Genomic DNA, 55,806 nt, shown 5'->3' with positions numbered 1-55,806 from the left:
CGCAGAGCTTGATCAAAACCTCCTCAAGCGCAGCTTGCGTACTACAAGCTCGCCATGCACCCCCCATCCCACAGTAGATGGGCGGCCGCTGAAGGCATTTTGCAGTAACGATTATTTAGGGCTCGCCAACCATCCTGACTTAATCGCTGCCTTAGCAGCGGGCGCCAAAAAATATGGCGCCGGTAGTGGCGCTTCTCATTTAATTAGTGGTCACAGCATGGCTCATGCAAATTTAGAGGGTGCCTTAGCAAGTCTGCAAGCGCCTTTTATTCCTCACGCCCGTGCCTTGTTTTTTTGCACTGGGTACCTAGCCAACCTGAGTGCTATTACTGCTTTAGCTAGCTTAGAAAATGACTCTACGAGTAGCGCAACGACAATTTATTCTGGCAAGCTTAATCACGCTTCGCTCATTGATGGGGTGCGTTTAGCGGCAGCCCAAAGCAAAGCCAATACCGTGATTTTTGATCATCATGATCTACTCGACCTAGAGCACAAGTTAGCACGCGATACTGCTGCACTCAAACTGATCGTGACCGACGGGGTCTTTAGCATGGATGGCGACTTAGCTCCACTCACTGAGTTACTTGCCTTAGCTGAACGTCATGACGCACTACTGATTGTCGATGATGCTCATGGCTTTGGTGTATTAGGCGAAAACGGCTGCGGTATTTTAGAAGCGCTGCAACTCCATTCAGAACGACTTATTTATATTGGCACCCTCGGTAAAGCCGCCGGCATTAGTGGCGCCTTCATTTGTGGCGAAGCGACCTTAGTTGAATTTATTTTGCAAAAAGCCCGACCCTATATTTATAGCACGGCTACACCACCAGCGATCGCGCATGCATTGCTATGTAGTCTGCAGCTGATTACGTCTGCTGAAGGTAAACAGCGCCGTCAACAACTAGGGCAAATAATTGCAACGTGGCAAGCAGAAATGGTATTTTCGAGCTGGCAAAAAATGACTTCAACGACCGCCATTCAGCCGATTATTTTGGGTGAAAATAAAACGGCCTTGGCAGTGGCACAGCGCTTAACTGAGGCTGGTTATTGGATTCCTGCAATAAGGCCGCCAACCGTGCCGTCTGGTAGTGCGCGGCTGCGCGTCACATTTTCAGCAAGTCACACCATTGCAGAAGTGCGCGAATTGATCGACACCCTCAAGCAAATTGAATTAACAATACTGGCAAGCAATACTCAATAATATGAATCGTCATTACTTTGTTACTGGAACCGATACAGAGATAGGTAAAACACTCGTTGCTGGTGCGTTGATTTTGCTCTTGCGAGAACATTTTGCACGCGTCGCGGGTTTTAAACCCGTAGTAGCTGGAATGCAACGTAATGCCAATCATCAATTGATCAATGAAGATCTAGAAACACTCATGCTCGCCTCGGGTCTCGGGCTTCCCGCCACGCAGCTATGTGCATATCAACTTGAGCAAGCGGTTGCCCCGCATTTGGCTGCGGCACAAATCGGTATTGAACTGAAGTGCAATGTGATGCTCGCCGCCTATCAACAGTTAAGCCGACAAGTTGACGCGGTAATCGTTGAGGGTGCCGGTGGTTTTTTAGTGCCATTGAATGCTGAAATGAATTTGGCCGATCTTGTTGAGCTACTAGAAATACCCGTCATCCTGGTGGTGGGCATGCGGCTTGGCTGTCTTAACCACGCTTTACTCACTGTAGCGGCAATTGAGCAGCGCGGTCTTAAGCTGGCAGGCTGGGTTGCTAATGGCTTACATCCACAGATGCCCCTACTCGCAGAAAACCTTAGAAGCTTACAAGAGCGAATTTCCGCTCCTCTGTTGGGTGTAATTGACTACTTACCCCCTGAACTGCAAAAAAGCGGGAATACCCCTTATTCCTTATCCGCCTTAGAGTTTGCTAAAAAATCCCTCAAACTACCCTAATTTTGTCAAAAATTGAGCCGAAAAGAGCATCATCCTGCACTTTCAGCTAAGATGAAACTATGCAACTACTTCCCGAAATACTTGCTTCCGCCGCTGAAATTCAGGTCATTCGCCGTAATATTCATGCCTACCCTGAACTCCGTTTTGAAGAAAAGCTCACTGCTGATTTAGTGGCTGAGGCTCTATCAAGCTGGGGAATTCCGCTTGTTCGCGGCATGGGCAAAACTGGCGTGGTGGGCCGCTTAGATGGTGAGCTTGGGCCTGGAAAAATGATTGGTCTACGTGCCGATATGGATGCCTTACCACTTCAAGAACACAACACGTTTGCCCATGCCTCTCGCCACGTGGGCAAGATGCATGCTTGTGGCCATGATGGTCATACCGCGATGCTTTTGGGAGCAGCTCAATATTTATCGAATCATCGCGACTTTAAAGGCAGCGTGATTTTTATTTTTCAACCCGCTGAAGAAGGTGGTGGTGGTGCTCGTGAAATGATTAAAGATGGTCTCTTTAAACAATTTCCTTGTGATGCCGTTTTTGGTTTGCATAACTGGCCTGGTATTCCGGTTGGTGATTTTGGTGTCACGGCGGGACCGATGATGGCATCGAGTAATGCCTTTCAAATTACCGTTAAAGGTCGGGGAGGGCACGCTGCTTTGCCACACAATAGTGCCGATCCAGTCATTGCGGGCGTGAACGTGGTGCAAGCCCTACAAAGTATTATTACGCGTAATAAACGACCAGTAGACGCTGCGGTTTTATCGATCACCCAATTTCATGCGGGCGAAACCAGCAATGTCATTCCTGATAGCGCTTTTATTGGTGGCACGGTTCGCACCTTCACCCTAGAAGTACTTGATCTAATTGAAACCCGGCTGCGTGAAATTACCCATGGTGTTGCGGGCGCCTTCGATTGCACTGCCGAAATTGAATTTATCCGTAGCTATCCACCACTTATTAATCATCAAGAAGAAGTGGATTTTGCCGTCAGTGTTATCACCGATTTAGTTGGGGCGGGGCATGTCGATGCACAAATTGATCCGACCATGGGTGCGGAAGATTTTGCTTTTATGGTCTTAGAAAAACCCGGCTGCTATGTGTTTCTTGGTAATGGCGACGGTGATCACCGTGCGCTTGGGCATGGCATGGGACCGTGCCACTTACATAACCCTTCTTATGATTTTAACGATGCCCTGATTCCTATTGGAGTCAGTTATTGGGTTAAGCTTGCGCAACGGTTTTTGGCTTAGCGCGGCAACAATAGCCAGGCTCGGCCTGCTTGTTTCATCCGTCCGGCGAGCTCTCCTGCTGCCTCACCACTACCCCAATAATAATCAGCCCGCACTGCCCCCACAATAGCTGTGCCTGTGTCTTGCGCCATCACTAAGCGTTGCAGTGTTTGTGTGCTCGAGGGCCGAGTGGTTGACAAAAACACTGGGGCACCTAGCGGTAAAGAATATCGATCAACGGCAATACTGCGCTCTGTTGTCAATGGCACACCTAAGGCGCCAATGGGGCCAAGATCGGCAGCAACATTGCTCGGCAAAATTTTAAAGAATACAAAGCGTGGGTTGGCATTTAACATTTCTTCTACCCGCTGAGGGTTGTTACGCGCCCATTGTTGAATACCTTGCATCGTCGCTTCGCTACGCGTGATGTAGCCTTGATTTAATAACCACTGGGCAAATGATTTGAAGGGCTGATCATTAGTGCCAGCAAAACCTAAACGCAATACTTGACCATCATTTAAACGAATCTTGCCCGAACCTTGGATCTGCATAAATGCTGCAGCTACGGGATCTTGAACCCATACCAACTCGCTTCCAGTTAAATTATTGGCACTCATTAATTCAGCTCGCGTTGGTGCTGGATTGGGTTTGACCTTCTGCCAAGCTTTTGGATAGGCATATAAAGGCACAGTAAATAAAGAGGTGCGTTGACGCGAGCCATTCATCACGGGCTCGTAATAACCTGTTACCAAACCAGAATAATTGTTATTACTTAAAGCAAAGGTTTCATACGCTTGAAAATACGTCTCAAAATAACGTCTAATTGCCACCCCGTCTTCGGCTGAAATACCGATCACCCGCGCGCAGACTTCAGCCCACTGCACCTCACTTTTACGCTTACGTAAAGCCTCACAGCTTTTTAACCAAGCTGGCCATGCCTGGGTTAAATCATCCGTTTGCCACCCACTAATTTGCTGCCAATCAACCGGTTTAAAACCGGTGATCGCCGAGGTATATGGGGCATTTCTCAAGCTAGTACTTGTGCTGCTATTAGCGGGTGCCTGGCTAATTGCAGTTCGCGTGGGCGGCATTGCACAAGACGTTAGTAATAAGATGCTGGTACAAGCTAAGATACTCAGGAAACGGGAAACTACCATGCTAGCTAATTTATTTGATGCATACCCTTCTTTGCTATTTGTGCTCGAGGCATTGCTTGCCCTAGGCCTTTTGTTATTCATTGTTTTTTGGACCGGCTCGGGGCGCAAAGACTAGGCCCCAACTTAATGCAAAGTTCTGGGCATCACTAGCGCAAATTCAGGAATAGGCGCCTGAAAAAACTGGGCTTCCTCGGTAACGCAGAAATACTCGCCCCGCATGGTGCCTGCGGGGGTCGGCAAAGTAGCCCAACTGGTGTACTCAAACTGTTCGCCAGCCCGTAACAGGGGTTGCTGGCCCACCACACCCAAGCCCCGTACTTCCTGAACATCGCTATCACCGTCGGTAATAAACCAATGGCGGGCAATCAGTTGCACACTGGTTTGGCCGCTATTACGAATCGTAATGGTATAGGCAAAGGCAAATTGCCGATTATCTGGGTCAGACTGTTCTGGCAAATACTGGGTTCGTACCGTAATACTGATTTCATGAGTCTTCATGCACGAATTCTGCTCTATCCTTGAGCCAACTGCAAGCTAGAATCTAGGGATGGCTAGTCAAAATACCCCTCTCATCATTGCCCCATCCATTTTATCGGCCGATTTTGCCTGCCTTGGCGCCGAGATTCAGGCGGTTTTAAAGGCTGGGGCTGACTGGATTCACTTTGATGTAATGGACAATCACTTTGTGCCCAATCTCACTATTGGCCCCTTAGTTTGTGAGGCTATTCGTTCCCATGTCCACAAAGATGGGCGGCCTGCCATGATTGATGTGCACCTCATGATTGAGCCGGTGGATCGCATTATTCCCGACTTTGCTAACGCGGGCGCTGATCTCATTAGCTTTCATCCAGAAGCCAGTAAAGATGTGGCAAAAACCTTGCAATTGATTCAGGCTAATGGCTGTCAAGCTGGCTTAGTACTAAATCCAGCAACTCCAATTGAAGGGCTCTTGCCACACCTAGGGCAAATTGACTTGGTGTTACTCATGTCGGTTAATCCGGGTTTTGGTGGTCAGGCATTTATTCCCAGTACACTAGAAAAAATTAGTCGCGTGCGGCAGTTGCTGAACCGCCATTTCGCAGAAACTGCTAAAGATATTCGGCTTGAAGTAGATGGTGGTATCAAAGTCGATAACATTGGGGCAATTGCGGCAGCCGGTGCCAATACCTTTGTCGCTGGTTCAGCTATTTTTGGTAACGCAAACTACAGCGAGATTATTGCGGCAATGCGGCACGAATGTGCACAAGCGCTAGGTCAGACGTAATGCAAAAAGCAGAATTTTTAGCCTTGGCGCAAGCGGGGTTTAATCGTATTCCAGTGATTCACGAGGTGTTAGCCGATTTAGAGACGCCCGTATCCCTGTATCTCAAACTAACACAAGCTGGTGGCCAAAAAAATTCCTATCTCTTAGAGTCCGTCATTGGTGGCGAACGGTTTGGGCGCTTTTCTTTTATCGGTATGCCCGCTAAAACCTTACTTAAAACAGGTGGGACTCCGCAAAACCCGGTGACACAAATTATCACCAATGACGTCGTGGTTGAAACTAATTACGATAACCCCTTAGATTTTATCGATACCTATTTCAAGCGCTTTAAGGTTGCCTTGAAGCCCGGTTTACCGCGATTTTGTGGAGGCTTAGCGGGTTATTTTTCTTACGATACGGTTCGCTACATTGAGCCCCGCTTAGCGCAACACCACTTACCAGATGAATTGGGCTTACCGGATATTCAATTATTACTTACTGAAGAATTAGCCGTTATCGATAATGTACTCGGGCGAATCTATCTCATTGTTTATGCTGATCCCGCCGAAACTGATGCTCTGGATCGAGCGCAAAATCGCTTACATGAACTACGCGCGCTTCTCGATAAACCCATTACGCTGCAGCCCTCAGCACCAAGCCAGAAAACTGAATTACTACGCAAATTCAAACAAGCTGATTTTGAGGCGGCAATTAGTAAAACGAAAGAGTACATATTAGCGGGTGACTGCATGCAAGTGGTAATTGGCCAACGTATTAGTAAGCCGTTTACTAATTCGCCGCTTGAGTTGTACCGTGCACTGCGTTCATTGAATCCTTCTCCTTATATGTATTTTTATGATTTCGGCGACTTTCAAGTAGTCGGCTCATCTCCCGAAATTCTGGTTCGCCAAGAACCTCGAGACACCCAAAAAATAGTGACCATTCGTCCTTTAGCTGGAACCCGACCACGCGGGGCGACGCCCGCAGAAGATGAGCGATTGGCGCGTGAGCTTTTAGCTGATCCCAAAGAAATTGCTGAACATGTCATGCTCATCGATTTAGCGCGTAATGATGTTGGACGCATTGCGCAAACCGGCACTGTTAAAGTTACTGAATCCATGGTGATTGAAAAATATTCCCATGTACAGCATATTGTTAGCTCAGTCGAAGGCGCATTAAAAGAAGGGATGAGCAATATGGATGTTCTCCGCGCCACTTTTCCTGCTGGCACTTTGTCGGGCGCCCCTAAAATTCGGGCAATGGAAATTATTGATGAAATGGAAATAGTAAAGCGTGGTGTATATGGTGGCGCGGTTGGTTATCTGTCGTTTACAGGGGATATGGATGTGGCGATTGCCATTCGTACCGGCATTATTCGTAATGGCGTTTTGCATTCTCAGGCGGGAGCTGGAGTTGTGGCCGATTCAGATCCAAACTCTGAATGGCGCGAAACCGAAGCCAAAGCGCGAGCTGTATTAATGGCTGCTGATTTAGTGCAAGGGGGTCTCAATGCTCTTGATGATTGATAATTACGATTCATTTACCTATAACCTAGTGCAATACTTTGCTGAATTGGGTGAAGAGGTGAGGGTTGTGCGTAACGATGAAATTAGTGTGGCTGATATCGCGCAAACTGGCGCAAAGCAGATTTGTATTTCTCCTGGGCCTTGTAGTCCTACTGAAGCAGGTATTTCAGTCGCGACCATTCAAGCCTATGCAGGCAAAATTCCAATTCTAGGTGTCTGTCTTGGTCATCAAGCCATTGGTGAAGCATTTGGGGGCAAGGTGATTCGCGCACAAAAAGTGATGCATGGCAAAACCGACCTAATTCAACATACGGGTGTTGGCGTCTTTAGCGATTTACCGAATCCATTTACTGTGACGCGCTATCACTCGCTAGCGATTGAACGCAGTAGCCTACCTGCTTGCTTAGAAATTACCGCCACTTCAGCCGATGGCGAAATTATGGGAGTAAGGCATCGTGATTATTTAATTGAGGGCGTGCAATTTCATCCGGAAGCCATTTTGTCGGAGCAAGGCCATGCCTTATTAAAAAACTTTTTGCGGCTTAGCGCTTAACTTATTATTAGCCCTGATGAATTCTTCAATCACCCCACCACAGGCCATCCAGCGCTGCCTTGACCAGCGCGAGCTGAGTCATGACGAAATGCTGGCAATGATGCGCTTAATTATGGGTGGCGCGCTTTCACCAGTGCTTACCGCAGGCTTCTTAATTGCCTTACGCGCCAAACAAGAAACGGTGGGAGAAATTACTGCAGCTGCCCAAGTCATGCGCGAATTTGTTACGCCAGTGACGGTTGCCCATGCAGATCATTTAGTGGATGTAGTGGGCACCGGCGGCGATGGCGCACAAACTTTTAATATTTCTACAGCCGCTATGTTTGTAGCTGCTGCCGCTGGGGCAAAAATTGCTAAACATGGTAACCGTAGTGTCAGTAGTAAGTCAGGAAGCGCTGATGTTCTCGAAGCCCTTGGGGTTAATTTACAACTCTCGCCGACGCAAGTTGCGCAATGTATTGAAAAAATAGGCGCTGGCTTTATGTTTGCCCCCAATCACCATCCGGCCATGAAAAATGTGGGTCCGGTGAGAAAAGAACTGGGTGTGCGCACGATTTTTAATATTTTAGGTCCGCTCACTAATCCTGCCAATGCAAAACATATGCTGATGGGCGTCTTTCGTCCCGAATTAGTTGGCATTCAAACTCGGGTCTTACAAAACCTTGGCATGAAACATGCATTAGTGGTTTATGGTCGCGACGGCTTAGATGAAATTTCATTACAAGAGCCAACCCTAATTGGCGAATTAAAAGATGGTCATGTACACGAGTACGAAATTAATCCGCTCGATTTTGGTATAAAACTAAGCCCTACAAACGCCTTTCAAGTTGCCAACGCAGCAGAATCGAAAGCGATCATTTTGGGTGTTTTAAACCCCGCTGCTAGCGCTGCTTTTGATGCTGCGCGCGAAATTGTTTGTCTTAATGCTGGCGCTACACTTTATGCAGCAGACTGTGTCCCCGATATCGCCAGCGGTTTTATCTTGGCGAAAGAAATGATTGCTACTGGGGCAGCACAAAGTAAGCTGGCTGCTTTTGTGGCTGCCACTCAAAACACGAATTAAGTTTTAGTTCAATTTATTATGAGCGATATTCTCACTACGATTGTGGCCACCAAACGCCAAGAAGTCCTTGCTGCGCAAGCGCTTGTTGCGTTTGCCCAATTGCGCTCTCAAGTCGAACGCCAGCAAAGTAATTCCGACTTTCAACCCCGCGGATTTGCTCAAGCAATTGAACGCTCAATTTTGACTGAAGGTTCTGCTGTCATTGCTGAAATAAAAAAAGCTAGTCCAAGTAAAGGTGTACTGCGCGAAAATTTTGACCCTAGTGCTATTGCCAAATCGTATGCAGAACATGGCGCCGCTTGTTTATCAGTATTAACTGATGTGAATTATTTTCAGGGTTGTTCTGCTTATCTTGAGGCGGCACGAGCTGCCTGTAAGCTGCCAGTCTTACGTAAAGATTTCACCATTGACGTTTATCAAGTCTATGAAGCAAGAGCAATGGGTGCGGATGCTATTTTACTAATTGTGGCTGCGCTTGATCTCAAGCAAATGCAAGATTTAGAAGCTTGCGCCCTCGCTTTGGGCCTCGATGTCTTAGTTGAAGTACATAACAGAGAAGAGCTCGATTTAGCTTTACAACTAAAAACGCCCTTGCTAGGAATTAATAATCGCAACTTAAAAACATTTAATGTGTCTTTGCAAACTACACTCGATTTACTACCTCAAATTCCTAGCGACAAGCGCATTGTGACCGAGTCGGGAATTTTACAGCGCTGTGATGTAGAGCTGATGAGAGCCAATCGAGTGAACGCGTTTCTGGTTGGCGAGGCTTTTATGCGAGCGCCCGAGCCTGGGCTTGCGCTAAGCCAAATCTTTGCTTAAACGTTAAACAAAAAATTCAATACATCACCATCTTTGACGACATACTCCTTACCTTCTGCGCGCATTTTACCGGCCTCTTTTGCACCAGCTTCGCCTTTGTATTGAATAAAATCGGTAAATGAAATTGTTTGGGCACGAATAAAGCCGCGCTCAAAATCCGTATGAATGACACCTGCCGCTTGTGGGGCTGTGGCACCCACAGCAATTGTCCAAGCGCGCACCTCTTTCACGCCTGCAGTGAAGTAGGTTTGCAAACCCAGTAAAGAATAGGCGGCACGAATAACTCGATCTAAACCTGGCTCAGTCATCCCTAAATCAGTCAAAAATTCAGTTTTATCTGCTTCATCTAAATCGGCAATTTCAGCCTCGATTGCTGCGCAAACTGCCACTACTGGCGCGCCCTCTTTAGCGGCATGATTTTTAACGGCATCTAAATAAGGATTATTTTCAAAGCCATTTTCCTTCACGTTAGCAACATACATCGTTGGCTTAGCGGTGATTAAACATAGGGGTTTTAAAAGGGCCTTTTCATCTTCGCTGAATGCCAAGCTACGCACTGGTTTAGCCAAATCGAGTTGCGCCTGCACTTTAGTCAAAACTGCCACTAAAGCAGCCGCCTCTTTATCATTGCCAGATTTTGCAGCTTTACTTGAGCGATTAAGGACTTTTTCTACCGTTGCCAAGTCGGACAAGGCTAATTCGGTATCGATCACCTCGATATCGGAAATCGGATCGATCTTGCCCGCCACGTGAACCACATTGGCATCGTCAAAACAACGCACGACATGGGTAATGGCATCGGTTTCGCGAATATTTGCTAGAAATTGATTGCCCAAGCCCTCGCCTTTTGAGGCCCCAGCAACGAGACCGGCAATATCCACAAATTCCACCACTGCCGGCAGAATGCGTTCTGGTACAACTATTGCTGCCAAGCCTTGTAAGCGGGTATCGGGCACCTCCACAATGCCCACATTGGGCTCGATAGTGCAAAAAGGATAATTCTCTGCCGCAATACCAGCTTTGGTAAGGGCATTAAATAAGGTTGATTTGCCGACATTAGGCAGGCCGACGATGCCACATTTTAAAGACATAGGGCTATTGTAAAGGGGCTTTTTCGCTATCATCAGTACATGAGCTCATTACCGCCCTCTTTTAAACCACGTCAATTTGATATTGCAGTGGTTGGTGCTGGGCTGATCGGTAAAGTAAGCGCCCTTGGATTGGCCCAGCTGGGGCTCTCTACTGTGCACATTGCACCCACTCTCTCTCAACTCAGCACCACCCCAGCAGCAGGCCAATGGAGTCAACGAATTTATGCCTTTTCTTCCAGCTCCCAAGCCCTCCTGAAAAAAATCCAAGTATGGGACGCGCTTGATTTAAGCCGTTTTCAAGTCGTGCGGGATATGCGTATCTTTGGTGATCGCAATGGCCCCCAAGATCAATTGCATTTTTCAGCCTTTGAAGCTGGTACAGCGCAACTCGCTTGGATCGGTGAGGCAAACTTAATTGAGCAAACCTTAGACCAGGCTAGCCGTTTTCAAAACAAACTTGAACGGCTCGATGCTACCGTCACCGAACTTGCATTTACAGAGACCGAAGCTAAATTGACCCTCGATAATCAAGTGGAAATTCGGGCCAAACTGGTAATTGGCGCAGACGGTGCCCGCTCGAACATCCGCGAATTTGCTGGCATTACTGTCGAGCAGAATAATTACCAACAAAGCGCTGTAGTGGCAAATTGGTTCTGCGAATTGCCTCATCTAGAAACCGCCTATCAATGGTTTCTAAGCGATGGCGACATTCTGGCCATGTTGCCGCTACCTGATCAGCAAGTGTCCATGGTATGGTCTACCTCGCCTGAAAATGCCAATACCTTGTTAAAGTTCAATGAGGGTGAATGGCAGGTGCGCTTTGCTGAATTAGCTCAGGGCGCGGTGCATGCCACCCTAGGAAACCTGCGTCTCAATTCTGCACCGGCAGCCTTCCCTTTAAGTAAAATTCGGGCCAAGCAACTCATTGGACCTGCGCATAATCCCCAAGTTATTTTAGTCGGCGATGCCGCCCATGTGATGCACCCCTTAGCAGGGCAGGGACTTAACCTAGGCTTACGCGATGTGGCAACCGTCTTACGGGTACTAGAAAAAAGGGAGTCTTTTCGCCAAATAAATGACCGCATGTTGTTGCGTCGCTATGAACGCGAGCGTCAGGGCGATACTAGTGCCCTACTTTGGGTTACTGATCGCCTAAAAAAATTATTTGCTGCGCAAAGCACTTTCGAGCAGGGCTTACGGAATTGGGGCCTTGGTTTAGTTAATCAGAGCCATTTATTGAAACGCCGTTTAATTCATCAGGCATTAGGAGAAAATCATTTTGAATAGAATTATTACTTCACAATTTCTAGCTACTTTTTTTTATCCTCTATTGCTCTTGCTATCAATTTCCCAAGTAAACGCGCAAAGTACTCCCGTTAAGGCGCCTGCGCCAGTAGTTAGTGCAACTCCAAGTGTCGTTATCACTCCAGGTAACGTCGAACGCACAATTAAAACTGAATTACAAAAAAAATTGGGCACCTCTGCCAATGTGAAAGGGGTGATCCCGAGCCCAGTAAGCGGTATCTATGAAGTTCAGGTGGGTAATGAAATTGTCTATACCGATGCCAACGCAAAATACTTGATTCAGGGTAATTTGATTGACTTAGTCAGCGGTAAAAATTTAACTGAAATACGGCAGTCCGATTTAAACCGCATTCGCTGGGCCGATCTTTTACCGAGCAATGCCTTAAAGGATGTGCGGGGCAATGGCAGTAGGCAATTAGCGATTTTTGCCGACCCTAATTGTGGCTACTGTAAGCGTCTTGAGAAAGCCCTGCAACCCCTTGATAACATCACCATCTATACCTACCTAGTACCCATTCTCTCACCTGACTCGGCCCAAAAATCAAAACAAATTTGGTGCTCGACCGATCCCTTGAAAACTTGGCACGACTGGATGATTAACGGTATTGCACCAACGGGTAAAGCAGATTGTGCGACGCCAATTGAAAAAAACCAAGCATTGGCAAAAACCTATTCGGTTACCGGCACACCGACACTATTTTTTACCGACGGTAGTCGTATTCCTGGTGCAGCCCAAGTAAGTGATATAGAGAAAAAATTAGCCTCCTTAAAATAAGTCAACTCTGCGCAACCATGTCGACCTCAACTCTATCCCCGACTTTAAATGCCGATGAACCCTTTGTAATTCAATACACCATTTGGCCTGCTGATTTAGTCGGGCATCGCTTTCAAGTCAATTTATGTATTCTCAAACCCCATGCCGATGGGCAAATTTTGCAAATGCCCACCTGGATTCCAGGTAGCTATTTAATCCGCGATTTTAGTAAACAAATCGAAACGCTAACCGCTTTTGCTCGCATTGGATCTAAGCTTAAGCCACTGAAATTAACTCGACTTGATAATGATCGTTGGCAATTACCCCCAGTAGATGGAGCAGTAGAAGTGAATGCCACCATTTACGCCTTTGATCCCTCAGTACGTACTGCTTACTTAGATCAGGAGCGGGGGTTTTTTAATGCAAGCAGTCTCTGCTTGGCAGTAAACGGTCAAACTGATTTACCTTGTTCGCTCATCCTAGTGCCTCCGCAACACAATCTCAAGCAAGCAAATGAGTGGCAGGTACAAACCACTTTAACGAGCGCCAAAGTAGATACACAGGGATTTGGTTTTTATTTGGCTCGAAACTATGATGATTTATTAGATCATCCCGTTGCCTTAGGCCAATTTCAGCTAGTCCACTGGCGCTCAGGTGGTGTAAGGCACACTATGGCCATTCAGGGCTGCCGACTAGCAATTGATGCCAAGCGCCTTGGCAATGACCTACAAGCTATCTGCACTACTGCAATTCATTTCTTTGAGCCTAAAACCCAAAAGCCCCCGTTCACCAATTACACGTTTTTGGTGAACGCAGTACTTGCTGGCTACGGTGGGCTTGAACATCGCAATAGCTCGGCCTTGTTATGTCGACGTGAGCAAATTCCCCAAATTAATGCTGTGCTTGATGAATCTGCCTACCGCGAATTTTTGGGCTTATGTAGTCATGAGTATTTTCATGCTTGGCTGGTTAAGCGTATCCAAGCAAAAGTATTTCAACCGTATCGGCTCGATCAGCGCACGCATACGCGCTTGCTCTGGCTCTTCGAAGGCTTTACGAGTTATTACGATGACTTACTCTTATTGCGCAGTAAGCGCATGACGCTTAAAACCTATTTAGAGTGTGTGGCAAATAACTGGAATAGTGTGTTACGCGGCTCAGGACGGCACAAGCAAAGTCTAGCCGACAGCTCTTTTGACGCTTGGACAAAATTTTATCAAAGCGATGAAAATACCTCTAATGCCGTAGTCAGTTATTACGCTAAAGGCGCAATGCTCGCCTTGGGTCTTGATTTGCTTATCCGCCACTTTTCGCAGCAACGTAAATCATTAGATGATGCCATGCGCCTACTTTGGAAATGGCATGGCCGCACTCAAAAAGGCCTTCCTGAAGAAGGACTAGATGCAATTATGTTAGTGCTCTTGGGGCCAGAATTTGCTAAACCTTGGAAAGATTTTAAAGCGCGCTATATCAACGGTACCGAAGATATTCCTTTAGAAGAATGGTTTGACCCCCAAATTATTCGTGTCAAACTCAAAACCCTTGCTCATATTGAGCAACTTAAGCTCGATTTTGGCTTTCGTTTTATTGAGGCACAAGGCTGGCTCAAAATTACCCATGTATTTGATTCTGGCTTTGCCCAAATAGCAGGACTAGCTCCACACGATTTACTCATTAGCATTAATGAGCAGCGTGTCACTGTTGCGCGCTGGAATAGCGTACTGAATCAACTCAAACTTGGTGAACGCATTCGGATCCGCTACTTCCGTCAAGACCTGGAACACGAGACTCGGCTGCAATTAAAAATACTCGAGCCTATCGCTCAATACCAATTGCTGCCGAGCAATGAGAAATTTAACTGACGCGATACCTTTGTCGTGGCGTGAATTATTGCGGGATTATTTGCAGTCAGCGGCTTGGCATGAGTTACAGTCTCGCCTGCAAGCCGAAATTAGGTTGTATCCCCAAGCCATTTGTCCGCCGCCTGAATTTTTTTTTAAAGCGCTTGAACTGACTGCGGTAGATCAAGTAAAAGTGGTCATTCTCGGTCAAGACCCTTATCACTCCCCTGGCTTAGCCCAAGGACTAGCCTTCTCAATTCCTGCAGATATTGCCATTCATTCCAAACAGTTTCCCAGCTCCTTACGTAATATTAGTAAAGCGCTGGCTCTTGAAGGGCTTGGTTTACTCAAACATGGTGACCTTAGTCATTGGGCTAAACAAGGTGTGCTGCTTCTCAATACGGCTTTAAGTGTGCGTCTGGGTAAACCAACTAGCCATACCCATTTGGGTTGGGGCAGCCTGATTGATCACCTTATTCTCCAGCTAGCAAGGCAACGCCCCAACTTAGTCTGGCTTTTGTGGGGAGGGCATGCGCAAGCTAAATTACCGCTCATTGAGCGCTCTGAAACGGGCATACAGCCCTTGATTTTGCAAGCCTCTCACCCCTCAGGCTTGGGGGTTTATAAAACTAAAAAACCTTTTTTAGAAGCCGGTAATACCGGTAGTTGCCGGCACTTTATACAAAGTAACCAATGGCTGCAGAAATTAGGGAAAGCCGAAATTAGCTGGGCTAGCGGGTAAAACTGGTGTAAATTGCCGCCACCATCCAAGCGGCCAAAATGGCAATGAACCATTCGAGCATTTGACCTGGCTTTACAAGGGCTCCCATTAAGGCCAAAAATGAACCTCCCCAGGCCCCAATAAAACCTGCGCCGATCGCGCCAATAATGCCTTTTATGCGCCCTCCCCCCCTATTCGAGGGCGTTTTTCGTGCAGGATAAAAGTACCAGGCTGACCAGCCTACAGCACCCCCAAGCAACAGAAAAGCTAAAAACCCCATCACTATCCCCATTAACAACGCCATCATATCTATAATCACCAGCATGAAGCTGCTGACACTAGGCATCAATCATCACACAGCGCCAGTGGCAGTTCGGGAAAAGGTGGCTTTTGATCCTGAATCTCTCCAAGATGCGCTGCATGATTTACGCTCGCACCTTAGCAGCGTAAATAGCACTCACCTGCCCGAAGCAACCATTTTATCGACTTGTAACCGTACCGAGTTGTACTGCGCTGCGAATGATGCTAAGTCTGAAGTTTTATTGCACGCGGCTACATTCGATTGGCTGGCTAAAAGCCAAAAATTGGCGCCCAGTACTTTAGAACCCCACCTCTATTCATTGCCACAATCAGATGCTGTAAGGCATGCTTTTCGGGTAGCGTGCGGGCTGGATTCAATGGTGATTGGGGAAACCCAAATTTTGGGGCAAATGAAAGACGCTGTACGCACAGCTAATGAAGCTGGCACCCTAGGCACCTATCTTAATCAACTGTTTCAAAAAACCTTTGCAGTTGCCAAAGAAGTGCGCGGCTCAACCGAAATTGGTGCACATTCCATTTCAATGGCTGCAGCCTCAGTTCGTTTGGCCGAACGTATTTTTGAAAAACTAGCTGAGCAGAAAATTTTATTTATTGGCGCAGGGGAAATGATTTCACTTTGCGCCACCCATTTTGTGGCTCGTCAACCGGCTCTTGCTGCCGTTGCTAATCGCACTCTTGAGCGTGGTCAAGAGTTAGCCGATGCGATTTCTGCTCAGGGCATTCCAGCAGAAACCTTACGTCTCTCTGAGTTACCGAGTCGGCTGCATGAATTTGACATTATTGTTTCCAGCACCGCTAGCACCCTGCCGATTATTGGTTTGGGAATGGTCGAAAGTGCGCTCAAACTCCGTCGACGGAAGCCAATGGTGATGATTGATTTGGCAGTGCCACGTGATTTTGAACCAGAAATTACGCGCTTAAACGATATCTATTTATATACCGTTGATGACCTTGGTGCAATGATTCAAACGGGCGCCTCGCTCCGCTTGGCGGCGGTTGATCAAGCTGAAGCGATCATTACTGATCGAGTGGGTAATTTTATGCATTGGCTACAAGGCCGTGATGCCGTGCCTTTAATCCAAGATATTCAGCAGCGCGGCGAGCATCTCCGGCAAATTGAGCTAGAGCGAGCGATGAAGCGCTTAATGCGCGGCGATGATCCACTTGAGGTTTTAAATCTCATGGCACAAGGCTTAACCAATAAATTTCTACATGGTTCCTTACACGCCTTACAGCATGCTAATGGCGCAGAACGGGATGCCTTAATTAAACTCTTACCCAAGCTATTTATTACGCAAACTGGTGTCCATGGCACCGATCATTCTTCAGACCCTATTAGCGCTTCCAAACCCGCCAAGCCAGAGCATTAAATGAAACCCAGCATGCGGGCCAAGCTGGTGCATCTTGATACCCGTTTGGCTGAGCTTAACTCTCTCTTAACTTCATCAGAGTCAACCAAGGATATGGACTCGTATCGCAGGTTGACACGAGAACATGCAGAAATTGCTACTGTGGTTGAGCAATTTGGCTTTTATCGCCAAGCCGAAGCAAATTTAGCGGCTGCTGAAGAGATGCGGAGCGACCCTGAAATGAAAAATTTTGCCGATGAAGAGCAAAAACAAGCTAGCAATCAAATGCTTGAGCTTGAAGCTAGCTTACAAACCTTGCTTTTGCCCAAAGATGAAAATGATGAACGCAATGTCTTTCTAGAAATTCGTGCTGGAACTGGCGGCGATGAAAGTGCGCTATTTGCCAATGATTTATTACGGATGTATACCCGTTTCGCTGAGCGACAAGGTTGGAAAGTGGAAATCGTGAGTGCTGCTGAATCTGCTTTAGGGGGTTACAAAGAAGTAGTCTTGCGCTTAATTGGTCAATCGGTCTATGCGCGCATGAAATTTGAATCGGGTGGACACCGGGTGCAACGCGTGCCACAAACAGAAACTCAAGGACGGATTCATACGTCCGCTTGTACGGTTGCGGTCATGCCTGAGGCCGATGAAATTGAGGCGGTAAAAATCAATCCGGCTGACTTACGCATCGATACCTTTCGTGCCTCTGGTGCGGGGGGACAGCATATTAATAAAACCGATTCAGCCGTGCGTATTACTCATCTTCCGACTGGCATTGTGGTGGAGTGCCAAGACGATCGAAGCCAGCACCGCAATAAAGATCAGGCCATGAAAGTACTGGTTGCACGCATTATGGATGCCCGCCACCGTGAACACCATCAACAGGAAGCGCAAACCCGTAAATCGCTAATTGGTTCAGGCGATCGTAGCGATCGAATTCGGACTTATAACTTTCCACAAGGACGCATTACCGACCACCGTATTAATCTCACCTTATACAAAATTGAAGCCATGATGGATGGTGATTTAGGTGATCTGATGAATGCGCTAGCGGCCGAACATCAGGCTGAACTTTTAGCTGCCCTTGGCGATACTTAAGTCGCCGTTAACAACCCCTTAATTCACCTCATGGCCACCATTCGTTCGGTATTGAGTAAGACTGATTTGCCGGCTGCCGAGGCCCGCACTTTATTGGCGCATTTATTCGCGCACTATTTTCAACTGCCGAAGTCAGCCTTAATTAGCCGTGATGAGATGCCCCTTTCTGACCCTTTCCTCACTGACTGGCAAGCCCTAGAAGCCAGACGCATGAACGGCGAGCCCATTGCCTATCTTATTGGCAAACGGCCTTTTCATCAAATTGAACTAGCGGTGAATTCGGCCGTATTAATACCCCGCCCTGAAACAGAATTATTGGTTGATCTTGCCCTGCAGGAAATGGCTCGGCTAAAACAGCAAAACCCAGCTGCTGCTCGCCATATACTCGATCTCGGCACAGGTTCTGGCGCCATTGCCCTAGCCATTGCCGCAGCCTTTGACGAACCTCAGGAGGCTATAAGTCAGCCCCGCATTGTGGCAACAGATCTTTCCGCCGAGGCCCTTCGCGTAGCCAAATTCAATGCGGTACATTTAAATCTTGATCAACGCATCGAATTGATTGAGGGCGATTGGTATCACGCTTTACCGCAACCCCTATTTACTGGGACTTTTGACCTCATTCTGAGTAATCCGCCGTATATTCATGCAAAAGACCAGCATTTACAGCAGGGTGATTTACGTTTTGAGCCCTTAGCCGCCCTAAGCGATGGAATAGATGGACTAAGTTGTCTGCGCACAATTATTGCAGGCGCGCCCCTATTTTTGCGGCCGCAGGGCTTCATTGCAGTGGAGCATGGCCATGATCAACTGAGCTCAGTCCTGCAGATGATGAACCGGGCTGGGCTACAAGAGGTGAAATCGTATACCGATCTAGCTGGACATCCCCGGGTAGTTAGTGCTCGCAAGCTAAATTAGCTGAATAACCCTAATTTGCATTCAGTCTTAAAATCGAGGAAAGTCTTCAGTGGTAATTAATTAATCAAATACAGAATTTATGAAGGATTCAAAATGGACGCCCAAGCACAAATTAAAGAAATTATTACTAGCCACCCGGTAGTGTTATTCATGAAAGGCACTGCGCAGTTTCCTCAGTGTGGCTTTTCCGGCAATGCAGTCAATATTCTCCGCGCCTGTGGTGTCGAGCACTTACATACAGTGAATGTATTTGATGATGAGGGTATTCGCCAAGGCATTAAACAATATGCCAATTGGCCCACTATTCCCCAGCTCTACATTAACGGTGAATTTGTGGGCGGCTCAGATATTTTGACAGAAATGTACGAAAGTGGCGAACTACAAAAATTAATTAAGCCCTAAATCTAGCGCAGCTAGCGTAAGCTATCACCATGGCGCTGGATTTTTCTATCCTACTTTTATTTGGCCTGTTGGTCGGTTCGTGCACTGCCCTATTGGTCTATGCACTCAATCTTAAATCCACCTTAAGAAACCAGCAGACCCTTACCCTTACCGAAAATGGTTTGATTGAAAGCCTACGCAATGAACGTGATCTGGCAATTCAAAATGCGATTCGACTAGAAGCAGAATTAGCTGCAGAGCGCCGTCAAGCACAGGCAAGGCTCGAGTCACTCAATGAAGCGAAAGAAGCCCTGACAGCGCAATTTAAAAATTTAGCTAATGACATTTTGGAAGATAAAAGCAAACGCTTTGTAGAACAAAATGCAACCAGCTTAGATGCCTTACTAAAGCCACTACAAACCAAGCTTACAGAATTCAAAGAGCAAGTCAGTAGCTCGTATCAGAACGAAGCGCGAGAACGTTTTGCACTTAAAACTGAAATTGAGCGGCTTTCTAATTTAAATTTACGCATGTCTGATGAAACCCGTTCGCTTACTCAAGCCCTGAAAGGCGACGCCAAGGCACAAGGAAACTGGGGAGAATTGGTTCTTGAATCGATTCTAGAATCTTCTGGTTTACGCAAAGGTGAAGAATATCTAGTGCAAGACAGTCATACGCAGGCTGATGGCTCCCGTTTACAGCCCGATGTTGTCATCCGCTTGCCTGAAGGGCGTCATATCGTGGTTGATAGCAAGGTTTCAATTACAGCCTATGCACGTTATGCCGAAGCGCTTACCCCAGAAATTGGCCAGCCCGAGTTAAATTTACACATTCAATCGATTCGACAACATATGCAGGGACTTTCTAGTAAAAACTATAGTGCTCTGCATGGCTTAGGTGCCATTGATTTTGTTTTAATGTTTATTCCTATTGAGCCCGCCTTTATTGCCGCCATGAAGGCCGCGCCCAACTTACAAGATGAGGCCTTGTCTAAAAATATTGTTTTAGTTTGCCCCAGCACTCTCATGGCGACTTTAAGAACGGTGGCTCATTTATGGCGACAAGATCAACAAAATCGGAATGCGCTTGAAATTTCTCGTCAGTGTGGCGCGCTCTACGATAAATTTGTTGGCTTTGTAGAAGATTTACAAAAATTAGGTCAGCGGCTTGAGCAAGCACAAAGCTCATACCACGATGCCTTTAGTAAACTTAAATCGGGTAAAGGCAATTTAATTCGTGCTGCTGAAAAGGTACGTGCCTTAGGCGTAAAGCCCAGTAAATTAATTGATACCATGTTAATTGAAGCAGCTGACTCGGCAGACCTTGCGAACGAATAAATAAAAAACCCTGTTACCGTAGTAACAGGGTTTGTTTAATTCTAAAACTAGACTATTATTTTGCTGCTTTACGTCCACGTGAAGCTGGTGTGCTTGCTTTTTTAACTTGGTTCAATTGACCTTTAACCGAATCCATTGCTTGGTCAGCATTCTTTTCAACTGTAGCCAGGGCTTCTTTGCTTGCAGCACGGAACTGCTCAAAACCTTGTAAAACGCTACCGAATGAAGTTTTGAAGGCAGAAATATAGACGTCTGATCCTGCAGGTGCATTGCTGGCCAAGGTATTCATCCAATCTTGCGCGCTCGCTTGAATTTCATCAATGCTGGCATCAACTACATTCACAAACTCTTTATTGCTATCACGCAATAACTGAGTTACTTTACGTTGATAATCGGAAGCTTGATCACTTACTTCTTGCAAGGCATCAACACTCATCATTTCAGTTACTTGTTTTGGGTCTTTGGCACTCAGCACAGCTTGGAAGCTATCTTGAGCATTGACTAAAACTTCTTTAGAGGCAGCATAGTTCAGGGCAGCTAATTTCTCAGCGTTTTCTAGAGCAGCTTCGCTTAAAGAAAAAGTAGACTCGAGGCCTTTGCTTTGAATTTGCGACAATTTAGCGGTAATTTGATCTTGGTTCATGTGGGTTTCCATTTATAAATTAAAAGCGATTAAAAAATATATCATTAATATTGCACTGCACCATAGTACTTTAATGGAGCAGCGAATAGAAATCAAGAATTATTTGCTGCTTTGCAACAAATAATTCTCATATAGGCAAAATGTTCAATAAAATCAATACTTTAGATATAAAAAATAATTCTATGAAATACCGTAAAGTTGCCGTAGCGGCCTGTTTTGGCACCTTTTTAGAGTGGTATGACTTTCTGTGCTTTGCTGCGCTAGCAATTCAATTTGGCCCCTTATTCTTCCCATTTAGTAGCGCAGATGGCACTTCGTCCAATAGTCTGCTAGCGAGCCTAGCGACGTTTGGCGTAGGCATGGTGTTTCGCCCTATTGGTGCAGCTTTTTTTGGATCTTTGGCTGATCGCATTGGTCGGCGCCCCGTATTTTTGATCACGATGACACTGATGGGTGGATCAACTTTAGCGGTGGGCTTCTTACCCACCTTTAATCAAATTGGCTATGCCGCTCCAGTGTTATTAATTATTCTGCGCTTGTTACAGGGCTTATCGGCTGGTGGAGAAATTGGCGGTAGCGCAGTGTATTTAGCCGAACATGCTAACTTCGAAAAGCGTGGCTTTCAAACGAGTTTTTTGCAGTTAATGGGCCCGCTAGGCATATTGGCCTCAACCTTGCAAATCGCCTATTTGCAATTTGTGCTTAGTCCCGAGGCATTTCAAGAATGGGGTTGGCGCGTGCCCTTTTGGGTTTCCTTATTACTGCTCATCATTGCCTTAAAGACCCGCGTCGCTTTAGAGGAAACACCGATTTTTACTGCGCTTCATACTGCACAGGCAATTAGCAAAACGCCTTTACGGGATAATTTTCGTGATCAAACTACCCGGCGGCATATGTTCATCTTATTTTTTTGTATTTCAGCGGGTGGCTCAGTACTGTTCTTTTGTGTGCAGGTGTACACCGCAATCTATTTAAAATCGGCCCTCAAAATAGATCCCCAATTAGTTAATTCATTCAGTATCTATGCCACTTGCGCTTTATTCCCCTTGACCATCACTGCTGGCGCACTTTCTGATCGCTTTGGTCGAAAACCAATTGTGATTGCCGGTCTTATTCTGGGTACACTTTTCATTCTGCCTGCTTTTGCTCTGTTGGGGCACTTGGCTAGCAATGCAGCACAAAATAGCGTTGCGCTGATCTGGGTTTTGGTGGCGCTATCTCTGCCATTAGCATTGGTCATTGGTCCACAATCGGCCTTATTGGCTGAACTTTTTCCTGCACAACGTCGTAGTAGTGCTGCCACCCTGCCACACAATTTTGCTGCTGGCTGGATTGGTGGTCTATTACCATTAATTGTGACTTGGCTAAATCAAACTTGGGCTAGCCCCTTAGTTGGGCTTTGGTACCCTACGGTATTTTTAGCTAGCGCTGCGCTACTTGCTATTTTTTATTTACCCGAAACCCGCCGCATTAACTTGCATCATTAACTACGGCAGTGCGCACTTAAAAATGCTTCGAGTTCGCGTATCGGTAAAACATCATCGAATAAGATATCTCGATTTGCTTGTATTTGCGCAACGATGTTAGTGCGATAGACTGAGTCTTGCGCTAAACGGACAGCAAGCGCTATGTACTCTTCGGCTGAATGGGTAATTAATTCAGGTAAATTAATGCGCTGTAAAATTCCTGCTGCGAGCCGTCCACGCATAAATTCTCCAGCTAGAGTGACGATCGGTAAATCACACTCAATGGCTTGCATGGCGGTATTGAAACCTGAAAACCCAAGCGTATCTAAAAATACATCAGCCTGCTGCATGAGACTAAAAAAATCGGGGCGTTCTAACCAAGGCACAAAGACCACGAAATCGCTTAACTTTAGCTGTTCCTTGGCAAAGGCTTGGGTTAATCGTGCCTCAAAGCGTGCTGTTAAATTGGCTTTGCTGTTCGCCACAAAAAATACAAGCTGGCAGGGCCCTAAGCGACGGGCAATTTCCACCAAAACCCAGTCGAATTGCGCAGCATATTTAAAAATACTGCCGGGACAAAGCAAAATGGGTAATTTTGTATTGATGCCAAAGTGCGCTAAGTTCACTTCGGTTGGGTTGACGCTCAGTCGCTCATAGCAACAGCCTAAATTAGATAAGGCTAATAATTGTTCAGAATAGTTATTGGGCGAAGCTGCATTTTCAAAACACTGTGCTGAAATAAAATAATCCATGGTGGGCAAACCGGTGGTTTCTGGATGCCCCCACATCACCAGCTGCAACGGCGCCAATCGTAAGCTGGCCAGCTTTGTAGTCATTTGATCCATGCCAACGTCGGGATAAATTAAGACTTCTACTTGTTGGGCCAAGATCGTTTCAGCCCAATCAGCTACTGCCGTCTTACCCTCAATAAATGATGTGGCCAAAGAGCGTGCTAGTTGCGTTTCTTGATCGTGCACTTGGCCTAAATAAAAGAAAATTAATTCAAATTCGCTACGCTTTAAATGATGAGCGAGACCTCTTAAAAATGCATTCCAAACGGGATGATCACATAAGTAATGGGTCACAATACCCAAGCGAATACGTCCACGAACCGCAAACTCCCGGGCTTGGTATCCCTGGCTTTGCTCCCAATTAGCCATTAATCGACGACATAGCTGACCATAGGTGCTCATTAATTCACGGTTGTTTTCCGCCTGATAAGCCAAATAAAAAGGCTGAAAGCTACCTACCACATCAGGGCCGACCCCAACTCCAAGCGGGGCTGTAGCGTGACTTTCAGGTGCGGCAAACCAAGCATCTAATGCATGCAAACTAGCTGTAAATTGTTCGCGTGCAATTTTGAGATTTGCTCCAAAACCCTCAATTTGGGGGATTTGCAGAAAAGTTCGCGCCCATTTTGCGCGCGCTAAGTTTGGATTAATGGCCAAGGCCTTATCGCAACTAAGAGCACCTTCCTGCTCTTGACCCATATCTCCCAATAAAATGCCGCGGTTATACCAAGGATCGGCAAGACCAGGATTTATTTGCAGCGCTTTTTCGTAACACTGCAAAGCCTCTAGCGGTTTTTCTAAGGCCTTATAAGTATTGCCTAAATTATTATAGGCAAGCGCATTATTTGGTTGCAGGTGCACTGCTTTTTCATAGCTTTGTAAAGCTGCATCATATTCAGCTAAGGCAAATAAAGCGAAGCCTTGGTTGAGATAAGCTTCAGAAAAATGAGCGTCAACCCGAATCGCTTGCGCAAAATAAATTAATGCGTTGCGATAATCTTGCTGCTGAATTAAAAGTAAGCCGAGATTGTTATAAGCCTCGACAAAGTGCGGATCTAAATCAATTGCTTTGTTATAACTTTTCAATGCAGCGGGATAATTTCCCAGTGCACTATAGGCATTTGCTAGATAGAGGTGGGCATGAGCTGATTTTGGGTTTAAAGCGATGCCCTTGCTAAACCAGTCAAGCGCCTCTTGGTTTTTGCCGGCCTGTGCGCATTGAATGCCAATGCCGGTAATGGTCTCAAAATCGCTAGCCATGTGCTGTAATTTTCAATCGAAAAAAGTGGTGCCCCATGTCCGACTCGAACAGACCACCTACTGATTACAAATCAGTTGCTCTACCAGATGAGCTAATGGGGCATGTAGCTATTTTAAACTACTTATTTGCCACTAAGGGCGAGCGCCAACGAAGCACCATACGCTTGAAATCTTCCTTCCAAAGGCCTAAACGCGACAGTTCATAATCTTCACCAGTTGAGCCAGCAAAACCAGCTAAAGCCGGCCAAATTGGCAATATAAATGCTTGTAGTTTTTTTTCTAAAACGATTTTTTTGAAGCATTGCTCAATCGTTTGCCGCAAAGGATCGTTGACCTGCAAATAGGCTTGCGCAAAAGTTTCGCGATAAAACGCTTTATCAACGATAAAAAAACGGGTATCAATATGATTTAAGGTGTAAGGCTTAAATTTCGTGACATTCGAAAAATCGGCATTGCAAATAAATCTACCATTCCAATACCGCAGGCAGGCAGAAAAGTTTTTTATCCATACTTTTGAAGTACATTTAATAAAAAAACTGGCCGCCTGCAAATGCTTTGAATGATCTAAAGCATAGTTAATGATTTCACCTTCACCATAACCTTTGCCAAGCTTGGCAACAAGCGCAGCATCATTTTGAAAATGGAGACATTCAATTTTCGCTTGGGGGAAATGGGTGCGCATGATGGTAGATAAGTCAAAATTAGAACCGTCGCAAATCACCATTTGAATTTCAGGTTCCAGTTCCAGCCATTTACCAATCGCAACCAAAGTAAGTCGCAGACGTTCGTCTGGATCACTAATAACGGGTTGCTGATCAGCAATGCTAATTGCCGAAGTTATTAATAATGGTGGTAGTTGCATATGCGTATGCATACTCAGTAGATATTACTTAACAATTTTTAAGGCTGGCCTACTAGCAGTCGCTGGCTTACTTTTTCTTAAGGACTCTGCAGCACTATCATCTGGCGGATTTGCCTCAAAAGGAAATGACATGCCTTGGCCATTTTCACGCGCATAAATTGCTAAGACATGTGAAATAGGCACGAAAACTTTTTTAGGAACCCCACTAAAGCGAGCTTGAAAACTAATTGAGTCATTTTCAAGCTGTAATTCATGACATGCTTCAGTTGAAAGATTTAAAACAATCTCATCATTTTTAACAAACTCCATTGGCACTTCAACCTGCTGATCTACAAAAACAGCAATAAATGGAGTAAAACCAAAATCGCTGCACCACTGATGTAGTGCGCGAATTAAATAGGGTTTTGTACTAGGGGTGTGATCGGCCATGTGTTCGACGGGTACAAAACCCCTAGTTTAGGTCTGAGTCTAATACTGCTTAGCGACGCATGACTTTTTCGGAAGGGGTTAAAGCCTCAATATAGGCTGGGCGACTGAAAATACGTTCGGCATATTTCAGCAAAGGCGCAGCGTTACGCGATAAATCAATGCCATAGTGTTCAAGGCGCCACAATAGCGGCGCAATAGCCACATCAAGCATAGAAAACTCATCGCCTAACATGTACTTGTTTTTGATAAAGATCGGGGCTAACTGGGTTAAGCGATCACGAATTGCCAAGCGGGCTTTATCGTGTCCTTTTTCGGCGGCCTTGCCTTTTTCATTTTCTAAACCAATGACATGAATAAAGAGTTCTTTTTCAAAATTAAAGAGGAATAAACGAGCCCGAGCCCGTGCAACTGGATCGGGTGGCATTAATTGGGGATGTGGGAAACGCTCGTCGATATATTCATTGATGATATTGGATTCATACAAAATCAAATCTCGCTCGACCAAAATTGGTACTTGAGCGTAGGGGTTCATCACTGAGATATCTTCGGGTTTGTTGAATAAATCAACATCGCGAATCTCAAAATCCATGCCTTTTTCGAATAACACTAGGCGGCAGCGTTGCGAGAATGGGCAGTTTGTGCCCGAGTACAACACCATCATATGCAAATATCCTTAAAAAAATAACTTAGTGAATGTTTTTCCAATAGGCCTTATTCAGGCGCCATGCAAATACAGCAAAGAGCGCCAGAAATAACACCACCAACACACCCAGACGTTTACGCTCTAGCTGCACAGGTTCGGCCATCCATGACATGAATGCGACTAAGTCTGCCACATTATCGTCGTATTCTGCAGACTTCATGGTTCCGGGGGTGATCTGCTCAAAACCAATGAACTTTTTTTCTATTCTACTTGGGTCATGCGGGTCTTTGACTTCAGCAAATTTTGCCCCGCGCTCGCCTTGCAATTGCCATAATGCATGCGGCATGCCAACATTAGGGTAGACCAAATTATTCCACCCCGTTGGGGTTGAGTCATCTTTATAAAAAGTGCGTAGGTAGGTATAAATCCAATCGGTGCCACGAGCACGCGCTTCTACCGATAAATCGGGAGGGGCTTTGCCAAACCATTCTTTAGCGTCTTTGGCTGACATGGATATCGTCATTAAATCGCCCACTTTGGCGCCATTTAAAATTAAATTATCTTTAATTTGCTTATCAGTTAGCCCAATATCACGTAAGCTGCTATAGCGAACCGATTCAGCCGAATGACACCCAGCGCAATAGTTAACGTAGAGTTTTGCGCCGTTTTGCAGCGAGGCATGATTGCTTACTCTTTGAGGCGCAGCATCTAAAGGAAAGCCGGCTTCATTAGCATTTACTTCGGCTAAGAATAAAAAGCCACAGGTCGCTATTACTGCGCTAGTTCGACAAATATGGTTAAAGATTGACAGAATCGCTTGCATGCTAGTTCCTAATTCTTCTTAGTAGTCCACATCAATGGGGCTGGAAAGTAACGCGGCTTGGAACAGGCTTGAACTGACCAAGCTGGCTCCAAAAAGGCATTGCCAAGAAAAAGCCCAAATAATAAATGGTGCAAATCTGGGAAATCTTTTCAAACACAGGCGATGGTGGCTGAATACCCAAGTAGCCCAAGATAATAAAACTCACTACAAATACACCGTAAATATATTTGTGAAAATTGGGGCGATACCGAATAGATTTCACTTTAGATTGATCAAGCCAAGGGAGAAAGAAAATTACTACTACTGAACCGCCCATAATGACCACGCCCCAAAACTTGGCATCTAGCAAGTAAAAACCAACAGCTAGTGCTGCCAAAATGAAGACGCAGAGGGCTTTCATTATCAAGGTCTTGGCACGAACCATGGACATTCCTAAGATCACCGCAAAAAAGATCCATAAGGGAATAAGGAAAGAAGTAGTAGTGCCACGCAACATCGAATAAAAGGGCGTGAAATACCAGACTGGCGCAATGTGGGCAGGCGTCTGAAATGGATTTGCGGGGATGAAATTATTTGCTTCAATAAAATATCCGCCCATCTCTGGCGCAAAAAAGATAATTAGCGCAAAAATAATTAAAAATATGCTCAGCGCCATTACATCATGTACGGTATAAAAGGGATGAAAAGGTACGCCATCAACGGGATGTCCATCAGCATCAAGAGTGTCTTTAATTTCTATCCCATCGGGATTATTCGAGCCAACCTCGTGCAAAGCCACAATATGTGCGGCAACCAAACCAACTAAAACAAGTGGAATAGCAATAACGTGAAAAGCAAAAAAGCGATTTAAAGTTGCATCGCCAACTACATAGTCGCCCCGTAACCAAAGTGATAAATCAGGGCCAATTAAAGGGATGGCTGAAAATAGATTCACAATGACTTGTGCGCCCCAATACGACATTTGCCCCCAAGGTAAGAGGTAGCCAAAAAAGGCTTCGCCCATTAAGCATAAAAAGATGGCCGTGCCAAAAATCCAAATGAGTTCGCGAGGTTTACGATAAGAGCCGTAAATCATGCCACGAAACATATGCAAATACACCACGATGAAAAACATCGAGGCGCCGGTAGAGTGCATATAACGAATTAGCCAGCCAAACGGTACCTCACGCATGATGTATTCAACCGACTCGAATGCTTTAGCGGCATCGGGTTTGTAATTCATGGTTAAGAAAATGCCGGTAATGATTTGATTAGCTAAAACGACGATTGAGAGAGCGCCAAAGACATACCAAAAATTCAGATTTTTAGGGGCATAGTAACCAGTAAGGTGAGCTTTAATAGTCGACGACAAAGGGAAACGTGAATCAACCCAAGCCAGCAATTTTTGCGTTATTGGCGCATTGTCTGGAACTTTTATTTCATGAAATGCCATGTATTTCTCCTGAGCTTTCTAATTAGGCTTTTGCATCATCGCCAATTAAAATCATTGTGTCGCTTAAGTACTTATGGGGTGGCACTTCGAGATTGTCGGGGGCAGGTTTATTTTTATAAACTCGACCAGCAAAGTCAAAAGTGGACCCATGGCAGGGGCAAAACCAACCACCAGGCCAATTATTGGGCAAAGAGGGTTGGGCTCCAGATTCAAATTTAGCTGATGGTGAGCAGCCTAAATGGGTACAAATACCGACCGCCACAAAATATTCTGGCTTGATCGAGCGATACTGATTGCGCGCATATGGGGGGGTTAGGGTGTCTTGATTGCGCAAGGAATTCGGGTCAGCCAGCTCGGGATCATTTTTGGGCAATTCGGCGACCTGTTCTGGGGTCCGCCTAACCACCCATACCGGCTTACCGCGCCATTCAACGGTTCTTACCTCATCGGGCTTCATGCCACTAATATCGACCTCAACAGGCGCTCCTGCGGCCTTGGCGCGCTCGGATGGCTGGAAACTGGTCACAAAAGGCACAAGCACAACTGCCCCTCCAATTCCCCCTACGACAGAGGTGGCAATTAGCCAATTCCGTCGACCTGTGTCGGTACTAGGCTGGTCACTCATTTACACAATTCCTTGAAAAATGCATTTTATGGGTAAAAATTGCTTAAACCGCCTATTTTAAAGTAAAAAGAGGTTTATGCGTTTAACTTTGGGCCAATTGAAGAGGAATTAAAGATGGGTGTCTTAAAAGAGTTTCGCGAATTTGCTGTTAAAGGGAGTGTGATTGACTTGGCGGTGGGCGTCATTATTGGCGCTGCTTTTGCCAAAATTGTCGATTCATTGGTCAATGATCTAGTGATGCCCCTACTCTCTACCTTGCTTGGGGGCCGCATTGACTTTACTAACCTCTTTTTTATTTTGGGTCAAGCCCCCGAAGGTGTGCCCCGTACTTATGAAGCACTGAAGAAAGCGGGCGTGCCCCTGTTTGCTTATGGTAATTTCATTACCATTTCCATTAACTTCTTTTTGCTGGCCTTTGTAATTTTTCAAATGGTCAAAATGGTAAATCGCGTGCGCTTAAGTGATGCCGCTGAGCAAGCTCCGGCTAAGCCTGCCCCAGAGCCAGAGGATATTACCCTGTTACGCGAAATTCGCGATAGCTTGAAAAAATAAACGGCATACTGCCTTATTTTGGAGAGACATGATTAAACGCCTCTGGCTTTTATTTGCCCAAGTAATTACGGTCTTGCTTGCCGTTTGGTTTATTGTGGCTACCCTAAAGCCCAGTTGGCTAACCGGCGTGCAGATCAGTTCCTTGGTAGATAATGTGAACCTCAAAGAAGCTAGTTATGACGGACACTCCATTAGCCCCGGCTCGCACTATGAAGCGGCTAAACGTTCGATGCCAGCAGTAGTCAATATTTTTAGCAGCAAGGCTCTGGCTAAAAGCTTAAATGGGAAAAATAATGCCCATCGCAATGAACCATGGTATCAATTTTTCTTTGGCGAACAAGGACCAGAAGATGAGCCAAGCACCAGCTTAGGCTCGGGTGTTTTGGTGAGCCCCGAAGGCGTCATCCTCACCAATCACCATGTGGTTGCGGGAGCCGATGATATTGATATTGCTTTATCTGACGGCAGAAAGACCAAAGCTAAAGTAATTGGTAGCGACCCCGATACCGATATTGCGGTACTGAAGATCGACTTAAAACAATTGCCACCACCCATTACCCTCGGAAAAATTGAGTCAGTCCATGTTGGCGATATTGTCTTAGCCATTGGTAATCCCTTTGGCGTTGGGCAAACAGTGACCTCAGGCATTGTTTCAGCCCTGGGTCGCGATCATCTGGGTATCAATACCTTTGAAAATTTTATCCAAACCGATGCGGCAATTAATCCTGGAAATTCGGGTGGGGCCTTGGTTGATACTCGCGGTCATTTAATCGGCATTAATACTGCCATCTACTCTCAAAGTGGTGGTTCAATGGGAATCGGTTTTGCCATTCCCGTGAACTTAGCAAAACAGGTCATGGAATCGATTCTCACTAACGGGAGTGTTACTCGTGGGTGGATTGGGGTCGAACCCCAAAACCTCTCAAAGGAATTAATTAAATCGTTTAATTTACCAAGCACTACTGTAGGCGTTTTATTATCGGGTGTTTTGGAAGGTGGTCCAGCAGATCGTGGTGGCGTAAAGCCCGGCGATATTTTAATTGCTGTCAATGAACGTTCTGTTGCCGATGTCACTGCATTACTAAACGCTATTGCCCAACTCGGCCCAGGTAACCAGGCCAACTTAAAAATATTACGCAAAGGAAAAGAACTGAATTTACAAGTGCCGATTGGTAAGCGTCCGCAGGCAGCAAAGAAACAATAAGTCTGCTAAGCGCCTATTTAGGAAGCCCTAATGAATCCTGGTGGGCTCTCAGACCGCGCTAGTGCGCCAAAATTTTTGACAAAAAGTCTTTGGCTCTTTGCGAACGCTCTTCAGGTCGGTTAAAGAAATCGTCGCGTGAACAATCTTCAACAATGCGCCCTTGATCCATAAAAATTACCCGATGGCTTACTTTGCGCGCGAAGCCCATTTCATGCGTTACACAACACATGGTCATACCGTCTTGAGCGAGCTTAACCATCACATCTAACACCTCACCCACCATCTCTGGATCTAAAGCTGAAGTAGGCTCATCGAACAACATCACGATGGGGTCCATCGTTAAGGCCCGCGCAATTGCCACTCGCTGTTGTTGCCCGCCCGATAGCTGGCCAGGAAATTTATCTTTTTGCTCCATTAAGCCGACGCGCTCAAGGTATTTTAGGCCATGGGCTTTAGCTTCGGCTGCAGATCGGCCCAAAACTTTCATTTGCGCCAACGTTAAGTTTTCAGTCACATTTAAATGTGGGAATAATTCAAAATTCTGAAATACCATGCCAACCTTTGCACGAAGTTGTGGAAGATTGGCCTTAGGATCATGTAAAGAAATCCCATTCACCGTTATTTCACCTGCCTGAAATGGCTCAAGTGCATTAATGGTTTTAATTAGGGTCGACTTTCCCGAGCCCGATGGACCACAGATCACCACTACCTCGCCTTTTTTAATCGAGGTAGTACAGTCTGTTAAGACCTGAAAAGTGCCGTACCACTTTGAAACGTTTTTAAAATCAATCATTAAAAGCTTCTCTATTTCTATTGGTTAATTTATTTAATAATAGCAACCTTACTTTGAACCCAACGCGCAAATTTAGACAGTGAAAAGCAAATCAAGAAATAGGTAACTGCGGCTAATAAGTACGCTTCAATAGGACGGCCAAAATTTTTGCCAACAATATCAAAACCTTTCAATAAATCATAAGCGCCAATGGCATATACCAAAGACGTGTCCTGAAAAAGCACAATGGTTTGAGTCATAAAAATCGGAATCATGTTTCGAAATGCTTGTGGCAAGACAATGAGGCTCATAGTTTGTGAATAATTCATTCCCAATGCCTCTGCAGCAAAGGTTTGTCCTGTACCAACCGATTTAATACCGGCCCGCACAATTTCGCAAAAGAACGCTGCCTCAAAAGCAATAAAGGTAATGGTGGCGGATAAATCAGCCCCAATAGGCGTGCCGATTAAAATTGGAATTAAGAGATAAAACCATAAGATCACCATCACTAGTGGAATAGAACGCATGGTGTTGACATATATTGTGGCGATATAAACCAGAACAGGTTTACCACTTAAGCGCATCAAAGCTAAGATTGTGCCAAAAAAAATACCCCCAATGGTAGCAACAACAGTGAGCTGTGCACTAAAGAGCAGCCCCTTCAAGATATAGCTTGAAAAGAGCTCCCAATTATAAATACTGAGGTCTAAATTAAGCATGGGACACGCTTATTTTTATTTGCATCTTTAATGACTCGTAAGCAAATTACTACGCGTACCCGGAATGGCGACGCGTTTTTCGATCAAGGTCATAATCCGATTGACACCAAAAGCTGAAAAAGCATAGAGCAAAGTCACAGCCAAATAAATTTCGACACCACGAGAAGTTTCTTCTTGCGCTTGCATTGCAAATAAAGTGAGTTCGGGTACTGATACCGCAAAGGCCACTGAGGTATTTTTGATTAAATTCATACACTCTGAGGTGAGTGGTGGAATGATGATCCGAAACGCAGTTGGCAAAATCACATACCGATAACTTTGGTAGGTACTTAACCCCAAAGCCAAGGCAGCCATACGCTGACCTGAAGATAAAGACTGAATACCCGCGCGCACTTGCTCTGCCATGCGTGCTGAGCTATAAAACCCTAAAGCAAAACAGACTAACCAATAGGCTGGTAAGCCCTTCATAACGGGGAAAATATTCGGCACGACGTGGTACCAAACAAAAACTTGCACCAAGACTGGGATGTTACGAAATACCTCCACCCAAGCAGTCGCAAAGCCCACCAACCATTTGCTTCCCTTCACATTTGCTGGAATTGTTCTGAGGGTACCCATGAGGGTGCCCAACACGAGCGCAATGACTAAACTGAGTGCTGCTACTAATAAGGTCCAGCCCCAGGCTTTAAGCAGCCAATCTAAATAGGTTGGGTCGGCGTCTTTGCCAAGTTGAAAAATAGAAGAGAGGCAGTTATCGGCCGCCTCTCCTGTAATGGTGTCTTTACAAAAGACACCCCAATCCATTGCCACTTTTAAACTACCAACTCTTCTAAGAGAAAATGCTTATTTCTTTTGATAGGCTTCAGCAGGTTTGTCATTAGGATTAGCCCAAGCCTGTTTGGTGCTTTCAGATAAAGCTAAACCGACCATGGCGTTTTTAGGTGGAATGGGCTGCAAGAACCATTTATTCCAAAGTCTGGTTAATGATCCGTCAGCCATCATCCTTTTGAGGCTGTCGTCTACGGCTTTCTTAAAAGCGGGGTCATCTTTACGCATCATGATTGCGATTGGCTCAACCGCAATGACTTCACCCACAATTTTAAAATCTTTGGGATTTTTTGCATTAGCAATATTCCCCGCAAGAATCGAGCCATCCATCACAAATGCATCGGCACGACCCGACTCGAGCAATAAGAAACTATCGGCATGGTCTTTACCAAAGACTTCATCAAAATTAACGCCTGTGGCTTTTTCGTGCTTGCGCAGCAACTGCACCGAAGTTGTACCCGTGGTGGTGGCAACTTTCTTGCCATTAAGTTGATTCAAAGACGTAATTCCTGAGTTGGCCTTCACCGCAATCCGAATTTCCTCAACATACGTCGTGACCGCAAAAGAGACATCTTTTTGACGGGCCGCATTGTTGGTAGTCGAGCCGCACTCAATATCAACGGTGCCATTTTGAACTAAAGGAATACGATTTTGTGAAGTCACTGGTAAATATTTAATTTCTAGAACATTAATACCTAATTGATTTTTAATTTCAGTTAATACCCGCTGACAGATTTCAACGTGATAACCAGCAAATCTGCCGTCACCAATCGTATAGGACAGCGCGCCCGAAGACTCTCTCACACCCATCGTGGCAGAGCTAGTCGATTTAATTTTGTCTAAAGTGCCTGCTGCCATTGCACCCGCAGCGGCGAACATACCGCTAATAGCAAAAGCGGAAATCATTGCAGCAGAAAGCGTGGTTTTGATAAAGCGTGAAGGTTTTTTCATGACTGGTCTTATCTAGTGAGGTTAATCGGATTAGAGTTTTAATTGGGTTTTAATGAACCCCTATTTTTAGCAGACTTTAAAGGTTTTATCTAGCCCCTAGCGGCCAATAAGTTCTATTTTGGGGAATACCCTCATCTGACATTACCTTTTTAGCCTGGTATTTAATTACGCCCTGCTGAGAATTAGCCTAACTACCTTGTTGAACTACTTCTAATGAGCTGCTGCAATTGACTTTGGACGGCTTCTACCACGGGCGTCCATTGCCCCGGTTGGCCTTGCCTAAATAGGCGCATGGAGCTATACCAAGGGCTATCGTTACGGTCTAAAAGCCAGCGCCAACAGGTATCAAAACGGTTCAAGAGCCAGACGGGTTTGGCTAAAGCTCCAGCCAAATGAGCGACGGCTGTATCTACCGTTATCACCAAATCGAGCTGATTAATGAGCGCTGCAGTGGCAGAAAAATCGTCTAAATCTGCGCTTAAATCGATTAAATCAGGGCCGCCCCAATTAGCGGCTTTTAAGGCGGCTAATTCTGACTCTCCCGGTTGACCTTTTTGCAAGCTATAAAAATCAATTGCCGTATTTTTTAATGGCGCAAGCAAAGCCAATGGAATATTACGTCTTTCATTCACGGCCCAGGCCTCTGGTTGATTGGGGCGTAAGCCCCCCGACCAAACCACGCCAACGCGTAATTTTGTTTTCGGCCCTAATTTTTTCTGCCATAAAATTTGTTTAGCAGGGTCGACACTTAAGTATTTTTCAGCGAAGGGAATGTTGTTTAATGTGGTTTTAAAAGCAAAGGGCAAGCTGATTAAAGGGCAATGAAAGTCAAAGGGGGGAAGGGGCTGTCCTTTCTCAATTATTTGTGAAACGCCTGCTAAAGTCTGAAATAAAGTCATCAGGGGTTTTTCAACTTCTAAAATAACTGTGGCGCCTAATTTAGCCACCAATTCAGCATAGCGACTAAATTGAATTGCATCACCAAGACCTTGTTCACTATGAAGCAAAATAATTTTGTCTTGCAGCGATTCTTGCCCAAGCCAGAGTGCGCCATTCAGTTTTCGCTCACCTGCTGCACGACTTAATTCAGGGGATTGCCAGCGTGACTCATACGCTGGCAATCCCTGCTCATAATCCCCTAAGACTAAGTAAGCTAAGGCACGATTCCAATGGGCCTCGGCAAAATTGGGCATGATCGATAAAGCCTGGTTGTACCCAGCAATAGCCTCTGTTACATGCTGCAACTCTTTTAACGTATTTGCCCGATTATTGTGAGCCTGAACATATTGGGGGTCAATTGCAATTGCCGCATCATAACTTTGTATGGCTTGCTCTAATTTGCGCAAATCATAAAGTGTTACACCGCGATTAAAGTGGGCAAGTGCAAATTGGGGGTCGCAAGCAATGGCTTGTTCATAGCAAGCTAAAGCTGCCAGTGCTTGCTTTAACTCAATTAACATACTACCCTTATTATTATGGGCGAGCGCATAATTTGGTGAGCTTGCTAATGCTGCATCGATTGCTTGTAGAGCAGCCTGTGCATTTCCTGCCTGAAAATAAATTAAACTTAAAAAATGGAGGGCCTCTGCTTGTTGAGGATAAGCCTGAAGAATTATTTCATAGCACTTGCGAGCCTCTGAGATAAGACCATCTTGCAGAAATTGCTCGGCCTGCTGTAGCTGGGTTAACAGCGCAAGATCTGCTTTGCTCTGCTGCAAACCGTGATGAGGTTGGTGATGCGCTGCTGACATATCTTCAATTCTAATCGCCCATGAAAAAACCCACTGTGTTGCCACAGTGGGTTTGTTTTAATGCCGAACTAATGTATTACTAGTGTTTTAACAACTTAACTAACAATAATTAGAACGTTACACGTGTACCAAAAGCTAAGCCTGTGACTCTGGTTGAAACTTGAACAGAACTGGCTGATTCATTATTTGAACCGTAGATTGCGTACAAGTTGGTACGCTTGCTGAGGTAATAGTTCAAACCAACTTGATAAGCGGTGAAGCCAGCGCTTGGGCTTCCACGACCATAGCTAGAGACTTTACCATTACCAACAACTGCCCAACCTTCGATGGTGGGTGTCATGAAGCTACGAACACCAATCTGTTGCGCAGTCCGCTTAGCGTAATAGCTGGTATCAATAACGCTACCAACCTTACGGTTACCGTATTGCACGTAGCCTTTCAAGATACCAAAGTCATAGGTAGCAGCACCGTAGTATTGATTGTCTTGAGTATTTGAACCACCCGATGCAGCAATCCAAGCTGCTGGAGCAGGTGTGGCAAGAGTAGATGCTGAAGCACCGGCGGTTGCGCCACCTTGACCTTCATTGTTTGATTTGTAGGCTTGATAAGCTAAACCAACATACAGTTTTTGCCATGTGTAGTCAGCAGATAAACCCCAACCAGAGTAGTTGTTGGTAACTGGCAAACGGCTAGCTGAAGTGTTGGCTGTTGCGGTATCGTTTCTTAAGGTGTAGTTAGCAGCAACCTTGAAACCACTAAACGTTGCGGTTTGAGCCGACAAGGTAGATTGCGTACGAACCGTTACACCAGCAGATTGACCACCAACACCAGATGCGTCAGTGTAACCACGTGCTGTAGCATTTGTGGTGTTACCTGGGTTTGTGGTTGGGTAAACTGCGTTACCGGGCATGTTGTTGGTGTTACCAACGTCAGTTGCGGCGATTTGGTTAAACATGGGGGTGTATTGAGTACCGAAAGCAAACTGACCTACGCCTGCTTTACCAATACCACCAAAGCCCTGACGAGTCTGCCATGACGACATCGACGCGTTAGTAGGCTGCATATCAGTTTCTAAAGTAAAGAAGGCAATCATGCCGCCGCCTAAATCTTCAGTACCTTTAAAGCCTAAACGGCTGGTCTGTTCCATCGAGTTACCAAAACTGGCGCTATTAGCTTGGCCTGATGGGGCAACAGTACCGGCAGCGTTAGCAGCTGCGCCAGTAGCCTTTTGATTTAAGTAACCAACGTCAACAACACCGTACACGGTCACGCTTGACTGGGCCGAAGCAGCACCAGCAAAAGCGCCGAGAGCGGCAAGTGCAAATAGCGATTTTTTCATTCGTAAATCTCCATAAAGTAAGAATGCGCCCATAAAAATTCGGGACTGATGAAGTATCGACCTTTTGCTGCGGTCCACTTAGCTTGAGGGCAGATACCCCCGCTTTTTGCTTGTGAAAAGGGAGTTTTTTGGTTTTCTTTGTTGTATCTCGACAACATGGCCCTATTTTTGGGGTATTAAAGGTATTTAGATGCCAAAATTGTCAGATGGCAAGTCGCGAATTCCTGAAAATACTACGTTCTGCCCGTCAGGGTGATGTTTTTGCGCAACAAGAACTGGCTGCAGTTTATCTTCAGGGCTATTTTAACACCCCAATTCAGCCCAATAATGCCTTAGTTTGGCTTGAAAAGGCCTATTTAGCCACTCTAAGCAAAATCTCACTTCCTCACTTACAAGTTGATTCCCCTGGTAACCCCCCCAATAGCCCGCTTAGAGCATTGTTTGCGCAATTAGTGCAAATTCCGCTAGCGACAACTTTTGGCTCGCCATCATTTCAGTTTGCTTGGGATCGATTTTGGGAGTTAGCGCATGAGGGTAATAGTGAGGCCCGCTGGCAGTTGGCTAATTTCTTATTAAATCCTCAGCAATTGAGCTTGCAGGAGCAATTGGCTGCATGGCTAAGTAAACGGTTTCCCGGTGACACTGAAGGCTTGGCAAAACTACAAACCCAATGCAAGCGCTATTTAGAAATCATTGCTGCCGAAGAAAGTTTTTTAGCGAACAAAGCAAAAGAGCTATTAATTCAATTACAGCCTAAAAATGAATTACTCACGTCACTTTGGAATAACTGGCTGTCGACTCAAGATGAGTCGGCGCTGCAACAAGCGGCTGAGTTAGGACTAACCACTGCAAAACTAACCCTAGGTTTACGTTTAGCACAACCTAAAATCCAAGCAGAAAAAAGTAATGGTTCGAGTAAATCGAATGCGCCGCTGAAAAAAGCGGTACATTGGCTTGAGTTGGCTGGCAAAGATGGGGATCCCCAAGCTTGGTATGCACTTGGTGAAATTTATCGTCGCCCCCAATTTTCAGGTTATAGCGCCCAAGAAAGTGATCGCTGTTTTGATCGCGCTGCCGACTTAGGGCATGCAGCAGCGCAGTTTCGCAAAGCGGCCACTTTATGGCGCAAACGCGATAAGCTGCAGGAAAAAATCACTGGCTTACAAGCCTCTTATTGGGCCTGGCAAGCACATCAACAAGGTATTACAGCGGCCCATACCTTATTGATGAAAATTTTACTAAGCTGTCCCAACCCGGCACAAAATGCGTGGTTTGACTTGGCTCAATGTGCTGAACTCGCTTTAGCTCGACACAGCGATCATCAATTGACTGGAGGACGGATGCTGATGTGCCACCGAATTGTGATTGCCAATCAATTTGATTTTAGTAAAGCGGAGTTATTGTTGGCAGAAATTGACCAGCTGCAACTTGAACATTGTGTGGTGGTAGATGTGCGTTGGGAATTGCCTAAAATTTTGCCACGCCTCACCCAAATTGAAACCATCCAACAGCGTCGCTGTCTTTTTGCTGCAAGCAAAGCACTAGAACAATTAGCAGTAATTCGCGAACCGAACGATGATGAGTTTTTGGCTGCAGGTGAAGGAAATTTACGCCAGCGGCGTTATCGCTTCGAGCGCTTAAGTCAATGGTTACTGCAAAATTTTGCCCACCACCTTGCCGCCAAAAAATTGCCCATCCCAAGTCGTGGCCACTAAGCAAACATGTACATAATCTCGATTTTAAGCATTCGTTGCCGCGCCATCAGTTGCCTCTTTGTCGCTGACTTGAGCAGGTTTTTTTTCATAGAAACGGGCAATAAATAAGCCGAGCTCATACAACAAAGACATAGGAACTGCTAACAATAATTGCGACAAAATATCGGGGGGCGTTACGACTGCAGCAACGACAAAGGCACCGACAATCACATATGGACGAATTTCTCGAAGCTTAGCTAAGGGTACAACACCCATACGCACTAATACCACGACAACTACGGGCACCTCAAAGGTAATCCCAAATGCTAAGAAGGTGGTCATTGCAAAACTTAAATAGTTATCGATATCGGTCAGCATTTCGGCGCCTAGCGGAGCGTTGTAGTGCGCCATGAATTTAAAGACGGTGGGGAATACTAAAAAATAAGCGAACGACATACCAATAATGAATAAAGAATAACTACTAACGACCAAAGGCACGATTAAACGGCGTTCGTGGGTATATAGTCCAGGCGCAATAAAAGCCCATAGTTGATACATCACTACTGGCAAGGCAATGACAAACGCAACCAACATGGTAACTTTCATCGGCACAAAAAAGGAACCTGTAATGTCAGTCACGATCATTTTTCCACCGCTGGGTAAAGCTGCTAATAAAGGCTGGGCAAACAAATGAAAAATTTCCGGCGCCCAATACACCAAACTCATAAAAATGATGATGATGGCAAGCGCTGCTTTAATAATGCGGTCACGCAGCTCAACTAAATGCGAAATAAAAGTTTCTTGCAAGCCCTCACTGGCTGGAGAAGCATTATCTGAATTGGTATTGGCTTGCTGGGTATTGTCCTGCTGCGTATTATTATGGGCGCTAGGGTCATGCATGATTTAGTCTCAACATTATTGCGCGGCGCTATGCCGAAACCGCTTCATACGTGCCGCTCCCGACTGCACCCGCAGCCGTACTCCAGAGGCATGTTTGTACCACAGTGGCCGCGCTGCTTGGCGAACTCGCCAACTGGCACGGCCTTGACGCAAGCTATCACGAAATACTTTGTTTTCATCAATCTGCAAACCAACTGGAAAAGTATTGTTACTGGTGGAATAGTCGTAGCTATCAGCTTGATCACTTAAGTGCGCACCAGCTTCGGTAAAAGTAGAGCTTAAACTACTTTCCACATCTTTAATGGCTGCGGCACTTTCTTCACGCAACTTTTTAAATTCATCTAAGTCAATTTGTCGATTGACTTCACTGCGCACCTCAGCCATATAGCGTTGCGCTCGACCAAACAAATTCCCTGCCATGCGGGCTAGTTTGGGTAAACGCTCAGGTCCAATGACCACTAAAGCTACCACTGCTATTAAGGCAAGCTTTGAAACCCCTAAATCAATCATTTACAGGCGATCATGAAAACTATTTATTCAGATCTTTGGCTTGCACATCGACCGTTTTTTCTGCGGCATTGGCAGTCTGTTGGGGAATTTGTTCAGCTTTAGCTTCCTCGCTGGTTTTCATGCCATCTTTAAAGCCTTTCACCGCGCCACCTAAATCGGTACCAATATTGCGTAATTTTTTGGTACCAAAAACTAGCATCACAATAACCAACACAATTAACCAGTGCCAAATACTAAATGAACCCATTTCTTTCTCCTTAAATCAATCAGCTTGCTTACTTTTTCCAGGGCCGCTCACCGCCCATCACATGCAAATGTAAGTGATAGACTTCTTGCCCGCCATCTGCGCCATTATTGACCATTAAACGAAAGCCGCCATCTTCACCCGGTCGACAACCTTGTTCTTGAGCAAGACGAGGGGCTAATGCCATCATTCTACCTAGCAAAGGGGCGTCAATGTGCGTTGCCGACGCTAGCATCGGTAAATGCTTTTTAGGAATCATTAGAAAATGAACTGGGGCTGCCGGCTTAATATCGTGAAAAGCGAAAATTTCATCATCCTCATAGATTTTCCGCGCCGGAATTACCCCGGCAATAATTTTGCAAAATAAACAATCCGGATCATGGCTTAAAACGCTCATACGGGTTTTCGACCGGCTTTTTCAGCTATGCCTGAAACCCCTTCACGACGCGTAAGCTCGGCTAACACGTCTTCTGGGCGGAGATTAAATTGCGCTAGGGCAACTAGGCAATGGAACCATAAATCGGCCATTTCCCCAACCAAAAGCGCTTGCATTGCGGGGCTTAAATTGGCCTGTCGAGAATCTTTTGCCGCCATTACAGTTTCGGTGGCCTCTTCGCCAATTTTTTTCAAAATGGCATCGTCGCCCTTGCTGAATAGGGCGGCGATATACGATGTACTTGGGTCTGCGGTACCATTTTGTAAAGCGACACGACGCTGTTCTACAACATCAGCCAAATGGGCTAAGACAGCATCTAGATTTGCATCGGCCGACATTTTTTTATTTACCTGAGTCATTGGCTAATTTTATGCCGTCATTAAGCCAGCTTGCGCTAGCAGCATCCCAGACCTGGAAAAAACAACTGTGCGCCCCGGTATGGCACGCAATCCGGTCTTTTTGGATGACCTGCAACAAGAGGGTGTCACCATCACAATCAAGGCCAATAGCCTCAATGGTTTGGGTGTGCCCTGACTCTGCACCCTTGTGCCACAGCTGATTGCGTGAGCGCGACCAGTAGACCGCCTGCCCCAAACGCAGGCTAGCTAATAAAGCCTCACGATTCATCCAAGCCATCATTAAGACATCGCCTGAGCCAACTTCTTGAGCAATAACGGGTACCAGGCCTTGCTGATTCCATTGAATTTGCTCCAGCCAAGGGCCGCTTTGCAAAGTAGGTGTGGGTATAAATGAAGTCATAAATGGTATTTTGACTTATTTCCTTATTGCCTTACGGCAATGCCCTGACTGGCCATAAATTCTTTTGCTTGTTTAACGGTGAAATCACCGTAATGAAAAATACTTGCAGCGAGCACAGCATCAGCATGTCCCTTGGTAATGCCATCAACTAAGTGCTGTAAATTACCTACCCCGCCAGATGCAATGACCGGAATAGGTACTGCCTGACAAACTGCCGCCGTTAATGCCAAATCGAACCCGTCTTGGGTGCCATCCCGATTCATGCTGGTGAGCAAAATTTCACCAGCTCCGCGTTGACTTACTTCAGCAGCCCAAGCCAAGACGTCGATTCCGGTTGCATTACGGCCGCCATGGGTAAATACTTCCCAAAAACCAGGTGCTGTTTGTTTGGCATCAATTGCTACCACGATACATTGTGAACCGTAATAGGCAGCAGCTTCGGAAACCAAATCAGGATTATGTACCGCTGATGAATTCATGCTGACTTTATCAGCGCCTGCATTCAACAAGCGGCGCACGTCTTGCACAGTACGAACGCCACCACCAACGGTAAGGGGTATAAATACCTTAGCTGCTACGGCTTCAATAATAGGTAATAACAAATCACGACCATCTGAAGTGGCCGTGATATCCAAAAAAGTTAATTCATCGGCACCTTGATCGTTATAGCGCTGGGCAATTTCAAGTGGATCACCAGCATCACGCAAACCAATAAAATTCACACCCTTCACTACCCGCCCTGCTGTAACATCTAAGCAAGGAATGATGCGCTTAGTTAACATCAATAGCCATGATCATGGTTGGGCATGCCGCAATTTTTCTGACAACTGGTCGGCATATTGCTGCGCTACTGTTAAATCTAAATCGCCCGCATAAATTGAACGTCCTGCAATCACGCCCATCACGCCTTCGTTTTCAATCGCACACAAGGCATCGATATCGGCGTTACTAGATAATCCCCCACTAGCGATGACGGGAATTCGCACAGCTTGCGCCAATTTTAAAGTCGCTTCGAGATTAATCCCTTGCAACATGCCGTCGCGACCAATATCGGTATAAATAATGGCTTCAACTCCATAGTCTTCAAATTTCTTACCCAAATCTATTACCTCATGCCCAGTAAGCTTGCTCCACCCGTCGGTGGCAACTTTACCGTCGCGCGCATCGATACCAACCATAATATGACCACTAAATGCAGTGCACGCATCTTGTAAAAAACCGGGATTTTTTACTGCTGCTGTGCCAATAATGATGGTTTGAATGCCATCATCTAAGAAGCGCTCAATGGTTTCTAAATCGCGAATACCACCACCGAGTTGAACGGGTATTTCATCGCCTACTGCTTTTAAAATCGCTTTAATCGCTAATTCATTTTTAGGTTTGCCCGCAAAAGCGCCATTTAAGTCAACTAAATGTAAACGCCGTGCGCCTTTGGCAAGCCAGTGTTTTGCCATCGCAGCTGGGTCTTCAGAGAAAACCGTGGCACGCTCCATGTCGCCTTGTTCTAAACGTACACAGTGACCATCTTTGATATCAATTGCAGGTATTAGCAGCATAATAAAATCGATATAGGTAGTTAATCTAAGGTTGCCAAGCGACAAAATTACGATACAGCATTAAACCGTATTCTGCACTTTTTTCCGGATGAAATTGGGTCGCAAAAATATTATCACGCGCCACGGCAGAAGCAAACCATGTGCCGTATTCGGTTGAACCCACGGTGTCTTCTGGGTTGGTTGGCACAGCATAATAGCTATGCACAAAATAAAAATTACTAAGGTCGGGTATACCAGTCCAAAGAAAGTGAGGCTTATCTTGCCGCACTTGATTCCAGCCCATATGGGGGACTTTAAATTCTGCGCCATCGGCCTGCAAGCGACCAGCCAAAGCAAAACGCTCGACCTTGCCAGAAATTAATCCTAAGCACGGCGTCGCTGTTGCTGTAGAGGATTCAGCGCTACTGTCAAAGAGCATTTGTTCGCCCACACAAATGCCTAATAGGGGTTTAGTTTTTGCGGCAGCTAATACAGTCTCAAGCAAGCCAGAGGTATGTAAATGCTTCATGCAGTCGGGCATGGCTCCTTGTCCAGGCAGAACTACCCGTTGAGCTTGCTGAATTTCGGCAGCAGTGCGCGCGATTAAAATCTCGGTATTGGGTGCCACTTGCTTAAGCGCCTGATAAACCGAGCGCAAGTTTCCCATGCCGTAATCAACGATGGCAATATGGTGTGCCAAAGCGGCCTTCAGTTTTTGGTTTTAAAGGGTGCATCTTGCTATTCTCAACTGGTTTGAAAATAATTACAGACTTCCCTTGGTGGATGGAACAAGACTGGGAGCGCGCGGATCAATCGCTAAAGCCATGCGCAAAGCACGCCCAAAAGCCTTAAAAACTGTTTCGATTTGATGATGTGCATTCACGCCGCGTAAATTATCAATATGTAAAGTAACCCCCGCATGATTCACAAAACCACGGAAAAACTCAATACTTAAATCGACATCAAAATCGCCCACGCGCGCGCGGGTAAAGGGCACATTAAACTCGAGGCCCGGGCGTCCAGAAAAATCGATCACCACTCTTGATAGCGTCTCATCCAAAGGCACATAAGCATAGCCATAACGGGTAATGCCCGTTTTATCGCCGACCGCTTTGGCAATTGCCTGTCCCAAAGCAATGCCGACATCTTCGACCGTATGGTGATCGTCAATATGGGTATCTCCATTGGCGCTGACCTTTAAATCAATCATGCCATGGCGCGCAATTTGGTCGAGCATGTGATCAAGAAAGGGCACACCAGAGGCTAATTCAGCCTGTCCAGTACCATCCAGATTGAGCGCAATGTGGATTTTTGTTTCTGAGGTGTTGCGTGTAACGTCGGCTTGCCGCATGCTTCAGTGCGCCGAAAGGCGAAGTATTGATTGAAGACTCATAATATCATTCTCACTTGCCCAGCACTATCCCTTCACACTGCACCCCCTAACACCACCCTAAACCCATGAGTCGCTTTTGGAGCCCTGTCGTACACACCCTTACCCCCTATGTGCCTGGTGAGCAGCCTCAATTGAAGCGGCTGCTGAAGCTCAATACCAATGAAAGCCCATACGGACCTTCGCCCATGGTGCTCGCAGCCATTGCTGAGCAAAATACGCCTGATTTGCGGCTGTATCCCGATCCTCATGGTTGCGAACTAAAGCAAATCATTGCCGAGCAATTCGGCCTAGCGACTGAACAAATTTTTCTAGGAAATGGCTCTGATGAGGTCTTGGCGCATGTTTTTTTAGGTCTTTTGAAGCACGAGCAAGCTGTTTTATTTCCGGATATTACGTATAGTTTTTACCCGGTGTACTGCAAGCTATTTGGCATTCAGGCGCAAACTATTCCCTTAGGAAGTAATTTTGAAATTTGCCTAGAGGACTATGCCAAGCCGAATGGCGGGATTATTTTTCCTAACCCCAATGCGCCTACCGGGCGCGCTTTAGCAAGCAAAGCCATAGCTGGCCTAATTCAAACTAATCCCAATTCAGTCATCGTGATTGATGAGGCCTATGTCGATTACGGTACGGAATCTTGCGTGCCACTATTGCAAGGGGCCGGCTGCCCAGAAAATGTATTAGTGATTCAGACGCTCTCAAAATCCCGAGCCTTGGCAGGTTTACGGGTGGGTTTTGCCATGGGTCATCCCCGCCTCATTGAGGCCTTAGAACGGGTGAAAAATAGTTTTAATTCCTATCCCTTGGGACGTTTAGCGCAAGCTGGCGCACGCGCAGCTATTGCAGATCAACAGTACTTAGAAGCCATGTCCGCTAAAGTGATTGCTACCCGCCAGGAATTAATTGCCGCTCTTGATCGACTAGGTTTTAATACCATTCCCTCGACTGCCAATTTTGTTTTTACCCGCCACCCCAAACATACTGGCCTTGAGTTATATCAAACTCTCAGGGCCAGAGGGATCGTCGTGCGGCACTTTAATTTACCGCGCATCGCAGATTTTTTACGCATTACGATTGGCACAGATGAGCAAAACGCTGAACTCATTCAAGTATTGCAAGAAATTGTTTAGTATTTATTCAGCGCTAAGCGCCAGGTTTTTTGAGACGCATTTCTGCGGCGCGAGCATGGGCTTGCAAACCTTCACCATGGGCGATGGCACTAGCGATTTGACCTAAGGTTTGCGCACCGGCTTCGCTTACTTCAATCATGCTTGACCGCTTAATGAAATCGTACACACCTAATGGCGAAGAAAAGCGTGCCGTACGGGCGGTTGGTAATACATGGTTTGGTCCGGCACAATAATCGCCCAACGATTCACTGGTGTAGTTACCCATAAAGATGGCGCCGGCGTGGCGAATCAACTCTGCCCATTGCCGCGCATTTTGTGCACAAATTTCTAAATGCTCAGGTGCTATGGTGTTGGCAATTTCACAAGCCTGCTGCATATCATCTACCTGGATGAACAATGCCCGCTTCGCTAAAGAAGCGCGAATGACTTCTTGGCGTGGCATTTCCGGCAAGAGTTTTTGCATACTCGCATCGACTTGATTGATAAAATTGACATCAGGACAAACTAGGATTGATTGGGCCAGCTCATCATGTTCTGCTTGTGAAAATAAATCCATTGCCACCCAATCGGGATTACTAGTGCCATCACAAATAATTAAAATTTCTGATGGTCCTGCAATCATATCGATCCCAACCTGACCAAACACCCTGCGCTTAGCAGCAGCAACATAGGCATTGCCAGGTCCGACGATTTTATCGACCGCAGGAATCGTGGCTGTGCCATAAGCTAAAGCAGCAATTGCTTGAGCACCACCTATAGTAAACACCCGATCAACTCCAGCTAAGCACGCTGCTGCTAAGACTAAATTATTGCGAACGCCAGCGGGAGTTGGCACCACCATAATGACTTCAGCTACCCCAGCCACTTTGGCTGGAATAGCATTCATTAATACGGATGAGGGATAGGCCGCTTTTCCCCCTGGCACATAAATACCTACTCGATCCAGCGGAGTCACTTTTTGTCCCAGCCGCGTACCATCGGCTTCGGTGTAATCCCAAGTTTGACAACCAGCATGCAAGCGTTGCTGATCATGGTAGCTACGAATACGCTTGGCTGCACTATTCAGAGCCTGAGACTGGTCTGCGGGCAATTGCAGGTAAGCCTTTTCAAGTTCGCTAGGCAGAATTTCTAAAGCGCGGGCGGTTTGCACCTGCAAGCGATCAAATTGACTGGTGTACTTAAGTAAAGCCTGATCGCCATGAGTTTGAATTGCTAGAATAATTTCCGCTACCTTAAGATCAATTGCGACATCTTCCGCAAGCGGAATAGATAGGCTAGCTAATAGGGTTTGCTGAAAATTAGCCGCACCGCTTTCAAGCCGCTGAATTTTCACACTTGCGCTCATGGCTGCAATTGGTCTAGAAGAGGCTGTATTTGGCTACGCTTACGTTTGTAAGCAGCCTGATTAACAATCAAGCGCGCGCTAATATCAGCAATGCGCTCAACCTCAACCAAGCCATTGGCTTTTAAAGTATTGCCCGTTGAAACCAAGTCGACGATCGCGTCAGCCAAACCAACTAAAGGCGCTAACTCCATCGAGCCATATAACTGAATGGTGTCAACATGAACGCCTTTGTTGGCAAAGTGATCGCGCGCGCAATTTACATATTTAGTGGCCACACGTAAACGCGAGCCCTGCTGAACTGCTGCAGCGTAATCAAAGCCAGCGCGGACAGCAACGGACATACGACATTGCGCAATACCTAAATCAAGTGGCACATATAAACCTTCGCTGCCTTTTTCAAGCAAGCTATCTAAGCCAGCGACGCCAAAGTCAGCACCGCCAAATTGCACATAGGTCGGTACGTCGGCAGCCCGCACAATAATTAGGCGAACATCGGCATGCGAAGTCTCAAGAATGAGCTTACGTGATTTTTCAGGATCCTCTAAGGGCCGAATTCCAACCCGACTGAGGATTGCCATTGATTCTTCGAAGATACGCCCCTTCGAAAGGGCTAGAGTTAACTTCATCAGGCAATTATTTCATGCGCTGGATGTTCGCGCCTAATTGTGTCAATTTTTGCTCCATACGATCATATCCCCGATCGAGATGGTAAATACGCTCAACTTGGGTTTCGCCTTGCGCTGCCAAGCCAGCTATGACTAAACTGGCTGAGGCCCGCAGATCGGTAGCCATGACAATAGCGCCTGAGAGGCTTTCAACCCCTTGGGCCATGGCAGTATTGCCATCAATCGCAATCTCGGCGCCCAGGCGATTGAGTTCCTGCACATGCATAAAGCGGTTTTCAAAAATGGTTTCGGTCATGGTGGCGCTGCCACTGGCTAGGGCATTTAAGACCATAAACTGCGCCTGCATATCGGTCGGGAAAGCAGGGTATTCCGAGGTTGCAAAACTCACTGCCTGAGGGCGACCAGCCATACTTGCCTTAATCCAATCGGGGCCGATTGCCATTTTTAAGCCCGCCTCTCTCAGCTTCGCTAGCAAGGCCTCTAAATTATCAGGGCGGCAGTGCTTCACCAAAATCTCCCCCCCTGTGGCGGCTACAGCACATAAAAATGTACCGGCTTCAATGCGGTCCGGAATAATGGTGTGTTGCGCGCCATGCAGTCGTTCGACTCCCTCGATCACTAAACGCTCGGTGCCCAAACCTGAAATCTGGGCTCCCATCTTCACGAGTAATTCAGCCAAATCACCAACCTCGGGTTCGCGTGCTGCATTTTCTAAAATGGTGGTGCCCTGAGCCAAACAAGCCGCCATTAATAAATTTTCAGTGCCAGTAACCGTAATCATGTCGGTCAAAATTGTGGCTCCCAAAAGGCGTTCGGCTTGCGCCTGAATATATCCGTCTTTAATTTTGATGCTCACACCCATGGCCTTTAAACCTTTAATGTGCTGATCAACCGGTCGCGCGCCAATTGCGCAACCGCCGGGCAAAGATACCTTGGCACTATGCATTCTGGCTAACAAGGGCCCTAAAACCAAAATAGAGGCCCGCATGGTTTTGACCATCTCATAAGTTGCCTCGGGGCGCGGAATATGGGCTGCCTGTAAAATTATTCGACTGCGTTTAGTGGGCTCAGGGAAGCTAACTGTCACCCCCATTTGTTGCAAAATTTTGAGCATAGTACGCACATCTTGCAGGTCGGGTACATTCTCTAGCTCGATCGGTTCAGCGCTTAAGAGGCTGGCACATAAAATCGGTAAGGCAGCGTTTTTTGCGCCCGCAATTAAAACCTCCCCATGTAAAGGGGTGCCACCAATCATGCGCAACTTATCCATAGCGGCAGCGCTGATTAGGCCGGAGGATTTTCAAGGTATTCAGTCGGCGTAAATGCCTTAATAGAAAGTGCATGTACCTCGGCCTTCATGCGCTCACCCATCGCTGCATAAACCAGCTGATGACGCTGAACTAAGCGCTTACCTTCAAAATCAGGGCTCACAATCGTGGCATAAAAATGTTGGCCATCGCCCTCAACCATTAAATGAGTACAAGTAATACTCTGTTTAATGTATGACTCAATTTGTTCTGGTGTAGGCAACATGTTTATTCCAATTTGATTTTTAATAACGTAATTTGAAGCCCGTTTGTAATAAACGTACGGCAATTACTGAAACTGCGATAAAAAACCCGCCCACGATCATGAGGCTAGTCCATGGTGAAATATCAGACACGCCAAAAAAGCCATAGCGAAAACCATCAATCATATAAAAGAATGGATTGAAATGCGAAATCATTTGCCAAACTGGTGGCAAGCTATGAATCGAATAAAAAACCCCAGATAACATTGTCGCCGGCATGATTAAAAAATTCTGAAAGGCTGCTAACTGATCATATTTGTCGGCCCAAATGCCAGCAATTAATCCCATGCCACCTAATATCGCTGCGCTTAATAATGCAAAGACCACGATCCAGAGTGGATATTCAAAACTCGGTGGCACAAACCAGATGGTGATCAATAAAACTCCAGATGCTACTGCGATACCGCGCACGATTGCGGCCAGCACATATGCGGCATAAAACTCAAATGAGCTTAATGGCGCTAAGAGCACAAAAATTAAATTGCCCATTATTTTCGACTGAATGAGTGATGATGATGTATTAGCAAAAGCATTTTGTAATAAGCTCATCATCACTAAACCGGGCACTAAAAACGCAATGTAGCTAATGCGCTCATAGACCAGTACTTTGCCTTGTAAGACTTGTCCAAAAATCAACAAATACAGAATGGCCGTTAATACTGGAGCAGCCACAGTTTGAAAGCTGACTTTATAAAAGCGGAGTACCTCTTTATACAAGAGCGTAGGAAAGCCGCTAGCGTATGTAATTGGCATCGACTTCATGCTAAATCACGCGCCATGATATTGACAAAAACATCTTCTAGGTCTACGTCTGCACTGCCACTTTTAGCTGTAACCCCATAGCGGTTCAGTAAGTTTGCGGTGGTATCTAAGGCCACAATTTGCCCCTGCTTGAGCATCGCAATGCGTTGACATAAGGCTTCAGCTTCTTCCAAATAATGGGTAGTTAAGACAATAGTGTGCCCATCTTGATTAAGGCGGCTAACAAATTGCCATAAGGACTGACGCAACTCGACATCAACCCCAGCAGTAGGTTCATCTAACACGATAACAGGGGGGCGATGTACCAAGGCTTGTGCTACTAATACGCGGCGTTTCATGCCGCCCGACAGCGTCCGCATATTACTATTCGCTTTGCTGGTAAGGTCAAGATTGGCCATGATTTCATCAATCCAATCCTCATTATTACGTAGTCCAAAATAGCCTGATTGAAAACGTAAGGCCTCACGCACTGTAAAAAAGGGGTCGAAGACTAGCTCTTGAGGTACTACCCCCAGGAGTCTGCGCGCTAAACGGAAATCAGTTTGGATATTAGTATTCATCACCTCAACCAAGCCCGTGTCAGCCCGACATAAACCTGCCAAAATTGAAATTAAGGTCGTTTTACCTGCGCCATTCGGGCCAAGTAGGCCAAAAAATTCGCCCTGCTCTATTTCAAGCGAGATATCATTTAAAGCACGTAATTCACCATAGCTTTTAGAAACATGGTCAACCCGAATCGCTAGCGTCATGCGGGCAAGCCCAACAACTCTGCCACGCCATAAACGCGAGCTAAAACTGCTAACTTAGGTGGCGCATTGAGGATTAAAAAATAACCCTGATCTGCTAAGCGTTTTTTTCGCCAATTTAATAAAATTGCCAACAAGGACGAATCGAATTGATTCAGGTTGACACAATCAATTTCATTTACATGTGCCCAATTGGCTAAGCCATCAGCCTCAATCTGACTAGCATTTTTTAAGGTTACAGTGGCAGGCAAAAAATAGGGCATGAACGGAAATTGGCTAGTAAAAAATTAACTCGGCTTACCAGCGGCTAGTGCTTTATTACGCTCTTGCAAAAACTTAATCAGTCCATCGATACCATTTTGGCTAATTTGATTTGTAAATTGATTACGGTATGCCTCAATGAGCCAAACACCCATAATATTCATGTCATAGACTTTCCAGCCATTCGCAGTTTTTTCTAAGCGGTAATCTAAGGGCACCGGATCGCCACGCCCCAGCACCACCGTTTTAACAGTAACCTCTTTATCGTCTGCAGCTGCCCGCAAAGGCTTGAACTGGATTGTTTGCTCGCGTAATTGACTAATCGCGCCAGAATACGTACGCATTAATAATGTTTTGAACTCCTGAATGAGTTGAGTTTGCTGTTCGGGAGTTGCTTTTTTCCAATTCGCGCCCATAGCCATTTCAGTTGTCCGACGCATATCAGCATTGGGCACAATTTTCTTTTCAACTAATTCAACAATGCGGGGAATATTACCTTTTTGAATTTCGGGGTCGGCCTTCACAGCTGCCATTACCTCGCTTACCACCGCTTTAATCATGCCGTCAGGCGTTGACATATCGGGCGGAGTAACTGGGGCGGGACTAGTTACACCCTGCGCCAAGGCTACCGCACTCAACAAACAAAGTCCCCAAGCTATTACTTTCAACATGTTTACACTTTCTAGCAATAATGGATCTCAACAATCGAGTGCTAATTTTAGCCTTACTAGCCTAAAATTACTCGTATGGATTTTCATAAGGCGGCATTAATGGTTCTTCATCTGTAGTACGTCCGTCATTAATTTGATATGCGCGCCGCTGAATATAAGAATCTCTTAAAAAGGTGTACTTATCGATTGCCGCACCATCTAGCAAATCTCCGGCTTCGTAATACGTATTACGTGCATTAATTACTCGCAACGCAGTAATTGAGTTGCGTAAACCAATATCTTTTACGTATGTAAATAAATAGTCGGATTCGAGATCGGCAACCGTGCCAAAAGTATCGCGTACCGAACTTGGACCAAAGAAGGGTAACACGACATAGGGCCCAGCAGGCACACCCCAAACCCCAAAGGTTTGACCCCAATCTTCTTTGTGTTTATCCAGGCCTGCGGGGGTAGCAACATCGAGCAAGCCCCCAAGACCAAAAATGGTATTGACCATTACGCGCATGAAATCATTAAATGCTAAAGCGGGCTTACCTTGTAATAAATTATTTAAGGCAGTATAAATATCGTTATAGTTTCCAAAAACATTATAAATACCAGTACGTACTATTTCAGGCAAAATAAAACGATACGCCGCCGTAATTGGTTTGAGTAAATATTCGTCGAGCACCTCATTAAAAGCAAATACAGCTCGATTCATGGGTTCCCAAGGATCGGCCTCAGAGGGTTGAGTGCCAGCAGGAATGCTAGCGCAAGCGAATAACAGCGTCGACACGAGCGTCACTAAAGCACGCCGTAAAACTATTTTCACTTACTTGCGCCTGTAGTGCTGCCTTTATCTTGTCCGCTATCGGCAGCTTTGTTATATAAAAATTGACTAATCAAACTTTCAAGCACGATGGCTGATTGAGTCTGGGTAATCTTGCTACCTTGCGCCAACATCTGGTCAGCGCCACCGGCCTCAAGACCGATATATTGCTCGCCCAACAAACCCGAAGTCAAAATTTTGGCCGAGGAATCTTGCGGAAATTTATAATTTGTATCTAGGGTTAAAAGTACAGTAGCTTGATATGTACTGTCATCAAAAGAAATACTGCCCACCCGACCCACGACTACCCCGGCACTTTTTACTGGCGCACGTGGTTTTAGCCCGCCAATATTGTCAAAGCGCGCCGTTACAGTGTAAGTAGGTTGAAATGAAATCGCATTCATATTCCCCACTTTTAGCGCTAAAAATAAAGCAGCCAATAGGCCAATAGCGACAAATAACCCAACCCAAATATCAATTGCTCTTTTTCTCATAAGAATCTCAGTTTATTCCCTCAATATTTCAATTCGAAAACATCAATGCGGTTAGCAAAAAATCAAGCGCTAGGACGGTCAAGGAAGATAGCACCACTGTGCGAGTCGTGGCGCGCGAAACGCCCTCTGGAGTTGGCTTAGCCTCGTACCCTTGATACAAGGCAATAAAGGTGACAGCCACTCCAAAGACAAGGCTTTTAATAAAACCATTACCAATATCGCTAAATAAATCGACGCCACCTTGCATCTGTGCCCAAAATGCACCGGTATCTACCCCAATTAACGGTACTCCAACTAAATAGCCGCCAAAAATACCGACAGCAGTAAATATGGTCGCCAAAATCGGCATTGCAATCATTCCGGCCCATAAGCGAGGTGCCATCACGCGCCGCAAAGGATCAACCGCCATCATTTCCATCGCCGTTAATTGTTCGCCTGCTTTCATGAGACCAATTTCAGCCGTTAATGAAGTGCCTGCACGCCCAGCAAAAAGCAGGGCCGTAATGACTGGGCCAAGCTCGCGCGTTAAAGATAAAGCCACCAATAGGCCCAGTGCTTGCTCTGAGCCATACCGGTTTAAGGTGTAATAACCTTGCAAGCCCAATACAAAACCCACAAATAAACCCGAGACTGCAATGATGACAAATGAATGGTTACCAAGAAAAAGAATTTGATCTAAAACTAAGCTGGGCCTACGCAACAGCGAGCCAGAACGTAACAAAATGGCCAAAAACATGCGCGTAGCGTAACCAAGGTCGGTAACATTTCTACGTATAAAAAACCCCAGGTCAGCAAAAAAATCGAGGGTTTTGTGAAGCGCTAAATTCGCCATTACACCCTCATCTCAAAATCATCTTGCAAACTCAGTCCAGGATAATGAAATGGCACTGGGCCATCGGGTGAAGCGTCCAAAAATTGGCGTACAAAGGGATCAAGCGAATGACTTAACTCTGCTGGCGTGCCTTCAGCGCCAATTTTGCCATTGGCAATGAAATACACATAGTCTGCAATTGCAAAAGTTTCTTCGACATCATGAGTTACTAAGAGGCTAGTGGAACCAAGTGCATCATTTAAATTACGAATTAAGCGTGCCGTAATCCCCAATGAAATTGGGTCTAGTCCGGCAAATGGTTCGTCATACATAATTAGTGGTGGATCTAGTGCGATGGCACGCGCTAAGGCAACCCGCCTTGCCATGCCGCCCGAAATTTGCGCCGGCATTAAATCACGAGCTCCACGTAAGCCCACAGCATTTAATTTCATCAGCACCAAGGTCTGCAGTAAGGCTTCATTTAAGTCAGTGTGTTCACGCAAAGGAAAGGCCACATTTTCAAAAACACTGAGATCGGTAAAAAGTGCGCCGAATTGAAAAAGCATCCCCATCCGTCTGCGGGCGTGCATCAATTGCGCTGTGCTTAGCTTGCCGATATCTTGGCCTTCAAATATAACTTGGCCACGCTGCGCGGTATATTGACCACCAATTAAACGTAAGATGGTCGTCTTACCGCAACCTGAGCCGCCCATTACCGCAACGACTTGGCCACGCTTAAATTCCATATTTAAACCAGACAAAATTTGCCGCTCGCCTAGATTGTAGGAAAAATCAACGCCCCGAATGGCGACCACCACTTCTCCTGCAAAGCTTGAAGCTAAGGGTTGAGAGAGTGAGGGGGATAAACCTTTATGCATGCTGGCATTATCGAGGCAAAACGGAAGAGCCCATTAGAAACTCATCCACCGCACGCGCGCATTGGCGTCCTTCACGAATCGCCCAAACCACTAAAGATTGTCCGCGGCGCATATCGCCGGCAGCAAACACTTGTGGAATGTTCGTGTGATAGGCCTTTTGCCCATCTACAGTAGCTTTAGCGTTACCGCGTGCATCTTGCTCAACCCCAAATGCAGCCAGAATTTGCTGGGCGGGCGAAACAAAGCCCATTGCCAAAAGAACTAAATCGGCTTTGATTTCAAACTCTGAGTTGGGCATTTCGGCCATCTTGCCATCTTGCCACTCTAAGCGCACGCCAATTAATTTTTCTACTTTACCGTTTTTACCTTCAAAGCGTTTGGTTGCTACCGACCAATCACGCTCACAGCCTTCTTCATGTGAAGATGAGGTGCGTAATTTGGTCGGCCAATAGGGCCAAACTAAGGGGGTATTTTCGCGCTCAGGTGGTTGGGGCAAAAGTTCGAATTGGGTCACGTTTTTAGCC

64 protein-coding genes and 1 tRNA gene (2 of these 65 running past the window's edge) are annotated in these 55,806 nt (G+C 45.9%); 23 read left to right on the top strand and 42 right to left on the bottom strand.

All coding sequences use genetic code 11. The features are described 5' to 3' along the window. The 3 genes in view from bioF to LZG75_RS02155 are tightly spaced (at most 59 nt apart) and all read left to right on the top strand, a layout consistent with a single transcriptional unit that may run on beyond the window. On the top strand, positions 1–1,201 hold the 3' portion of the coding sequence (gene bioF, locus LZG75_RS02165) for an 8-amino-7-oxononanoate synthase (protein WP_233923386.1). It extends 32 nt beyond the left edge of the window; 1,201 of the gene's 1,233 nt are visible here — the last part of the coding sequence; its start codon lies off the left edge, out of view; the stop codon is at positions 1,199–1,201. Position 1,202: 1 nt separating this feature from the next. Continuing rightward, positions 1,203–1,910, top strand: a complete 708-nt coding sequence (gene bioD, locus LZG75_RS02160; protein ID WP_233934878.1) for a dethiobiotin synthase — start codon at positions 1,203–1,205, stop codon at positions 1,908–1,910. Positions 1,911–1,969: 59 nt separating this feature from the next. Then, on the top strand, positions 1,970–3,160 hold the full coding sequence (locus tag LZG75_RS02155) for a M20 aminoacylase family protein (RefSeq protein WP_233923199.1): 1,191 nt from the start codon (positions 1,970–1,972) through the stop codon (positions 3,158–3,160). Here the strand turns inward: LZG75_RS02155 and LZG75_RS02150 are convergent. Then, positions 3,157–4,170, bottom strand: coding sequence for a murein transglycosylase A (locus LZG75_RS02150; RefSeq protein ID WP_233934877.1), 1,014 nt, complete (start codon positions 4,168–4,170; stop codon positions 3,157–3,159). The two genes, LZG75_RS02155 and LZG75_RS02150, sit on opposite strands and share 4 nt — an antisense overlap. 10 nt (positions 4,171–4,180) lie before the next feature. Here LZG75_RS02150 and LZG75_RS02145 point away from each other — a divergent pair, with 10 nt between their 5' ends. Beyond that, positions 4,181–4,411, top strand: coding sequence for a hypothetical protein (locus LZG75_RS02145; protein WP_233935759.1), 231 nt, complete (start codon positions 4,181–4,183; stop codon positions 4,409–4,411). An 8-nt stretch (positions 4,412–4,419) separates the two neighbouring features. On the opposite strand, the gene apaG is transcribed toward LZG75_RS02145, so the two are convergent. Then, positions 4,420–4,794, bottom strand: a complete 375-nt coding sequence (gene apaG, locus LZG75_RS02140) for a Co2+/Mg2+ efflux protein ApaG (RefSeq protein WP_233923201.1) — start codon at positions 4,792–4,794, stop codon at positions 4,420–4,422. A 49-nt stretch (positions 4,795–4,843) separates the two neighbouring features. Here apaG and rpe point away from each other — a divergent pair, with 49 nt between their 5' ends. From rpe to trpC, 5 genes are read left to right on the top strand one after another with little or no spacing between them, the layout of a single operon-like run. Next, positions 4,844–5,560 (top strand): ribulose-phosphate 3-epimerase, encoded by a 717-nt coding sequence (rpe, locus tag LZG75_RS02135; protein WP_233923202.1) that lies wholly within the window; start codon positions 4,844–4,846, stop codon positions 5,558–5,560. Next, positions 5,560–7,065 carry an anthranilate synthase component I gene (trpE, locus tag LZG75_RS02130; protein ID WP_233923203.1) on the top strand — a complete coding sequence of 502 codons (1,506 nt, stop codon included), beginning with the start codon at positions 5,560–5,562 and terminating at the stop codon, positions 7,063–7,065. Before rpe ends, trpE begins: the two co-directional genes overlap by 1 nt. Continuing rightward, complete coding sequence (locus LZG75_RS02125; protein ID WP_233934876.1) at positions 7,049–7,618, top strand: aminodeoxychorismate/anthranilate synthase component II; 570 nt, start codon at positions 7,049–7,051, stop codon at positions 7,616–7,618. Before trpE ends, LZG75_RS02125 begins: the two co-directional genes overlap by 17 nt. Before the next feature lie 16 nt (positions 7,619–7,634). Beyond that, entirely contained in the window at positions 7,635–8,681 is a 1,047-nt protein-coding gene (trpD, locus tag LZG75_RS02120) for an anthranilate phosphoribosyltransferase (protein WP_233934875.1), read from the top strand. Positions 8,682–8,699: 18 nt separating this feature from the next. Then, positions 8,700–9,503, top strand: a complete 804-nt coding sequence (gene trpC / locus LZG75_RS02115) for an indole-3-glycerol phosphate synthase TrpC (protein ID WP_233923206.1) — start codon at positions 8,700–8,702, stop codon at positions 9,501–9,503. Here trpC and ychF read toward each other — a convergent pair. Then, on the bottom strand, positions 9,500–10,594 hold the full coding sequence (ychF, locus tag LZG75_RS02110; protein ID WP_233934874.1) for a redox-regulated ATPase YchF: 1,095 nt from the start codon (positions 10,592–10,594) through the stop codon (positions 9,500–9,502). The two genes, trpC and ychF, sit on opposite strands and share 4 nt — an antisense overlap. A gap of 39 nt (positions 10,595–10,633) precedes the next feature. Here ychF and LZG75_RS02105 point away from each other — a divergent pair, with 39 nt between their 5' ends. From LZG75_RS02105 to LZG75_RS02090, 4 genes are read left to right on the top strand one after another with little or no spacing between them, the layout of a single operon-like run. Beyond that, positions 10,634–11,881 (top strand): FAD-dependent monooxygenase, encoded by a 1,248-nt coding sequence (locus tag LZG75_RS02105; RefSeq protein ID WP_233934873.1) that lies wholly within the window; start codon positions 10,634–10,636, stop codon positions 11,879–11,881. After that, on the top strand, positions 11,874–12,674 hold the full coding sequence (locus LZG75_RS02100) for a DsbC family protein (RefSeq protein WP_233923209.1): 801 nt from the start codon (positions 11,874–11,876) through the stop codon (positions 12,672–12,674). The genes LZG75_RS02105 and LZG75_RS02100 overlap by 8 nt, the downstream gene beginning before the upstream one ends. Positions 12,675–12,691: 17 nt before the next feature. After that, complete coding sequence (locus LZG75_RS02095) at positions 12,692–14,515, top strand: M61 family metallopeptidase (RefSeq protein ID WP_233934872.1); 1,824 nt, start codon at positions 12,692–12,694, stop codon at positions 14,513–14,515. Further along, entirely contained in the window at positions 14,499–15,236 is a 738-nt protein-coding gene (locus LZG75_RS02090; protein WP_233934871.1) for a uracil-DNA glycosylase, read from the top strand. The genes LZG75_RS02095 and LZG75_RS02090 overlap by 17 nt, the downstream gene beginning before the upstream one ends. On the opposite strand, the gene LZG75_RS02085 is transcribed toward LZG75_RS02090, so the two are convergent. Further along, the gene (locus LZG75_RS02085) at positions 15,226–15,540 is read right to left on the bottom strand and encodes a hypothetical protein (protein ID WP_233934870.1); all 315 of its coding nucleotides are present in this window, start codon (positions 15,538–15,540) and stop codon (positions 15,226–15,228) included. The genes LZG75_RS02090 and LZG75_RS02085 overlap by 11 nt on opposite strands. Between LZG75_RS02085 and hemA the strand changes: the two genes are divergently transcribed. The 5 genes from hemA to LZG75_RS02060 all read left to right on the top strand — a co-directional run bounded on the left by hemA (position 15,539) and on the right by LZG75_RS02060 (position 20,619). After that, the gene (hemA, locus tag LZG75_RS02080; protein ID WP_233934869.1) at positions 15,539–16,906 is read left to right on the top strand and encodes a glutamyl-tRNA reductase; all 1,368 of its coding nucleotides are present in this window, start codon (positions 15,539–15,541) and stop codon (positions 16,904–16,906) included. The genes LZG75_RS02085 and hemA overlap by 2 nt on opposite strands. Continuing rightward, a complete protein-coding gene (gene prfA, locus LZG75_RS02075) occupies positions 16,907–17,986 on the top strand; it encodes a peptide chain release factor 1 (RefSeq protein ID WP_233923214.1) in 1,080 nt (359 codons plus the stop codon). Between the two features lie 30 nt (positions 17,987–18,016). Next, positions 18,017–18,901 carry a peptide chain release factor N(5)-glutamine methyltransferase gene (gene prmC / locus LZG75_RS02070; protein WP_233934868.1) on the top strand — a complete coding sequence of 295 codons (885 nt, stop codon included), beginning with the start codon at positions 18,017–18,019 and terminating at the stop codon, positions 18,899–18,901. Positions 18,902–18,994: 93 nt separating this feature from the next. Beyond that, complete coding sequence (gene grxD, locus LZG75_RS02065; RefSeq protein ID WP_233923216.1) at positions 18,995–19,303, top strand: Grx4 family monothiol glutaredoxin; 309 nt, start codon at positions 18,995–18,997, stop codon at positions 19,301–19,303. Between the two features lie 29 nt (positions 19,304–19,332). Further along, positions 19,333–20,619, top strand: a complete 1,287-nt coding sequence (locus LZG75_RS02060; protein ID WP_233934867.1) for a DNA recombination protein RmuC — start codon at positions 19,333–19,335, stop codon at positions 20,617–20,619. Positions 20,620–20,674: 55 nt separating this feature from the next. On the opposite strand, the gene LZG75_RS02055 is transcribed toward LZG75_RS02060, so the two are convergent. Beyond that, a complete protein-coding gene (locus LZG75_RS02055) occupies positions 20,675–21,262 on the bottom strand; it encodes a phasin family protein (RefSeq protein ID WP_233923218.1) in 588 nt (195 codons plus the stop codon). A gap of 182 nt (positions 21,263–21,444) precedes the next feature. On the opposite strand from LZG75_RS02055, the gene LZG75_RS02050 reads away from it, so the two are divergent. Further along, on the top strand, positions 21,445–22,749 hold the full coding sequence (locus LZG75_RS02050) for an MFS transporter (protein ID WP_233923219.1): 1,305 nt from the start codon (positions 21,445–21,447) through the stop codon (positions 22,747–22,749). Here the strand turns inward: LZG75_RS02050 and LZG75_RS02045 are convergent. From LZG75_RS02045 to petA, 8 genes are all read right to left on the bottom strand, one after another. Further along, entirely contained in the window at positions 22,746–24,779 is a 2,034-nt protein-coding gene (locus LZG75_RS02045) for a glycosyltransferase family 41 protein (RefSeq protein WP_233934866.1), read from the bottom strand. The genes LZG75_RS02050 and LZG75_RS02045 overlap by 4 nt on opposite strands. Positions 24,780–24,805: 26 nt before the next feature. Continuing rightward, positions 24,806–24,881: transfer RNA gene (locus LZG75_RS02040), tRNA-Thr, on the bottom strand. Between the two features lie 16 nt (positions 24,882–24,897). Then, a complete protein-coding gene (locus LZG75_RS02035; RefSeq protein ID WP_233934865.1) occupies positions 24,898–25,653 on the bottom strand; it encodes a hypothetical protein in 756 nt (251 codons plus the stop codon). A gap of 12 nt (positions 25,654–25,665) precedes the next feature. Next, the gene (locus tag LZG75_RS02030) at positions 25,666–26,070 is read right to left on the bottom strand and encodes a ClpXP protease specificity-enhancing factor (protein WP_233923222.1); all 405 of its coding nucleotides are present in this window, start codon (positions 26,068–26,070) and stop codon (positions 25,666–25,668) included. Positions 26,071–26,119: 49 nt separating this feature from the next. Continuing rightward, positions 26,120–26,731 (bottom strand): glutathione S-transferase N-terminal domain-containing protein, encoded by a 612-nt coding sequence (locus tag LZG75_RS02025; RefSeq protein WP_233923223.1) that lies wholly within the window; start codon positions 26,729–26,731, stop codon positions 26,120–26,122. Between the two features lie 25 nt (positions 26,732–26,756). Beyond that, positions 26,757–27,536 carry a cytochrome c1 gene (locus LZG75_RS02020; RefSeq protein WP_233923224.1) on the bottom strand — a complete coding sequence of 260 codons (780 nt, stop codon included), beginning with the start codon at positions 27,534–27,536 and terminating at the stop codon, positions 26,757–26,759. Between the two features lie 31 nt (positions 27,537–27,567). Further along, a complete protein-coding gene (locus LZG75_RS02015) occupies positions 27,568–28,968 on the bottom strand; it encodes a cytochrome bc complex cytochrome b subunit (protein ID WP_233923225.1) in 1,401 nt (466 codons plus the stop codon). Positions 28,969–28,990: 22 nt separating this feature from the next. Continuing rightward, positions 28,991–29,593 carry a ubiquinol-cytochrome c reductase iron-sulfur subunit gene (gene petA / locus LZG75_RS02010; RefSeq protein WP_233923226.1) on the bottom strand — a complete coding sequence of 201 codons (603 nt, stop codon included), beginning with the start codon at positions 29,591–29,593 and terminating at the stop codon, positions 28,991–28,993. 114 nt (positions 29,594–29,707) lie between these two features. Between petA and mscL the strand changes: the two genes are divergently transcribed. Continuing rightward, positions 29,708–30,145, top strand: a complete 438-nt coding sequence (gene mscL, locus LZG75_RS02005) for a large conductance mechanosensitive channel protein MscL (protein WP_233923227.1) — start codon at positions 29,708–29,710, stop codon at positions 30,143–30,145. 28 nt (positions 30,146–30,173) lie between these two features. Then, the gene (locus LZG75_RS02000) at positions 30,174–31,349 is read left to right on the top strand and encodes a trypsin-like peptidase domain-containing protein (protein WP_233923228.1); all 1,176 of its coding nucleotides are present in this window, start codon (positions 30,174–30,176) and stop codon (positions 31,347–31,349) included. A gap of 58 nt (positions 31,350–31,407) precedes the next feature. Here LZG75_RS02000 and LZG75_RS01995 read toward each other — a convergent pair whose 3' ends face one another. The 6 genes from LZG75_RS01995 to LZG75_RS01970 all read right to left on the bottom strand — a co-directional run bounded on the left by LZG75_RS01995 (position 31,408) and on the right by LZG75_RS01970 (position 37,709). Continuing rightward, positions 31,408–32,142, bottom strand: coding sequence for an amino acid ABC transporter ATP-binding protein (locus LZG75_RS01995; RefSeq protein WP_233923229.1), 735 nt, complete (start codon positions 32,140–32,142; stop codon positions 31,408–31,410). Positions 32,143–32,171: 29 nt separating this feature from the next. Then, positions 32,172–32,840 (bottom strand): amino acid ABC transporter permease, encoded by a 669-nt coding sequence (locus tag LZG75_RS01990; RefSeq protein WP_233923230.1) that lies wholly within the window; start codon positions 32,838–32,840, stop codon positions 32,172–32,174. Between the two features lie 27 nt (positions 32,841–32,867). Continuing rightward, a complete protein-coding gene (locus tag LZG75_RS01985; RefSeq protein ID WP_233923231.1) occupies positions 32,868–33,650 on the bottom strand; it encodes an amino acid ABC transporter permease in 783 nt (260 codons plus the stop codon). A gap of 33 nt (positions 33,651–33,683) precedes the next feature. After that, positions 33,684–34,598 (bottom strand): amino acid ABC transporter substrate-binding protein, encoded by a 915-nt coding sequence (locus LZG75_RS01980; protein WP_370634768.1) that lies wholly within the window; start codon positions 34,596–34,598, stop codon positions 33,684–33,686. A gap of 212 nt (positions 34,599–34,810) precedes the next feature. Next, positions 34,811–36,370 carry a tetratricopeptide repeat protein gene (locus LZG75_RS01975; RefSeq protein WP_233934864.1) on the bottom strand — a complete coding sequence of 520 codons (1,560 nt, stop codon included), beginning with the start codon at positions 36,368–36,370 and terminating at the stop codon, positions 34,811–34,813. A 109-nt stretch (positions 36,371–36,479) separates the two neighbouring features. Next, entirely contained in the window at positions 36,480–37,709 is a 1,230-nt protein-coding gene (locus LZG75_RS01970; RefSeq protein ID WP_233934863.1) for a porin, read from the bottom strand. Between the two features lie 206 nt (positions 37,710–37,915). Here LZG75_RS01970 and LZG75_RS01965 point away from each other — a divergent pair, with 206 nt between their 5' ends. Then, positions 37,916–39,424 (top strand): sel1 repeat family protein, encoded by a 1,509-nt coding sequence (locus LZG75_RS01965; RefSeq protein ID WP_233934862.1) that lies wholly within the window; start codon positions 37,916–37,918, stop codon positions 39,422–39,424. 24 nt (positions 39,425–39,448) lie between these two features. Here LZG75_RS01965 and tatC read toward each other — a convergent pair whose 3' ends face one another. The 10 genes from tatC to hisB form a co-directional block, all read right to left on the bottom strand. Beyond that, a complete protein-coding gene (gene tatC / locus LZG75_RS01960) occupies positions 39,449–40,303 on the bottom strand; it encodes a twin-arginine translocase subunit TatC (protein WP_233934861.1) in 855 nt (284 codons plus the stop codon). Between the two features lie 15 nt (positions 40,304–40,318). Beyond that, complete coding sequence (tatB, locus tag LZG75_RS01955; RefSeq protein WP_233923236.1) at positions 40,319–40,813, bottom strand: Sec-independent protein translocase protein TatB; 495 nt, start codon at positions 40,811–40,813, stop codon at positions 40,319–40,321. Positions 40,814–40,832: 19 nt separating this feature from the next. Then, complete coding sequence (gene tatA, locus LZG75_RS01950) at positions 40,833–41,060, bottom strand: Sec-independent protein translocase subunit TatA (protein ID WP_233923237.1); 228 nt, start codon at positions 41,058–41,060, stop codon at positions 40,833–40,835. Positions 41,061–41,088: 28 nt separating this feature from the next. Then, entirely contained in the window at positions 41,089–41,454 is a 366-nt protein-coding gene (locus LZG75_RS01945) for a histidine triad nucleotide-binding protein (RefSeq protein ID WP_233923238.1), read from the bottom strand. Then, on the bottom strand, positions 41,451–41,852 hold the full coding sequence (locus tag LZG75_RS01940) for a phosphoribosyl-ATP diphosphatase (protein ID WP_233934860.1): 402 nt from the start codon (positions 41,850–41,852) through the stop codon (positions 41,451–41,453). The genes LZG75_RS01945 and LZG75_RS01940 overlap by 4 nt, the downstream gene beginning before the upstream one ends. After that, positions 41,836–42,252, bottom strand: a complete 417-nt coding sequence (gene hisI, locus LZG75_RS01935; RefSeq protein WP_233923240.1) for a phosphoribosyl-AMP cyclohydrolase — start codon at positions 42,250–42,252, stop codon at positions 41,836–41,838. The genes LZG75_RS01940 and hisI overlap by 17 nt, the downstream gene beginning before the upstream one ends. A 23-nt stretch (positions 42,253–42,275) precedes the next feature. Further along, the gene (gene hisF / locus LZG75_RS01930) at positions 42,276–43,034 is read right to left on the bottom strand and encodes an imidazole glycerol phosphate synthase subunit HisF (protein ID WP_233934859.1); all 759 of its coding nucleotides are present in this window, start codon (positions 43,032–43,034) and stop codon (positions 42,276–42,278) included. Positions 43,035–43,046: 12 nt separating this feature from the next. Then, positions 43,047–43,808 (bottom strand): 1-(5-phosphoribosyl)-5-[(5-phosphoribosylamino)methylideneamino]imidazole-4-carboxamide isomerase, encoded by a 762-nt coding sequence (hisA, locus tag LZG75_RS01925; RefSeq protein WP_233934858.1) that lies wholly within the window; start codon positions 43,806–43,808, stop codon positions 43,047–43,049. A 25-nt stretch (positions 43,809–43,833) separates the two neighbouring features. Continuing rightward, the gene (gene hisH, locus LZG75_RS01920) at positions 43,834–44,487 is read right to left on the bottom strand and encodes an imidazole glycerol phosphate synthase subunit HisH (RefSeq protein ID WP_233923243.1); all 654 of its coding nucleotides are present in this window, start codon (positions 44,485–44,487) and stop codon (positions 43,834–43,836) included. Between the two features lie 63 nt (positions 44,488–44,550). Further along, positions 44,551–45,138 carry an imidazoleglycerol-phosphate dehydratase HisB gene (hisB, locus tag LZG75_RS01915; RefSeq protein WP_233923244.1) on the bottom strand — a complete coding sequence of 196 codons (588 nt, stop codon included), beginning with the start codon at positions 45,136–45,138 and terminating at the stop codon, positions 44,551–44,553. A gap of 107 nt (positions 45,139–45,245) precedes the next feature. On the opposite strand from hisB, the gene hisC reads away from it, so the two are divergent. After that, a complete protein-coding gene (gene hisC, locus LZG75_RS01910; RefSeq protein ID WP_233934857.1) occupies positions 45,246–46,310 on the top strand; it encodes a histidinol-phosphate transaminase in 1,065 nt (354 codons plus the stop codon). Positions 46,311–46,323: 13 nt separating this feature from the next. On the opposite strand, the gene hisD is transcribed toward hisC, so the two are convergent. The 13 genes from hisD to LZG75_RS01845 all read right to left on the bottom strand — a co-directional run. Next, entirely contained in the window at positions 46,324–47,655 is a 1,332-nt protein-coding gene (gene hisD / locus LZG75_RS01905; RefSeq protein ID WP_233934856.1) for a histidinol dehydrogenase, read from the bottom strand. Next, a complete protein-coding gene (gene hisG, locus LZG75_RS01900) occupies positions 47,652–48,281 on the bottom strand; it encodes an ATP phosphoribosyltransferase (RefSeq protein ID WP_233923247.1) in 630 nt (209 codons plus the stop codon). Before hisG ends, hisD begins: the two co-directional genes overlap by 4 nt. 7 nt (positions 48,282–48,288) lie before the next feature. After that, positions 48,289–49,551, bottom strand: a complete 1,263-nt coding sequence (murA, locus tag LZG75_RS01895; protein ID WP_233934855.1) for a UDP-N-acetylglucosamine 1-carboxyvinyltransferase — start codon at positions 49,549–49,551, stop codon at positions 48,289–48,291. Between the two features lie 14 nt (positions 49,552–49,565). Further along, positions 49,566–49,814, bottom strand: a complete 249-nt coding sequence (locus LZG75_RS01890; RefSeq protein ID WP_233923249.1) for a BolA family protein — start codon at positions 49,812–49,814, stop codon at positions 49,566–49,568. A 19-nt stretch (positions 49,815–49,833) separates the two neighbouring features. After that, entirely contained in the window at positions 49,834–50,613 is a 780-nt protein-coding gene (locus LZG75_RS01885) for an ABC transporter permease (RefSeq protein ID WP_233923250.1), read from the bottom strand. Further along, on the bottom strand, positions 50,610–51,362 hold the full coding sequence (locus LZG75_RS01880; RefSeq protein WP_233923251.1) for an ABC transporter ATP-binding protein: 753 nt from the start codon (positions 51,360–51,362) through the stop codon (positions 50,610–50,612). The genes LZG75_RS01885 and LZG75_RS01880 overlap by 4 nt, the downstream gene beginning before the upstream one ends. Next, positions 51,359–51,622, bottom strand: a complete 264-nt coding sequence (locus tag LZG75_RS01875) for a lipid asymmetry maintenance protein MlaB (RefSeq protein ID WP_233923252.1) — start codon at positions 51,620–51,622, stop codon at positions 51,359–51,361. Before LZG75_RS01875 ends, LZG75_RS01880 begins: the two co-directional genes overlap by 4 nt. A 24-nt stretch (positions 51,623–51,646) precedes the next feature. Continuing rightward, positions 51,647–52,291, bottom strand: coding sequence for a phospholipid-binding protein MlaC (locus LZG75_RS01870; RefSeq protein ID WP_233923253.1), 645 nt, complete (start codon positions 52,289–52,291; stop codon positions 51,647–51,649). 67 nt (positions 52,292–52,358) lie between these two features. Next, positions 52,359–53,102 carry a VacJ family lipoprotein gene (locus LZG75_RS01865; RefSeq protein ID WP_233923254.1) on the bottom strand — a complete coding sequence of 248 codons (744 nt, stop codon included), beginning with the start codon at positions 53,100–53,102 and terminating at the stop codon, positions 52,359–52,361. Next, on the bottom strand, positions 53,099–53,593 hold the full coding sequence (gene mlaD, locus LZG75_RS01860) for an outer membrane lipid asymmetry maintenance protein MlaD (protein ID WP_233923255.1): 495 nt from the start codon (positions 53,591–53,593) through the stop codon (positions 53,099–53,101). Before mlaD ends, LZG75_RS01865 begins: the two co-directional genes overlap by 4 nt. A 28-nt stretch (positions 53,594–53,621) precedes the next feature. Further along, entirely contained in the window at positions 53,622–54,425 is an 804-nt protein-coding gene (mlaE, locus tag LZG75_RS01855) for a lipid asymmetry maintenance ABC transporter permease subunit MlaE (RefSeq protein WP_233923256.1), read from the bottom strand. Next, the gene (locus tag LZG75_RS01850) at positions 54,425–55,282 is read right to left on the bottom strand and encodes an ABC transporter ATP-binding protein (RefSeq protein ID WP_233923257.1); all 858 of its coding nucleotides are present in this window, start codon (positions 55,280–55,282) and stop codon (positions 54,425–54,427) included. Before LZG75_RS01850 ends, mlaE begins: the two co-directional genes overlap by 1 nt. Positions 55,283–55,289: 7 nt before the next feature. After that, positions 55,290–55,806 carry the end of a glutamate synthase subunit beta gene (locus LZG75_RS01845; RefSeq protein WP_233923258.1) on the bottom strand. Its footprint extends 947 nt past the window's final position, so the window shows 517 of its 1,464 coding nt (coding positions 948–1,464); its start codon lies off the right edge, out of view — the gene reads right to left on this strand; the stop codon is at positions 55,290–55,292.

The sequence above is a fragment of the Polynucleobacter sp. IMCC30063 genome (genome assembly GCF_021395235.1).
GTDB lineage: Bacteria > Pseudomonadota > Gammaproteobacteria > Burkholderiales > Burkholderiaceae > Polynucleobacter.
The sequence above is the reverse complement of the archived record's forward strand: the minus strand, read 5'-3'. Positions and strand labels throughout refer to the sequence as shown.

Bases quoted from the DNA above. Each gene is read 5' to 3' on its own strand.
- bioD (WP_233934878.1), top strand. From the start codon at position 1,203: ATGAATCGTCATTACTTTGTTACTGGAACCGATACAGAGATAGGTAAA.
- LZG75_RS02155 (WP_233923199.1), top strand. From the start codon at position 1,970: ATGCAACTACTTCCCGAAATACTTGCTTCCGCCGCTGAAATTCAGGTC.
- apaG (WP_233923201.1), bottom strand. From the start codon at position 4,794: ATGAAGACTCATGAAATCAGTATTACGGTACGAACCCAGTATTTGCCA.
- rpe (WP_233923202.1), top strand. From the start codon at position 4,844: ATGGCTAGTCAAAATACCCCTCTCATCATTGCCCCATCCATTTTATCG.
- trpE (WP_233923203.1), top strand. From the start codon at position 5,560: ATGCAAAAAGCAGAATTTTTAGCCTTGGCGCAAGCGGGGTTTAATCGT.
- LZG75_RS02125 (WP_233934876.1), top strand. From the start codon at position 7,049: ATGCTCTTGATGATTGATAATTACGATTCATTTACCTATAACCTAGTG.
- trpD (WP_233934875.1), top strand. From the start codon at position 7,635: ATGAATTCTTCAATCACCCCACCACAGGCCATCCAGCGCTGCCTTGAC.
- trpC (WP_233923206.1), top strand. From the start codon at position 8,700: ATGAGCGATATTCTCACTACGATTGTGGCCACCAAACGCCAAGAAGTC.
- ychF (WP_233934874.1), bottom strand. From the start codon at position 10,594: ATGTCTTTAAAATGTGGCATCGTCGGCCTGCCTAATGTCGGCAAATCA.
- LZG75_RS02105 (WP_233934873.1), top strand. From the start codon at position 10,634: ATGAGCTCATTACCGCCCTCTTTTAAACCACGTCAATTTGATATTGCA.
- LZG75_RS02095 (WP_233934872.1), top strand. From the start codon at position 12,692: ATGTCGACCTCAACTCTATCCCCGACTTTAAATGCCGATGAACCCTTT.
- LZG75_RS02090 (WP_233934871.1), top strand. From the start codon at position 14,499: ATGAGAAATTTAACTGACGCGATACCTTTGTCGTGGCGTGAATTATTG.
- hemA (WP_233934869.1), top strand. From the start codon at position 15,539: ATGAAGCTGCTGACACTAGGCATCAATCATCACACAGCGCCAGTGGCA.
- LZG75_RS02085 (WP_233934870.1), bottom strand. From the start codon at position 15,540: ATGCTGGTGATTATAGATATGATGGCGTTGTTAATGGGGATAGTGATG.
- prfA (WP_233923214.1), top strand. From the start codon at position 16,907: ATGAAACCCAGCATGCGGGCCAAGCTGGTGCATCTTGATACCCGTTTG.
- prmC (WP_233934868.1), top strand. From the start codon at position 18,017: ATGGCCACCATTCGTTCGGTATTGAGTAAGACTGATTTGCCGGCTGCC.
- grxD (WP_233923216.1), top strand. From the start codon at position 18,995: ATGGACGCCCAAGCACAAATTAAAGAAATTATTACTAGCCACCCGGTA.
- LZG75_RS02060 (WP_233934867.1), top strand. From the start codon at position 19,333: ATGGCGCTGGATTTTTCTATCCTACTTTTATTTGGCCTGTTGGTCGGT.
- LZG75_RS02055 (WP_233923218.1), bottom strand. From the start codon at position 21,262: ATGAACCAAGATCAAATTACCGCTAAATTGTCGCAAATTCAAAGCAAA.
- LZG75_RS02050 (WP_233923219.1), top strand. From the start codon at position 21,445: ATGAAATACCGTAAAGTTGCCGTAGCGGCCTGTTTTGGCACCTTTTTA.
- LZG75_RS02045 (WP_233934866.1), bottom strand. From the start codon at position 24,779: ATGGCTAGCGATTTTGAGACCATTACCGGCATTGGCATTCAATGCGCA.
- LZG75_RS02035 (WP_233934865.1), bottom strand. From the start codon at position 25,653: ATGCATACGCATATGCAACTACCACCATTATTAATAACTTCGGCAATT.
- LZG75_RS02030 (WP_233923222.1), bottom strand. From the start codon at position 26,070: ATGGCCGATCACACCCCTAGTACAAAACCCTATTTAATTCGCGCACTA.
- LZG75_RS02025 (WP_233923223.1), bottom strand. From the start codon at position 26,731: ATGATGGTGTTGTACTCGGGCACAAACTGCCCATTCTCGCAACGCTGC.
- LZG75_RS02020 (WP_233923224.1), bottom strand. From the start codon at position 27,536: ATGCAAGCGATTCTGTCAATCTTTAACCATATTTGTCGAACTAGCGCA.
- LZG75_RS02015 (WP_233923225.1), bottom strand. From the start codon at position 28,968: ATGGCATTTCATGAAATAAAAGTTCCAGACAATGCGCCAATAACGCAA.
- petA (WP_233923226.1), bottom strand. From the start codon at position 29,593: ATGAGTGACCAGCCTAGTACCGACACAGGTCGACGGAATTGGCTAATT.
- mscL (WP_233923227.1), top strand. From the start codon at position 29,708: ATGGGTGTCTTAAAAGAGTTTCGCGAATTTGCTGTTAAAGGGAGTGTG.
- LZG75_RS02000 (WP_233923228.1), top strand. From the start codon at position 30,174: ATGATTAAACGCCTCTGGCTTTTATTTGCCCAAGTAATTACGGTCTTG.
- LZG75_RS01995 (WP_233923229.1), bottom strand. From the start codon at position 32,142: ATGATTGATTTTAAAAACGTTTCAAAGTGGTACGGCACTTTTCAGGTC.
- LZG75_RS01990 (WP_233923230.1), bottom strand. From the start codon at position 32,840: ATGCTTAATTTAGACCTCAGTATTTATAATTGGGAGCTCTTTTCAAGC.
- LZG75_RS01975 (WP_233934864.1), bottom strand. From the start codon at position 36,370: ATGTCAGCAGCGCATCACCAACCTCATCACGGTTTGCAGCAGAGCAAA.
- LZG75_RS01970 (WP_233934863.1), bottom strand. From the start codon at position 37,709: ATGAAAAAATCGCTATTTGCACTTGCCGCTCTCGGCGCTTTTGCTGGT.
- LZG75_RS01965 (WP_233934862.1), top strand. From the start codon at position 37,916: ATGGCAAGTCGCGAATTCCTGAAAATACTACGTTCTGCCCGTCAGGGT.
- tatC (WP_233934861.1), bottom strand. From the start codon at position 40,303: ATGCATGACCCTAGCGCCCATAATAATACGCAGCAGGACAATACCCAG.
- tatB (WP_233923236.1), bottom strand. From the start codon at position 40,813: ATGATTGATTTAGGGGTTTCAAAGCTTGCCTTAATAGCAGTGGTAGCT.
- tatA (WP_233923237.1), bottom strand. From the start codon at position 41,060: ATGGGTTCATTTAGTATTTGGCACTGGTTAATTGTGTTGGTTATTGTG.
- LZG75_RS01945 (WP_233923238.1), bottom strand. From the start codon at position 41,454: ATGAGCGTTTTAAGCCATGATCCGGATTGTTTATTTTGCAAAATTATT.
- LZG75_RS01940 (WP_233934860.1), bottom strand. From the start codon at position 41,852: ATGACTCAGGTAAATAAAAAAATGTCGGCCGATGCAAATCTAGATGCT.
- hisI (WP_233923240.1), bottom strand. From the start codon at position 42,252: ATGACTTCATTTATACCCACACCTACTTTGCAAAGCGGCCCTTGGCTG.
- hisF (WP_233934859.1), bottom strand. From the start codon at position 43,034: ATGTTAACTAAGCGCATCATTCCTTGCTTAGATGTTACAGCAGGGCGG.
- hisA (WP_233934858.1), bottom strand. From the start codon at position 43,808: ATGCTGCTAATACCTGCAATTGATATCAAAGATGGTCACTGTGTACGT.
- hisB (WP_233923244.1), bottom strand. From the start codon at position 45,138: ATGCGGCAAGCCGACGTTACACGCAACACCTCAGAAACAAAAATCCAC.
- hisC (WP_233934857.1), top strand. From the start codon at position 45,246: ATGAGTCGCTTTTGGAGCCCTGTCGTACACACCCTTACCCCCTATGTG.
- hisD (WP_233934856.1), bottom strand. From the start codon at position 47,655: ATGAGCGCAAGTGTGAAAATTCAGCGGCTTGAAAGCGGTGCGGCTAAT.
- hisG (WP_233923247.1), bottom strand. From the start codon at position 48,281: ATGAAGTTAACTCTAGCCCTTTCGAAGGGGCGTATCTTCGAAGAATCA.
- murA (WP_233934855.1), bottom strand. From the start codon at position 49,551: ATGGATAAGTTGCGCATGATTGGTGGCACCCCTTTACATGGGGAGGTT.
- LZG75_RS01890 (WP_233923249.1), bottom strand. From the start codon at position 49,814: ATGTTGCCTACACCAGAACAAATTGAGTCATACATTAAACAGAGTATT.
- LZG75_RS01885 (WP_233923250.1), bottom strand. From the start codon at position 50,613: ATGAAGTCGATGCCAATTACATACGCTAGCGGCTTTCCTACGCTCTTG.
- LZG75_RS01880 (WP_233923251.1), bottom strand. From the start codon at position 51,362: ATGACGCTAGCGATTCGGGTTGACCATGTTTCTAAAAGCTATGGTGAA.
- LZG75_RS01875 (WP_233923252.1), bottom strand. From the start codon at position 51,622: ATGCCCTATTTTTTGCCTGCCACTGTAACCTTAAAAAATGCTAGTCAG.
- LZG75_RS01870 (WP_233923253.1), bottom strand. From the start codon at position 52,291: ATGTTGAAAGTAATAGCTTGGGGACTTTGTTTGTTGAGTGCGGTAGCC.
- mlaD (WP_233923255.1), bottom strand. From the start codon at position 53,593: ATGAGAAAAAGAGCAATTGATATTTGGGTTGGGTTATTTGTCGCTATT.
- mlaE (WP_233923256.1), bottom strand. From the start codon at position 54,425: ATGGCGAATTTAGCGCTTCACAAAACCCTCGATTTTTTTGCTGACCTG.
- LZG75_RS01850 (WP_233923257.1), bottom strand. From the start codon at position 55,282: ATGCATAAAGGTTTATCCCCCTCACTCTCTCAACCCTTAGCTTCAAGC.